This is a genomic window from Bacillus sp. 123MFChir2 (assembly GCF_000383235.1).
Lineage (GTDB): Bacteria > Bacillota > Bacilli > Bacillales > Bacillaceae_G > Bacillus_A.
The window spans coordinates 230687-288357 of record NZ_KB910924.1 but is presented as its reverse complement, the minus strand read 5'-3'; the positions used below and the strand labels follow the sequence as shown (position 1 = coordinate 288357).

At 36.2% G+C, this 57671-nt stretch carries 63 protein-coding genes (1 of these 63 cut by a window edge); 46 read left to right on the top strand and 17 right to left on the bottom strand.

The genetic code is table 11. The features are described from left to right. The 6 genes from dapD to H280_RS0101395 form a co-directional block, all read left to right on the top strand. On the top strand, positions 1–295 hold the 3' portion of the coding sequence (dapD, locus tag H280_RS0101420) for a 2,3,4,5-tetrahydropyridine-2,6-dicarboxylate N-acetyltransferase (RefSeq protein WP_020059321.1). 428 nt of this gene lie to the left of the window's left edge; the window shows 295 of its 723 coding nt (coding positions 429–723); its start codon lies beyond the left edge, outside the window; its stop codon occupies positions 293–295. Between the two features lie 57 nt (positions 296–352). Continuing rightward, on the top strand, positions 353–1483 hold the full coding sequence (locus H280_RS0101415; RefSeq protein WP_020059320.1) for an N-acetyldiaminopimelate deacetylase: 1131 nt from the start codon (positions 353–355) through the stop codon (positions 1481–1483). Between the two features lie 483 nt (positions 1484–1966). Then, positions 1967–2515 carry a peroxiredoxin gene (locus H280_RS0101410; RefSeq protein ID WP_020059319.1) on the top strand — a complete coding sequence of 183 codons (549 nt, stop codon included), beginning with the start codon at positions 1967–1969 and terminating at the stop codon, positions 2513–2515. A gap of 72 nt (positions 2516–2587) precedes the next feature. Beyond that, positions 2588–3046: a TlpA disulfide reductase family protein gene (locus H280_RS0101405; protein ID WP_020059318.1), complete on the top strand. Its 459-nt coding sequence runs from the start codon at positions 2588–2590 to the stop codon at positions 3044–3046. 98 nt (positions 3047–3144) lie between these two features. Next, a complete protein-coding gene (locus H280_RS0101400; protein ID WP_020059317.1) occupies positions 3145–4011 on the top strand; it encodes a cytochrome c oxidase assembly protein in 867 nt (288 codons plus the stop codon). 287 nt (positions 4012–4298) lie between these two features. Beyond that, positions 4299–4967, top strand: a complete 669-nt coding sequence (locus H280_RS0101395) for a potassium channel family protein (protein ID WP_020059316.1) — start codon at positions 4299–4301, stop codon at positions 4965–4967. A 41-nt stretch (positions 4968–5008) separates the two neighbouring features. Here H280_RS0101395 and rnjA read toward each other — a convergent pair whose 3' ends face one another. After that, a complete protein-coding gene (rnjA, locus tag H280_RS0101390; RefSeq protein ID WP_020059315.1) occupies positions 5009–6676 on the bottom strand; it encodes a ribonuclease J1 in 1668 nt (555 codons plus the stop codon). Positions 6677–6679: 3 nt separating this feature from the next. Then, complete coding sequence (locus H280_RS0101385) at positions 6680–6892, bottom strand: DNA-dependent RNA polymerase subunit epsilon (RefSeq protein ID WP_020059314.1); 213 nt, start codon at positions 6890–6892, stop codon at positions 6680–6682. A gap of 504 nt (positions 6893–7396) precedes the next feature. On the opposite strand from H280_RS0101385, the gene H280_RS0101380 reads away from it, so the two are divergent. Further along, complete coding sequence (locus H280_RS0101380; RefSeq protein ID WP_020059313.1) at positions 7397–8170, top strand: Cof-type HAD-IIB family hydrolase; 774 nt, start codon at positions 7397–7399, stop codon at positions 8168–8170. Positions 8171–8275: 105 nt separating this feature from the next. Here H280_RS0101380 and def read toward each other — a convergent pair whose 3' ends face one another. Continuing rightward, positions 8276–8830 carry a peptide deformylase gene (gene def / locus H280_RS0101375; protein WP_020059312.1) on the bottom strand — a complete coding sequence of 185 codons (555 nt, stop codon included), beginning with the start codon at positions 8828–8830 and terminating at the stop codon, positions 8276–8278. Positions 8831–8937: 107 nt separating this feature from the next. Continuing rightward, positions 8938–9090 carry a YjcZ family sporulation protein gene (locus H280_RS26885; protein ID WP_020059311.1) on the bottom strand — a complete coding sequence of 51 codons (153 nt, stop codon included), beginning with the start codon at positions 9088–9090 and terminating at the stop codon, positions 8938–8940. A gap of 500 nt (positions 9091–9590) precedes the next feature. Here H280_RS26885 and pdhA point away from each other — a divergent pair, with 500 nt between their 5' ends. The 5 genes from pdhA (at position 9591) to H280_RS0101340 (ending at position 15187) form a co-directional block, all read left to right on the top strand. Then, complete coding sequence (gene pdhA / locus H280_RS0101365) at positions 9591–10706, top strand: pyruvate dehydrogenase E1 component subunit alpha (RefSeq protein ID WP_020059310.1); 1116 nt, start codon at positions 9591–9593, stop codon at positions 10704–10706. A 3-nt stretch (positions 10707–10709) separates the two neighbouring features. Further along, on the top strand, positions 10710–11687 hold the full coding sequence (gene pdhB, locus H280_RS0101360) for a pyruvate dehydrogenase complex E1 component subunit beta (protein ID WP_020059309.1): 978 nt from the start codon (positions 10710–10712) through the stop codon (positions 11685–11687). A gap of 89 nt (positions 11688–11776) precedes the next feature. Beyond that, on the top strand, positions 11777–13066 hold the full coding sequence (locus H280_RS0101355) for a dihydrolipoamide acetyltransferase family protein (RefSeq protein WP_020059308.1): 1290 nt from the start codon (positions 11777–11779) through the stop codon (positions 13064–13066). 6 nt (positions 13067–13072) lie between these two features. After that, complete coding sequence (lpdA, locus tag H280_RS0101350; RefSeq protein WP_020059307.1) at positions 13073–14485, top strand: dihydrolipoyl dehydrogenase; 1413 nt, start codon at positions 13073–13075, stop codon at positions 14483–14485. 468 nt (positions 14486–14953) lie between these two features. Next, a complete protein-coding gene (locus H280_RS0101340; protein ID WP_020059306.1) occupies positions 14954–15187 on the top strand; it encodes a hypothetical protein in 234 nt (77 codons plus the stop codon). Here H280_RS0101340 and H280_RS0101335 read toward each other — a convergent pair. Continuing rightward, positions 15184–15576: a DUF1885 family protein gene (locus tag H280_RS0101335; protein ID WP_020059305.1), complete on the bottom strand. Its 393-nt coding sequence runs from the start codon at positions 15574–15576 to the stop codon at positions 15184–15186. The two genes, H280_RS0101340 and H280_RS0101335, sit on opposite strands and share 4 nt — an antisense overlap. 131 nt (positions 15577–15707) lie before the next feature. On the opposite strand from H280_RS0101335, the gene H280_RS0101330 reads away from it, so the two are divergent. After that, positions 15708–16004, top strand: a complete 297-nt coding sequence (locus H280_RS0101330; RefSeq protein ID WP_020059304.1) for a DUF3055 domain-containing protein — start codon at positions 15708–15710, stop codon at positions 16002–16004. A gap of 474 nt (positions 16005–16478) precedes the next feature. Beyond that, positions 16479–16610, top strand: a complete 132-nt coding sequence (locus H280_RS0101325) for a GapA-binding peptide SR1P (RefSeq protein WP_020059303.1) — start codon at positions 16479–16481, stop codon at positions 16608–16610. Between the two features lie 31 nt (positions 16611–16641). Here H280_RS0101325 and H280_RS0101320 read toward each other — a convergent pair whose 3' ends face one another. Both H280_RS0101320 and H280_RS0101315 read right to left on the bottom strand, forming a co-directional pair. After that, positions 16642–17472, bottom strand: a complete 831-nt coding sequence (locus H280_RS0101320; protein ID WP_020059302.1) for a protein-glutamine gamma-glutamyltransferase — start codon at positions 17470–17472, stop codon at positions 16642–16644. A gap of 334 nt (positions 17473–17806) precedes the next feature. Further along, the gene (locus H280_RS0101315) at positions 17807–19291 is read right to left on the bottom strand and encodes an aminotransferase class I/II-fold pyridoxal phosphate-dependent enzyme (RefSeq protein ID WP_155894956.1); all 1485 of its coding nucleotides are present in this window, start codon (positions 19289–19291) and stop codon (positions 17807–17809) included. Positions 19292–19763: 472 nt separating this feature from the next. On the opposite strand from H280_RS0101315, the gene H280_RS0101310 reads away from it, so the two are divergent. After that, on the top strand, positions 19764–20033 hold the full coding sequence (locus H280_RS0101310) for a UPF0223 family protein (RefSeq protein WP_020059300.1): 270 nt from the start codon (positions 19764–19766) through the stop codon (positions 20031–20033). A gap of 82 nt (positions 20034–20115) precedes the next feature. Here H280_RS0101310 and H280_RS0101305 read toward each other — a convergent pair whose 3' ends face one another. Continuing rightward, positions 20116–20742: a YktB family protein gene (locus H280_RS0101305; protein WP_020059299.1), complete on the bottom strand. Its 627-nt coding sequence runs from the start codon at positions 20740–20742 to the stop codon at positions 20116–20118. Positions 20743–20950: 208 nt separating this feature from the next. Between H280_RS0101305 and H280_RS0101300 the strand changes: the two genes are divergently transcribed. Next, the gene (locus H280_RS0101300; protein ID WP_020059298.1) at positions 20951–21139 is read left to right on the top strand and encodes a hypothetical protein; all 189 of its coding nucleotides are present in this window, start codon (positions 20951–20953) and stop codon (positions 21137–21139) included. Between the two features lie 88 nt (positions 21140–21227). Then, positions 21228–22016: an inositol monophosphatase family protein gene (locus H280_RS0101295; RefSeq protein WP_020059297.1), complete on the top strand. Its 789-nt coding sequence runs from the start codon at positions 21228–21230 to the stop codon at positions 22014–22016. A gap of 67 nt (positions 22017–22083) precedes the next feature. Here H280_RS0101295 and H280_RS0101290 read toward each other — a convergent pair whose 3' ends face one another. Then, the gene (locus tag H280_RS0101290; RefSeq protein WP_020059296.1) at positions 22084–22263 is read right to left on the bottom strand and encodes a DUF5325 family protein; all 180 of its coding nucleotides are present in this window, start codon (positions 22261–22263) and stop codon (positions 22084–22086) included. Positions 22264–22405: 142 nt separating this feature from the next. On the opposite strand from H280_RS0101290, the gene typA reads away from it, so the two are divergent. From typA to H280_RS0101275, 3 genes are all read left to right on the top strand, one after another. After that, complete coding sequence (gene typA, locus H280_RS0101285) at positions 22406–24247, top strand: translational GTPase TypA (RefSeq protein ID WP_020059295.1); 1842 nt, start codon at positions 22406–22408, stop codon at positions 24245–24247. Between the two features lie 165 nt (positions 24248–24412). Beyond that, on the top strand, positions 24413–24715 hold the full coding sequence (locus H280_RS0101280) for a YlaH-like family protein (protein ID WP_028411052.1): 303 nt from the start codon (positions 24413–24415) through the stop codon (positions 24713–24715). Between the two features lie 14 nt (positions 24716–24729). After that, positions 24730–25005, top strand: coding sequence for a hypothetical protein (locus H280_RS0101275; RefSeq protein WP_020059293.1), 276 nt, complete (start codon positions 24730–24732; stop codon positions 25003–25005). 337 nt (positions 25006–25342) lie between these two features. Here H280_RS0101275 and H280_RS0101270 read toward each other — a convergent pair whose 3' ends face one another. After that, a complete protein-coding gene (locus tag H280_RS0101270) occupies positions 25343–25543 on the bottom strand; it encodes a YlaI family protein (protein WP_020059292.1) in 201 nt (66 codons plus the stop codon). Positions 25544–25798: 255 nt separating this feature from the next. On the opposite strand from H280_RS0101270, the gene H280_RS0101265 reads away from it, so the two are divergent. After that, the gene (locus H280_RS0101265; RefSeq protein WP_020059291.1) at positions 25799–26254 is read left to right on the top strand and encodes a pyridoxamine 5'-phosphate oxidase family protein; all 456 of its coding nucleotides are present in this window, start codon (positions 25799–25801) and stop codon (positions 26252–26254) included. Positions 26255–26420: 166 nt separating this feature from the next. Continuing rightward, a complete protein-coding gene (locus H280_RS0101260) occupies positions 26421–27749 on the top strand; it encodes a PhoH family protein (protein ID WP_020059290.1) in 1329 nt (442 codons plus the stop codon). A gap of 77 nt (positions 27750–27826) precedes the next feature. Here the strand turns inward: H280_RS0101260 and H280_RS0101255 are convergent, their stop codons facing one another. Continuing rightward, the gene (locus H280_RS0101255; protein ID WP_020059289.1) at positions 27827–28324 is read right to left on the bottom strand and encodes a hypothetical protein; all 498 of its coding nucleotides are present in this window, start codon (positions 28322–28324) and stop codon (positions 27827–27829) included. A 148-nt stretch (positions 28325–28472) separates the two neighbouring features. On the opposite strand from H280_RS0101255, the gene H280_RS0101250 reads away from it, so the two are divergent. The 3 genes from H280_RS0101250 to pyc all read left to right on the top strand — a co-directional run bounded on the left by H280_RS0101250 (position 28473) and on the right by pyc (position 33882). Next, positions 28473–28757, top strand: a complete 285-nt coding sequence (locus tag H280_RS0101250) for a YlaN family protein (RefSeq protein WP_020059288.1) — start codon at positions 28473–28475, stop codon at positions 28755–28757. A 140-nt stretch (positions 28758–28897) separates the two neighbouring features. Then, positions 28898–30100: an FtsW/RodA/SpoVE family cell cycle protein gene (locus H280_RS0101245; RefSeq protein WP_020059287.1), complete on the top strand. Its 1203-nt coding sequence runs from the start codon at positions 28898–28900 to the stop codon at positions 30098–30100. 335 nt (positions 30101–30435) lie between these two features. Continuing rightward, positions 30436–33882, top strand: coding sequence for a pyruvate carboxylase (gene pyc, locus H280_RS0101240; protein ID WP_020059286.1), 3447 nt, complete (start codon positions 30436–30438; stop codon positions 33880–33882). Positions 33883–33979: 97 nt separating this feature from the next. Here pyc and H280_RS0101235 read toward each other — a convergent pair whose 3' ends face one another. Beyond that, entirely contained in the window at positions 33980–34927 is a 948-nt protein-coding gene (locus tag H280_RS0101235) for a COX15/CtaA family protein (protein ID WP_020059285.1), read from the bottom strand. Between the two features lie 627 nt (positions 34928–35554). Here H280_RS0101235 and cyoE point away from each other — a divergent pair. The 6 genes from cyoE to ctaG all read left to right on the top strand — a co-directional run bounded on the left by cyoE (position 35555) and on the right by ctaG (position 41483). Continuing rightward, positions 35555–36478: a heme o synthase gene (gene cyoE, locus H280_RS0101230; RefSeq protein WP_020059284.1), complete on the top strand. Its 924-nt coding sequence runs from the start codon at positions 35555–35557 to the stop codon at positions 36476–36478. Positions 36479–36570: 92 nt separating this feature from the next. Then, the gene (coxB, locus tag H280_RS0101225; protein ID WP_020059283.1) at positions 36571–37620 is read left to right on the top strand and encodes a cytochrome c oxidase subunit II; all 1050 of its coding nucleotides are present in this window, start codon (positions 36571–36573) and stop codon (positions 37618–37620) included. 33 nt (positions 37621–37653) lie between these two features. Further along, positions 37654–39516 carry a cytochrome c oxidase subunit I gene (ctaD, locus tag H280_RS0101220; RefSeq protein WP_020059282.1) on the top strand — a complete coding sequence of 621 codons (1863 nt, stop codon included), beginning with the start codon at positions 37654–37656 and terminating at the stop codon, positions 39514–39516. Next, positions 39516–40139: a cytochrome (ubi)quinol oxidase subunit III gene (locus H280_RS0101215; protein ID WP_020059281.1), complete on the top strand. Its 624-nt coding sequence runs from the start codon at positions 39516–39518 to the stop codon at positions 40137–40139. The genes ctaD and H280_RS0101215 overlap by 1 nt, the downstream gene beginning before the upstream one ends. Positions 40140–40142: 3 nt before the next feature. After that, on the top strand, positions 40143–40481 hold the full coding sequence (gene ctaF / locus H280_RS0101210) for a cytochrome c oxidase subunit IVB (protein ID WP_020059280.1): 339 nt from the start codon (positions 40143–40145) through the stop codon (positions 40479–40481). 63 nt (positions 40482–40544) lie between these two features. Beyond that, positions 40545–41483: a cytochrome c oxidase assembly factor CtaG gene (gene ctaG / locus H280_RS0101205; RefSeq protein ID WP_020059279.1), complete on the top strand. Its 939-nt coding sequence runs from the start codon at positions 40545–40547 to the stop codon at positions 41481–41483. 297 nt (positions 41484–41780) lie between these two features. On the opposite strand, the gene H280_RS0101195 is transcribed toward ctaG, so the two are convergent. Next, positions 41781–42146 (bottom strand): YugN family protein, encoded by a 366-nt coding sequence (locus H280_RS0101195; protein WP_020059277.1) that lies wholly within the window; start codon positions 42144–42146, stop codon positions 41781–41783. Positions 42147–42357: 211 nt separating this feature from the next. On the opposite strand from H280_RS0101195, the gene H280_RS0101190 reads away from it, so the two are divergent. The 6 genes from H280_RS0101190 (at position 42358) to H280_RS0101165 (ending at position 45960) form a co-directional block, all read left to right on the top strand. Next, positions 42358–43395: a CAP domain-containing protein gene (locus H280_RS0101190; protein ID WP_020059276.1), complete on the top strand. Its 1038-nt coding sequence runs from the start codon at positions 42358–42360 to the stop codon at positions 43393–43395. Between the two features lie 88 nt (positions 43396–43483). Next, positions 43484–43897, top strand: a complete 414-nt coding sequence (locus H280_RS0101185) for a YlbD family protein (RefSeq protein ID WP_020059275.1) — start codon at positions 43484–43486, stop codon at positions 43895–43897. An 11-nt stretch (positions 43898–43908) separates the two neighbouring features. Beyond that, positions 43909–44154 carry a YlbE-like family protein gene (locus tag H280_RS0101180; RefSeq protein ID WP_020059274.1) on the top strand — a complete coding sequence of 82 codons (246 nt, stop codon included), beginning with the start codon at positions 43909–43911 and terminating at the stop codon, positions 44152–44154. Between the two features lie 76 nt (positions 44155–44230). Continuing rightward, positions 44231–44803, top strand: coding sequence for a histidine phosphatase family protein (locus H280_RS0101175; protein ID WP_020059273.1), 573 nt, complete (start codon positions 44231–44233; stop codon positions 44801–44803). Between the two features lie 266 nt (positions 44804–45069). Continuing rightward, the gene (locus H280_RS0101170) at positions 45070–45522 is read left to right on the top strand and encodes a YlbF family regulator (protein ID WP_020059272.1); all 453 of its coding nucleotides are present in this window, start codon (positions 45070–45072) and stop codon (positions 45520–45522) included. A gap of 162 nt (positions 45523–45684) precedes the next feature. Then, complete coding sequence (locus H280_RS0101165; RefSeq protein WP_020059271.1) at positions 45685–45960, top strand: YlbG family protein; 276 nt, start codon at positions 45685–45687, stop codon at positions 45958–45960. Positions 45961–46000: 40 nt separating this feature from the next. Here H280_RS0101165 and H280_RS0101160 read toward each other — a convergent pair whose 3' ends face one another. After that, positions 46001–46390, bottom strand: a complete 390-nt coding sequence (locus H280_RS0101160) for a DUF7147 family protein (protein ID WP_020059270.1) — start codon at positions 46388–46390, stop codon at positions 46001–46003. A gap of 631 nt (positions 46391–47021) precedes the next feature. Between H280_RS0101160 and rsmD the strand changes: the two genes are divergently transcribed. After that, entirely contained in the window at positions 47022–47597 is a 576-nt protein-coding gene (gene rsmD, locus H280_RS0101155; RefSeq protein ID WP_020059269.1) for a 16S rRNA (guanine(966)-N(2))-methyltransferase RsmD, read from the top strand. Further along, positions 47585–48073 (top strand): pantetheine-phosphate adenylyltransferase, encoded by a 489-nt coding sequence (gene coaD, locus H280_RS0101150; RefSeq protein WP_020059268.1) that lies wholly within the window; start codon positions 47585–47587, stop codon positions 48071–48073. Before rsmD ends, coaD begins: the two co-directional genes overlap by 13 nt. Here the strand turns inward: coaD and ylbJ are convergent. Continuing rightward, positions 48068–49300, bottom strand: coding sequence for a sporulation integral membrane protein YlbJ (gene ylbJ, locus H280_RS0101145; protein ID WP_020059267.1), 1233 nt, complete (start codon positions 49298–49300; stop codon positions 48068–48070). The genes coaD and ylbJ overlap by 6 nt on opposite strands. 107 nt (positions 49301–49407) lie before the next feature. Here ylbJ and H280_RS0101140 point away from each other — a divergent pair, with 107 nt between their 5' ends. Both H280_RS0101140 and H280_RS0101135 read left to right on the top strand, forming a co-directional pair. Beyond that, positions 49408–50199, top strand: coding sequence for a patatin-like phospholipase family protein (locus H280_RS0101140; RefSeq protein ID WP_020059266.1), 792 nt, complete (start codon positions 49408–49410; stop codon positions 50197–50199). Beyond that, the gene (locus H280_RS0101135; protein ID WP_020059265.1) at positions 50192–51217 is read left to right on the top strand and encodes a SepM family pheromone-processing serine protease; all 1026 of its coding nucleotides are present in this window, start codon (positions 50192–50194) and stop codon (positions 51215–51217) included. Before H280_RS0101140 ends, H280_RS0101135 begins: the two co-directional genes overlap by 8 nt. Positions 51218–51301: 84 nt before the next feature. On the opposite strand, the gene H280_RS0101130 is transcribed toward H280_RS0101135, so the two are convergent. Then, positions 51302–52543 (bottom strand): nucleotidyltransferase, encoded by a 1242-nt coding sequence (locus H280_RS0101130; protein ID WP_081625568.1) that lies wholly within the window; start codon positions 52541–52543, stop codon positions 51302–51304. Positions 52544–52696: 153 nt separating this feature from the next. Between H280_RS0101130 and H280_RS0101125 the strand changes: the two genes are divergently transcribed. From H280_RS0101125 to H280_RS0101115, 3 genes are all read left to right on the top strand, one after another. After that, the gene (locus tag H280_RS0101125; protein ID WP_020059263.1) at positions 52697–53197 is read left to right on the top strand and encodes a YceD family protein; all 501 of its coding nucleotides are present in this window, start codon (positions 52697–52699) and stop codon (positions 53195–53197) included. Positions 53198–53258: 61 nt separating this feature from the next. Continuing rightward, positions 53259–53432 carry a 50S ribosomal protein L32 gene (gene rpmF, locus H280_RS0101120; RefSeq protein WP_001984764.1) on the top strand — a complete coding sequence of 58 codons (174 nt, stop codon included), beginning with the start codon at positions 53259–53261 and terminating at the stop codon, positions 53430–53432. A gap of 127 nt (positions 53433–53559) precedes the next feature. Beyond that, positions 53560–54081 carry an RsfA family transcriptional regulator gene (locus tag H280_RS0101115; RefSeq protein WP_020059262.1) on the top strand — a complete coding sequence of 174 codons (522 nt, stop codon included), beginning with the start codon at positions 53560–53562 and terminating at the stop codon, positions 54079–54081. Between the two features lie 29 nt (positions 54082–54110). Here the strand turns inward: H280_RS0101115 and H280_RS0101110 are convergent, their stop codons facing one another. Next, positions 54111–54581 (bottom strand): N-acetyltransferase, encoded by a 471-nt coding sequence (locus tag H280_RS0101110; RefSeq protein ID WP_020059261.1) that lies wholly within the window; start codon positions 54579–54581, stop codon positions 54111–54113. A gap of 286 nt (positions 54582–54867) precedes the next feature. Between H280_RS0101110 and H280_RS0101105 the strand changes: the two genes are divergently transcribed. Continuing rightward, complete coding sequence (locus H280_RS0101105) at positions 54868–55749, top strand: 2-dehydropantoate 2-reductase (protein ID WP_020059260.1); 882 nt, start codon at positions 54868–54870, stop codon at positions 55747–55749. 78 nt (positions 55750–55827) lie between these two features. After that, entirely contained in the window at positions 55828–57444 is a 1617-nt protein-coding gene (gene bshC / locus H280_RS0101100; protein WP_020059259.1) for a bacillithiol biosynthesis cysteine-adding enzyme BshC, read from the top strand. Positions 57445–57671 lie beyond the last annotated feature (227 nt).

Genomic DNA, 57671 nt, shown 5'->3' with positions numbered 1-57671 from the left:
TAAAAACTGTCACGTTGGAGCTGGAGCTGTACTTGCAGGCGTTATCGAGCCGCCTTCTGCAAAGCCAGTCATCGTTGAAGATGATGTTGTAATTGGTGCAAACGTAGTAGTTCTAGAAGGTGTTACAGTAGGTAAAGGCGCAGTTGTTGCAGCGGGTGCAGTTGTAATAGAAGACGTACCGCCATACACAGTTGTTGCAGGAACACCAGCACGTGTTATTAAAGAAATTGACGAAAAAACAAAAGCGAAAACAGAAATTAAACAAGAGCTTCGTCAACTGAACTCAGAAGAATAAAAAAGAAAGCGTAAGGGCTTGTAGGCTCTTACGCTTTTTATCAATGGTGGTGAAACGATGATGGTAAATAAATTTATTCAAATGCGGAGAGATTTACATCAAATTCCGGAGCTTGGTTTTCAGGAATGGAAAACACAGCAATATATTTTAAGTTATATAAATACTCTTCCAAGTGAGTTTATGGAAGTAAAGACATGGAAAACAGGTGTCATTGTAAAAGTACATGGCCGTAATCCGAAAAAAACAATTGGTTACCGTGCTGATATCGACGGACTTCCAATTACGGAAGAGACAGGATATGAATTTTCTTCATTACATGAAGGGATGATGCATGCATGCGGGCATGATATGCATACGACAATTGGCCTTGGATTATTAACAGCTTTTGTTACAGAGCGAATTGATGATCATCTTGTTTTTATTTTTCAACCAGCTGAGGAAGGACCGGGTGGCGCTCTGCCGTTATTACAAAGTGAAGAGTTACAAGCATGGAAACCAGATATGATTCTTGGGCTTCATGTTGCACCAGAATATCCAGTAGGGACAATTGCGACAAAAGAGGGATTACTTTTTGCGAATACATCCGAGCTATACATTGATTTGAAAGGGAAAGGTGGACATGCAGCATATCCACATACAGCAAACGATATGATTGTTGCCGCAAGCCATCTTGTCATACAACTGCAATCTGTTATTAGTCGCAATGTCAATCCACTTGATAGTGCAGTTATTACAATCGGGAAAATTACTGGCGGAACAGTACAAAATGTTATTGCGGAAAAAGCTCGTCTAGAAGGCACGATACGTACATTATCTGTTGAATCTATGAAACGAGTAAAGGAACGGATTGAAGCAATTGTTGCTGGAATCGAAACGTCTTTTGGGTGTACAGCGCATATTGATTACGGAGCGATGTATCATCAAGTATATAACGATGAAACGTTAACGAAGGAATTCATGGAGTTTACTGATGAACATACAGATATGAATGTAATTACTTGTACAGAGGCTATGACAGGAGAAGATTTTGGATATATGCTACGTGAGATTCCAGGTTTTATGTTTTGGCTTGGTGTCGAATCTGAATATGGACTGCATCACGCGAAATTACAGCCAGATGAATCAGCAATTGAAAAAGCAATTCTATTTTTAACAACATACGTAAAATGGAAAGGGGATAGAGCGTAATGCTTGTCCCTTTTTGTATAAAAAATTTGTAACTACCAGCTATACCTTTTAGAAATTTAGAAAAGGTATGATTCTAGTGAAGATGTGTCTCTCTATTACTTATAAATTCATTCTAGGCATATAGACTGCTGTTATGCAAATAGGGCGGGAGCCTGCACGTATTGTCTACTTTTGTTTTTAAACCTTGCACGTGGCAGGAAAGGGCCCTGACCGCTCCTATGCATCGCAGTCCCTCTCGCCCGTTTGAAAAAATGTTTTTTTGTCGGTTTTTCATACAGTAACTAAGTACTTACAAAAATTTTATAGTCTTTGGTGCATTTTTTTTGTAATTCTAGCACAATACTTTATAATGGTAGGTGGGGGAAAAGTTGATAGTTAGTTGTTTTGTAATTATTATTAAATGATATTGACTGAAAACCATTTTCTCCCATATAATATAAGGATAGACAATATATGACTAAAAATTAACGGAGGTTGGTACATATGGCAGAACGTATGGTAGCAAAACAAGCTCCACGCTTTGAGATGGATGCTGTTATGCCAAACAAAGAATTTGGTAAAGTAAGCCTTGAAGAGGTTATGAAACAAGACAAATGGACAGTGCTTTTCTTCTATCCAATGGATTTCACTTTCGTATGTCCAACAGAAATTATCGCCCTTTCCGATCGTTATGATGAGTTCGAAGATTTAGATGCAGAGGTAATTGGTGTATCAACTGACACAATTCATACTCATTTAGCATGGATTAACACTGACCGTACGAAAAACGGTTTAGGCGATTTAAAATATCCATTAGCTGCTGATACAAATCATGCGGTATCTCGTGATTATGGCGTATTACTTGAAGAAGAAGGGATCGCGCTTCGTGGTCTATTCATTATTAGCCCAGAAGGCGAATTAATGTATCAAGTTGTCCACCATAACAACATTGGACGGGAAGTTGACGAAGTGCTCCGTGTTCTTCAAGCGCTTCAAACTGGCGGACTTTGCCCAGCAAACTGGAAACCAGGTCAAGAGACTTTAAACGTTTAATTTTTGAATGAGTGAACAAGGTCTAGCAAATTGTTGTTAGACCTTTCTCTACATATATAAGGGGGAAATGTTATGAAATTACGTGAACCAATGCCTTCCTTAGAAGGAGAAACGACTGTACTAAATGGAGAAGTAGTTAGAGAAGCGCTAATTGGCGATAAACCAACATTGATTCATTTTTGGTCTGTTAGCTGTCATTTATGTAAAGAAGCAATGCCGAGTATTAATGAATTCCGTGATAACTATAAAGATAAATTAAATGTGATTGCTGTACATATGCCGCGTTCAGAAGAAGATTTAGATCTTGAAAAAGTGAAAGCAGTGGCAGATGAGCATGGTATTGTACAACCTATTTTGGTGGACAATAAGCATACAATTACAGACTCTTTTGAGAATCAATATGTACCAGCATATTATGTGTTTGATAAAAATGGTGTATTACGCCACTTTCAAGCGGGCGGTAGCGGTATGCAAATGTTAACAAAACGAGTAAACCGCGTTCTTGATGAAGCTGAAAAAGAAGCTGAATAAAGGAAAACCTCCCTTGTAGCAGGGAGGTTTTTATTTACATTTTATATGAAATTTGTGTAAAATCAATATGGTACATAGAGAAAAAGGTAGGGGATAGTGTGCAGATTGGAAGTACTATACTATGTTTCTTTTTATATACATATGTAATTGTAGCAGCGATTTATTTTGGTGTTAGTTTTTATACATATTGTTTAGCAAAAAAAGAAAATTATACGAACACATATGAGTGGGTGAAAGAGTATTTATCACCTGTTGCCGAAATTATGAATGCATTTGCTTTATTCTTATTTGTTGGATTGATCGCTTTTTCGACGAGTTTAGTTGGAAATAAAATGACTTTATTTATCCTTGGCGCCATTCTTTTTATGCTATTAGGGATTCGAATTGGTAATATGGTATTTTGGAATAAGGCACTGGTGGAAGGTTATACTGGCATATGTATTCCAGGCTTGTTAGCTGCAATTGTTACGAATATAGAACATGAGTACTATCAGCTTCATTTTTGGTTAATTATTATTCTAACAATTGTCTCGCTCTTATACATAAGCGCGACTTTTTTAACGTATTGTGCGCATAAACGAGAAGACAGGAATGCGGTATTACTCTTTCGAAAATGGGCTTTATTTTGGAGCGTTCCAACGATGGTTGTTATAGGAGCAATTGCAATTGCTGTGAACGGATATGAGCTAGTAGGCTGGCAAAAGATGATGGAAATGTGGTGGGTATTTATTGTTTCTTTTGCTGGTTTTTTAGGAGCAACTCATTATTTATTTCATCAGCATCACTATCAATTTGCGATATTATGTGCCTTTATAAATTTACTATTTGCTTTTTTTGGACAAGAAACATTAATGTTTGTATTTCAAACATTTAGTTCGTTTGGAAATATATTTATCTTTGGTATGTTAGTCTGTATGCTCGCTTTTTATTTACAACAATATTTTTATATTCAAAAACAAAAATAAGAGTGAAGAGGCGATCATTGCAGGGGTTGTTCCATTATGCATGCAGTAAAACAATTACTTTAAGAATGTGAGGAATCTTGAAGGGGTAAGTATATGTAAGTTTTTCCCATTATTTAGAATGAAAAAACAATGATGGAAGTGAAAATATGCTACAATGATAGTTGGTTCTGATGTATAGGTACAAAGCCTTCACATCAAGTTTTTGAAGAGTTAAAGAAGATAGGTGGGAATAATCCCACTGCTAAAGGTTTTGCTTGATACGATTTGATATAACTGGAGGAATTTGTGTGAGCACAAGAGAAAAAGAATTTGCTATTATTGGTCTTGGGCGATTTGGTGGTAGTATTTGCCGGGAATTAGCACAATTAGGAATGGAAGTTATGGCGATTGATATGGATGAAGATCGTGTAAATGAGTTTGCAAATATTGCATCTCATGCTGTCATCGCGGATTCTACAGATGAGATGGTATTAAAAAGTCTTGGTATTCGAAACTTCGAGCATGTAGTTATTGCAATTGGAGATAATATTCAGTCAAGTATTTTAACAACGCTTATCTTGAAAGAGCTGGGTGTGAAAAATGTTACTGTAAAAGCACAAAATGATTATCATGAAAAAGTTCTTCGTAAAATTGGAGCGGATCAAATTGTTCACCCTGAGCGTGATATGGGAAAAAGAATTGCCAATAATATTGCCTCAAGTAGCGTTTTGGACTATTTAGAGCTTTCAGATGAGCATAGTATTGTTGAGATTATTGCGAACGAAAAAATTAATGGTCATTCATTGATTGATTTAGATATTCGTGCAAAGTTTGGATTGAACATTGTAGCGATTAAGCGTGGGAAGGAAGTTCTTGTTTCACCGCGTGCCACAGAAAACATTCAAATGGGAGACATTTTAATCGTTATTGGTCACGATAATGACGTAGACCGCTTCGAAATATTTTTAACGAAATGACAAAAAGGACAATGCCAACATAGCGGCATTGTCCTTTTTAGTTAAATTTCCATAATGATTGGTAAAATCATTGGTCGACGTTTCGTTTTCTCATATAAGAATGGAGCCAATGTATCTGTAATTTCATTTTTGATTTCAGACCACTGTGTCGTTTTGCGCTCCATTACTTTTTCTAAATGAGTTGTAATTAATGTTTGCGCATCGTTAATTAAATCGCTACTTTCGCGCATGTAAACGAATCCACGAGAAATAATATCTGGACCAGCCGCTACTTTAAAATCTTTCATATCGATGCTAACAACAACGATTACAAGTCCCTCTTCTGAAAGAATACGACGATCGCGAAGTACGATGTTACCGATATCACCGATGCCATTTCCATCGATATAGACAGAACCAGACGGAATCTTTCCTGCGATTGCTGCTTCATCTTCACGAAGTGCAAGTACATCACCGTTATCAATTATAAAGCAATTTTCTTCGGGTATACCGCAATCATTTGCTAGTTTTGCATGCATACGTTGCATACGGTATTCACCGTGAATTGGCATAAAATATTTTGGCTTAATGAGACGTAACATTAGCTTTTGTTCTTCTTGTCCGCCATGTCCACTTGTATGAATATCAGTCAATGGCCCGTGAATGACTTCAGCGCCTGCGCGATATAACATGTTAATAGTACGGCTTACACTTATCGTGTTTCCTGGGATTGGAGAAGAAGAAAATACTACAGTATCACCTGGAATAATTTGGATTTGACGGTGAGTACCGTTAGCGATTCGAGATAATGCAGCCATCGGTTCCCCTTGACTCCCTGTACATAAAATCACAACTTGATTTGCCGGTATGCGATTTAGTTGTGCGGGTTCAATAATTGTATCTTTCGGGCAGCGAATATAGCCCAGAGTTTGTCCGATTTCCATTGCAGCTTCCATACTTCGACCAAAAACGGCAATTTTTCGGTTGTTTGCTACTGCAGCTTCTACGACTTGTTGCAGCCTGTGAATATTAGAAGCAAATGTTGCGAATATAATACGGCCCTCTACTTTACGGAAAATATCCTGGATGCTGTCACCAACGCGGCGCTCAGACATCGTAAAGTGAGGGACTTCGCTATTCGTGCTATCAGATAGCAAGCAAAGGACACCTTCTTTTCCGATTTCAGCCATCTTTGTTAAGTTTGCTGGCTCACCAACTGGTGTGAAATCAAATTTGAAATCTCCTGTATGCACAACCTGTCCTTGTGGTGTCTTCACAACAATACCATATGAATCAGGAATACTATGTGTTGTACGGAAGAAGGAGACGGATGTTTTTTTGAATTTAATCACATCATCTTCTTTAATTTCATGCAATTGTGCTTTTCGCAGTAATCCGTGCTCTTCTAACTTATTTTTAATTAGTCCAAGCGCTAGTTTTCCACCATAAATTGGAATGTTTACTTGGCGTAATAAATAAGGAATCCCACCGATATGATCTTCGTGACCATGTGTAATAAAGAGTCCTTTGATTTTTTCTTCATTGCGTACGAGATACGTGTAGTCAGGGATGACATAATCAATCCCAAGAAGTTCGTCTTCTGGAAATTTGATTCCAGCGTCAATAATAATAATTTCATCTTGAAATTGAACAGCATATGTATTTTTGCCGATTTCACCGAGTCCGCCAAGTGCGAAAACAGCAGTTTGGTCATTTTTTAAGAATTTCATAAATTAAACGTTCTCCGCTAATTTGAAATCTGCATATTGCTTTTCATATTCAAGATGAGCACCAGTAACAGACTGGATAAACTCAATATTGTATGCGAACTTGTGTAATTTTGTGCGAACTTCTCTTTCAGACTCAGCTTCTAGATATAGCACCTTAGTATTTTCACGTACAGGTACTTCTAGCGTTTTTTCTTGATAAAATACTTTAAAAATCATTAAAACAATCTCTCCTTGTCTATGTTTTAGGCTATCTTTTACCTATTATAAAGCAAACGGTTATGATTTTCATGTTTTTTCGAATAAGAGTGAAGAAAAAAGCCCGAAATGGGCATGATTTAAGCAATTGTTTTTTTACGAAGTAAATCGTTCCAATATACTTTTAATTTTTTCTTCAATTTCTTTAGCACGGTTGTCCCTTCCTTTCTTCGCTCAAAACATGCAAATGAATCTTATTAGAATTCGAAAGAAGAATTAAGTTTCAAAAAAGAACTACTTGTAAGAAAATATCTCGTTCAACTTATAGTATGAGATAGAAAAGAAAAGAAAATGCATATGTTGAACCGTAGTGCTGTTTTTATTTCAGTATATGCATAGTGAGGTAAGAAGGTTAGATAGAAAGCACCTTATTCATCAATATGTTATACTTTTTTAGTATTTGAAAAAAATATTTAGAGTATATAGCGATACGTTCGAATTGATGAAGTAGAGAGGGTTATGTAAATGAATGATAAAATTGTCTTTTTTGATATTGATGGAACATTGCTAGATCATAACAAGGAAATACCGAAGTCCACAAAAGAAGCTGTCCGTCGTTTGCAAGAAAAAGGTATACATGTAGCAATTGCAACAGGACGTGCCCCATTTATGTTTGAAGATATTCGTAAAGAGCTAAACATTCATAATTATGTAAGTTTCAATGGACAGTATGTGGTGTTTGAAGATGAGGTTATATATAAAAATCCTCTACACCCTGATGCATTGCATGCTTTCACGAAGTTTTCAGAGCAAGAAGGCTATCCGCTTGTGTACTTAGATCATAAAGAAATGAAAGCAACAGTGACATCGCATCAGTATGTAACAGAAAGCTTTGCTAGCCTTCATATGGATCATCCTGCGTTTGAACCGCGCTTTTATGAGGAGCGTGATGTTTACCAAACGCTTTTATTTTGCAGAGCAGGAGAAGAAGGAAAGTTTATTAACGACTATGCAAAGTTTCACTTTATTCGCTGGCATGCTTACTCTATGGACATTATTCCAATGGGAGGATCGAAAGCGAAAGGGATTGAAAAGTTTATTGAAAAGCTTGGATTCACAGGGGAACAAGTGTATGCATTTGGAGACGGATTAAATGATTTAGAAATGATTGAAACTGTAGGTACAGGAATTGCTATGGGGAATGGACATGAAGATTTGAAAAAGCTTGCGAATTATGTAACTAAAGATGTTTCAGAAGATGGTATACTTCATGGATTGCAGTGGGCAAGGCTGTTATAAAGTATAAATATAAGAAGCGCTTCAATAAAAAGAGTCAGTTTTCACCAACTTCAATGAAAACTAACTCTTTTTATCTTATTATTTTCACGTCGTGAAAAGTGCGTTTTATCTTTCTAAAGGTGCTGCATTTTCTGGAATCATAAATGGATTATCTTTATTAATATGGTCATAAAACATAACACCATTTAAGTGATCAATCTCATGTTGGAATACAATTGCTGGCAATCCTTTTAAACGTAGTTTGACGTCTTCGCCATCTATTGTCGTTCCTGTTACAGTGATACGAGTGTAACGAGGTACATAGCCAGGGACTTCACGGTCTACGGACAGACATCCTTCGCCACCTGATATGTATGTACGTTCAACAGAGTGGCTAATAATTTTTGGATTAAATAAGGCGTAGCTATATAACGTACCATCTCGATCCGTGACATTGACAGCAATCATTCTTTTAGAAACACCAATTTGCGGCGCGGCTAAACCAATTCCAGGGCGTAAATTATATTTTTCAACCATTTCTGGATTTTGACTGTTAATCACAAATTCGATAATCTTTCGTAATATATGAACATCTTCTTCGCTTGCAGGTAGAGCTATTTCTTCAGCCACTGCCCGTAAAATAGGATTTCCTTCACGAATTACATCATCCATTGTAAGCATATATAATCTCTCCTTTCATTTTTAGTCTACCAAAGGTTATGAAAAAAGTCATGGCAAAGAACAAGACGAACAAACGCCTTGTTCTTTTATAGTTGTTTCATTTTACATTAACAGATGCAGGCAGCACCGACGATAATTAAGAGTATAAATAATACAACAATTAAAGCAAATCCGTGTCCAAAGCCGCCGCAACCACCACCACCATAGCCATACGAAGGATATGCGCAAGTTGAGGGGTAACAAAAAGTGTATCCGTACATGTTGGGACCTCCTTTACCATTTCCGCGAATGCTGCGGTTAGTATAATGTATGGAATAAGGGAGGGAAGTGTATAGTTATTTGCCTAAAAAGAAGGAAGACGCTGCATATTTTTTATTAGGATGGGAGAAAAGATAAGAAGGACGTGAAGCGTTTACATATTATTCTATGAGCAAAATACGTTCGAAAAGGGAACAATATAACAGGAGGTTTTTGTTCACTGATACAGATGGTATTTTGAAAACTTGTATTTGTTAAGAAAATCTCTCTAACCTTCGAAAAAAAACGAAACCAAAGTGATTGACATGATGATTAGAATAGTTGTAAACTTAAAAACGTGATCAAGATTGTATTAATTTGTTTAAATGAAAACATTAGTACAGATTGTTAGGTGCACAAATTATTCAATAACTGACGAATGATGCGTCAGTTTACAAACTTATGCTTTTATCATAGTGAAAGCGTTTAAGAATATGGTTCAAGAGAGGAAGAGGTGAACGGAATGGGTACTAAAACAAAAAAGGCCCTATTTAATGTTGATGAGCAAATGAAAGCTATCGCAGCTCAATTTGAAACATTACAAATTTTAAATGAAAAAGGCGAAGTTGTGAATAAAGCAGCTATGCCAGAATTAACTGATGAGAAATTAAAAGAATTAATGCGTCGTATGGTATATACACGTGTATTAGATCAACGTTCTATTTCTTTAAACCGTCAAGGTCGCTTAGGTTTCTATGCGCCAACAGCTGGACAAGAAGCTTCTCAATTAGCAAGTCATTTTGCTCTTGAAAAAGAAGACTTCATCTTACCAGGATACCGTGATGTTCCACAATTAGTATGGCACGGCTTACCATTATATCAAGCATTCCTATTTTCTCGTGGACATTTCATGGGTAACCAAATGCCTGCTGATGTAAATGCACTTCCTCCACAAATCATTATCGGTGCACAAATCATCCAAACGGCTGGTGTTGCATTAGGTATGAAACTTCGTGGTAAAAAATCTGTTGCAATTACTTACACTGGTGACGGCGGTGCGTCTCAAGGTGACTTCTACGAAGGTATGAACTTTGCAGGTGCATTTAAAGCTCCAGCAATCTTCGTGGTTCAAAACAACCGTTATGCAATTTCTACTCCAGTAGAAAAACAATCTGCAGCAAAAACTGTAGCACAAAAAGCAGTTGCAGCTGGTATTTACGGTATTCAAGTAGACGGTATGGATCCATTAGCTGTATATGCAGCAACTGCTTTTGCTCGTGAGCGCGCAGTAAACGGTGAAGGCCCTACTTTAATTGAAACTTTAACATTCCGTTACGGTCCACATACAATGGCTGGTGATGATCCAACTCGTTACCGTACAAAAGATATCGAAAATGAATGGGAACAAAAAGATCCAATCGTACGTTTCCGTGCATTCTTAGAAAATAAAGGCATCTGGTCTCAAGAAGAAGAAGAAAAAGTAATTGAACAAGCTAAAGAAGACATTAAAGAAGCGATTGCGAAAGCTGACCAAGCTCCAAAACAAAAAGTAACTGATTTAATGGAAATCATGTACGAAACAATGCCTTATAACTTAGCTGAACAATATGAAATTTATAAAGAAAAGGAGTCGAAGTAAGCCATGGCTCAAATGACAATGATTCAAGCAATTACTGATGCTTTACGCGTTGAAATGAAAAACGATCCTAACGTACTTGTATTTGGTGAAGACGTTGGTGTAAACGGCGGTGTATTCCGTGCTACTGAAGGATTACAAGCTGAATTTGGTGAAGACCGTGTAATGGATACTCCACTTGCAGAGTCTGGTATCGGCGGACTTGCAATCGGTTTAGCATTAGAAGGCTTCCGTCCAGTTCCTGAAATCCAATTCTTCGGTTTCGTATTCGAAGTAATTGATTCTATCTCTGGTCAAATGGCTCGTATGCGCTACCGTTCTGGCGGACGTTGGAATGCTCCGGTTACAATTCGTTCTCCATTCGGCGGTGGTGTTCATACACCAGAATTACATGCTGACAGCTTAGAAGGATTAATGACACAACAACCAGGTTTAAAAGTTATAATTCCATCTACTCCATATGATGCGAAAGGTCTTTTAATTTCTGCAATTCGTGACAACGATCCAGTTGTTTACTTAGAGCATATGAAATTATACCGTTCTTTCCGTCAAGAAGTACCAGAAGGCGAATACACAATTGAAATTGGTAAAGCTGATGTGAAACGTGAAGGTACAGATGTATCTGTTATCACATATGGTGCAATGGTACATGCTGCATTAAAAGCTGCTGAAGAACTAGAAAAAGAAGGTATCTCTTTAGAGGTTGTGGACTTACGTACAGTTCAACCATTAGATATCGAAACAATTATCGCTTCTGTAGAAAAAACAGGCCGCGTTGTTGTAGTTCAAGAAGCTCAAAAACAAGCTGGTATTGCAGCTAACGTTGTAGCGGAAATCAATGACCGTGCAATCTTAAACTTAGAAGCTCCAGTTGTACGTGTTGCAGCTGCTGATACAATCTTCCCATTCTCTCAAGCTGAGAGTGTATGGTTACCAAACCATAAAGATATTGTTGAAGCTGTTAACAAAGTAATGAACTTCTAATTTGAATTTTATGTGCAAAAGAAATCAGCGTGTGCTGACTTCTTTTGCAATTTCTAATAATAATGATATGAATCAGGGGGCTGAAATCCGTGGCATTTGAATTTAAACTACCAGATATTGGTGAAGGTATCCACGAAGGTGAAATCGTAAAATGGTTTATTAAACCAGGCGATGAAGTAAACGAAGACGATGTACTTCTTGAAGTGCAAAATGATAAAGCAGTTGTAGAAATTCCTTCTCCAGTAAAAGGAAAAGTACTTGACATTCTTGTAGAAGAAGGTACAGTAGCAATAGTAGGAGATGTTCTTGTTAAATTTGATGCTCCTGGCTATGAAAACCTTAAATTTAAAGGTGACGATCATGATGATGCACCGAAAGCTGAAGAAGTAAAAGAGGAAGCTCCAGCAGCAGAGGCTACTCCAGCAGCAACTGAAGAAGTAGTGAATGAGCGCGTAATTGCTATGCCTTCTGTTCGTAAATATGCACGTGAAAAAGGCGTAGACATTCGTCTAGTAGCTGGCACTGGTAAAAACGGTCGTGTTGTAAAAGCTGACATCGAAGCATTTGCAAATGGTGGACAAGCAGCAGTAGCGGCAACTGAAGCTCCAGTAGCGGCAGAAACTCCAGCAGCTGCGAAAGAAGAAGCTCCAAAAGCACAACCAATTCCAGCTGGTGAATACCCAGAAACTCGTGAGAAAATGAGCGGTATTCGTAAAGCAATTGCAAAAGCAATGGTTAACTCTAAACATACAGCTCCTCACGTAACGTTAATGGACGAAGTAGATGTAACAGAACTTGTTGCTCACCGCAAGAAGTTCAAAGCTGTTGCAGCTGACAAAGGTATTAAATTAACTTACCTTCCATACGTTGTAAAAGCGTTAACATCTGCACTACGCGAATACCCAATGCTGAACACTTCTTTAGATGATGCAAATCAAGAGATTGTTCACAAACATTACTTCAACATCGGTATCGCAGCTGATACAGACAAAGGTCTATTGGTACCAGTTGTTAAAGATACAGATCGCAAATCTATCTTCACAATCTCTAACGAGATCAATGAACTTGCTGGTAAAGCACGTGAAGGTCGCTTAGCTCCAGCAGAGATGAAAGGTGCTTCTTGCACAATTACAAACATTGGTTCTGCAGGTGGACAATGGTTCACTCCAGTTATTAACCACCCAGAAGTAGCAATTCTAGGTATCGGTCGTATCGCTGAGAAACCAGTTGTGAAAAACGGTGAAATCGTTGCAGCTCCAGTATTAGCATTATCTTTAAGCTTTGATCATCGCTTAATCGACGGTGCAACAGCTCAGAAAGCATTAAACCAAATTAAACGTCTATTAAACGACCCACAATTATTAGTAATGGAGGCGTAATAAACAATGGTAGTAGGAGATTTCCCAATTGAATTAGATACAGTCGTTGTTGGTGCAGGTCCTGGTGGATATGTTGCAGCAATTCGTGCAGCACAATTAGGACAAAAAGTAGCTATTATTGAAAAAGCTAACCTTGGTGGTGTTTGCTTAAACGTTGGATGTATTCCTTCTAAAGCGTTAATTAATGCAGGTCATCGTTATGAGAATGCAAAACATTCTGATGACATGGGTATTACTGCGGAAAACGTAAAAGTTGACTTCACAAAAGTTCAAGAATGGAAAAACGGCGTAGTTAAGAAATTAACTGGCGGTGTAGAAGGCCTTCTAAAAGGTAATAAAGTTGAAATCATTCGCGGTGAAGCTTACTTCGTAGATGCAAACACATTACGCGTAATGACTGAAGAAGCAGCACAAACATATACGTTTAAAAATGCTGTTCTTGCAACAGGTTCTACACCAATTGAAATTCCTGGATTCAAATACTCTAAACGCGTTCTTAACTCAACTGGTGCTTTAAGCTTACCAGAAATTCCGAAAAAGCTTGTTGTAATCGGTGGCGGTTACATCGGTATGGAATTAGGTACTGCATATGCAAACTTCGGTACAGAAGTTACAGTATTAGAAGCTGGCGATGAAATTTTAGCTGGTTTCGAAAAAGCAATGAGCCAAGTTGTAAAACGTGCACTTCAGAAAAAAGGTAACGTAACAATCCATACAAAAGCTATGGCTAAAGGCGTTGAAGAAACTGAAAGCGGCGTAACAGTTAGCTTCGAAGTAAAAGGCGAAGTACAAACTGTTGAAGCTGATTATGTATTAGTAACTGTAGGTCGTCGTCCAAATACGCAAGAAATTGGTCTTGAGCAAGTTGGCATTAAAATGACTGACCGTGGTGTAATCGAAATCGATGAGCAATGCCGCACAAATGTACCAAATATCTATGCAATTGGTGATATCGTTCCTGGACCACCATTAGCTCATAAAGCTTCTTACGAAGGTAAAGTAGCTGTTGAAGCAATTAGCGGTCATGCATCAGCAATCGATTACATCGGAATTCCAGCAGTATGCTTCACTGATCCAGAATTAGCATCTGTTGGTTATACGAAAAAACAAGCAGAAGAAGCTGGAATGACAGTAGCAGTTTCTAAATTCCCATTCGCTGCTAACGGACGTGCATTATCGTTAAACAGCACAGATGGTTTCGTACAGCTTGTAACTCGTAAAGAAGATGGTCTTATTGTAGGTGCACAAGTTGCAGGTGCAGGCGCTTCTGATATTATTTCTGAGCTTGGTTTAGCTATCGAAGCTGGAATGACAGCTGAAGATATCGCTCAAACAATTCATGCTCATCCAACATTAGGTGAAATCACAATGGAAGCAGCTGAAGTTGCTCTTGGAATGCCAATTCACATTGTAAAATAATATAAGAAAAATAAAACAGCCGTCTCCTAGCTATTAGGAGGCGGCTGTTTTATTTATATAAATTCATTTTAATTTTTCAACATCTTTGTCTAGCTCCAGCGGCTAGAACAGTCGGTGGCTTCGCATCTTCCGCTTTTCTTTATAAGTTGTTGCTATGTAGAATACAGCATGACCGCTTCTTGCTTTCTTCTTCTGTTTTAAAACTTGCATGTGATAGAAAAAGGCCTCGACCGTTTGTATGCGCGGCTAGATACTCTCGTCCTCTTTAAAATGAAAGGGGTTTTTATGTCGTTTTTTTAGTAATTAGTACATACATCCAAATTACTGCTATACAAAATAAAAAATGTGATAATTAGCTAAAAAATAAGCCACTTTACTTCTTCTGCCTGTTCTCTCATATATATGTAATGTTTTCTTTTAGCGCCCATATATTGTAATACAATAGGACGTGCGAAAGGAGGCAACAACATGAAAATGACTTTTGTTGCTTTGTTTCATTTTATTATATGGAGCGGATTTTCCATTGTGTTATTGCTATCAAGTCGCGATAAATTGCATTACAAAGTACTGCTCTTTTTTGTGTTCTTTTATTTGGCTTATGTTATTGCTCATATGATGTTGCACTCCAGAAAAGAGGCGGTGTTTTTCACTATCATTAATAGTTTTTTCTTTTTTATGAGTAAGCTGCTCTTTTTTAGTTAACGTTTATAAAAGTACATTGTTCTGCCGTTAAAAAGCTGTAACTCTCCTTCTAATTTCTTTGCTAAAAATCTGCAAAATTCATTAGCTTTTCCTTTATCTCCAAATGTTGCAGTAGATGGTAATGTAATTTGTATAAAAAATTGTTCGTTTTCAATTCCTATTCCTACATAAATAGAATGATAGCGTTCATGATTAGATTTCAAACAGAGTGTTGTATCTGAAGTATCAACCGTTTCGTATGGAAAGGCAGTGCTTGCGTATGAAAAGCCGAGTTGGTGACCTGTCTGAGATGTAATTGTTTTATAGTAATGAAATAGTTGTTTAACATCGTCTAGAGAAATAGATTGCTGTGTTGAATTTGGGCCAAGTTTAATGAATGCATCTTGCATAATAAACCTCCTAAGGGCATAGTATATTACTATTTTAACATTGTTGCAAATTTTTTGACAATTAAAAGGGATCTTGCTTTTTTTGTTTAATATATACATTGTGGATAAATCAAGAAGAAAGGAGAGGGACAATGTTTGAAAAATTATATGATGAACATGAAAATACAAAAGTCCGTTTTCTTGGTTTTATGACAAATGATACACGGTATGATTTTGGTGTGGTGTACACAACAATGTTTTTTGGTAAACCTCTTGTTGTTTGTATGCAGACTGGTCGAGCAACTCTCCTTGGACAGGATGATATTGAAAATGTGCACCATTTACAAGATGTCTTTAAACTTAAAACGAGTGAAGAAGCAACTGATTTAGCACAGTTTTTTAAGTTTCTATTGCCACCTACTTCTGTACATGCTGAATATGAGGAATAATTGTGTAAAAGCAGTCGTAATAATAAATATACGGCTGCTTATTATTTATAAATGTTTCGTAACTAATCAGTTACTGTATGAAAAAAGGAAGAAAAGCATTTTTTTTAAATAGGCGAGAGGGACTGGCGATGCATAGGAGCGATCAGTGCCTTTTCCTACCACGTGCAAGGTTTGAAAACAAAAGTAGACAATACGTGCAGGCTCCTGCCCTGTTTGTATGACAGCAGTCTATATGCCGAAAAATGAATTTATAAGTAATAGAGAGACACATCTTCACTAGAATCATACCCGTTTCTAAATTTCTAAAATGTATAGCTGAGTAGTTTGAATGTTTCATACTAATAAAAACGGAAAAATAATTAATGTGTCATAATTAAAACTATTGACTAAAAGAGTATAACATATTAAAATAAAGACAGAAGTTAAGCGGTTACAAAAAGTCTTGGGGATAACAATATTAGGGGGAATTAAAAAATGGGAACTATCGTATGTCAAATTTGTGAGAACACAATTGCGCATTTTGAGGATGAAAAAGTAACGGTATTATACGGAAAATGCGGTTCTAAATGTGAGTGTGAGCATAAAGAACATACTAAAGCCCAATAAATAAACAAACGCCTGCATATGCAGGCGTTTTTTAGTGGATTGAAGTCGTGTGGCCAATTGATGCAATGATTGCATCGTCTCGAATGGGAATGAGGTCAATTTCTGTCTGCATTTTCTTTGGAGAGGCAAATTGACTCATCATGCGACTATCTATACGTGTTAAAAAATCTGTTAAATATGCTGTTAAAAAAGCGAAAGGAATACGTCGTTGATTCAGTGCATCAATAATTTGACTTTCTGTTTTTACACCGACACCATGCCCGTAAAAAAAGAAATTTCCTAAATAAATCGCATTTTCTCCTTGCCATTCAATTGTTGCTGGGTTTACTTGTGGATTTTTAAAGTAAACAAGGTCACCAGGAACAATTTCTCCTCCTGTTTTTGTAATGAGTTTTAAATCCTTATCATAATCCCATGTATATAAGTAAAGATTTGCAAATAAACGATTAAACGTTTCCTCGTCATACAATGCTAACAGTGATTTATAGAAAATAATAATCATTGCAGTTGCACATTCTGTTCCATATTTTTTGCCGTTTAGAAAAATATCGCGAATCGCAAAAGAGGGTAACACATTAGGGCGAAGCTGAAAGCCACCTAAAGGCGTTCTTTCCCAAAATTCAGGATTACAGTAAGATTCCCTAAATGTTCGAAATTGTAATCCGCTGTTAAATAGTTCTAAAGCAGAAGTGATGATATGAACACGGATATTTATATCAAAAATTAATTCTTGTAATGATTGGAAGTTGTATACCTCTTGATTTCCGGTCATAATTTCTAAAATCTGTTGTTTTTCCGAAAAGAAAGGTTCGTTTTCATTTTTTATATATGGATGTACAATGGAACGGCCAATTACAATCATAAGATCCCACCTATATGTTTACATTCTTTTGGTTTTGTATTAAAGAGCGGTGAGGCTCTCAGCTTAGAATTTAGAGGAATTACTACCTAGATGTGTCTAATGGATTCCCACCTACTAATGTGACCCGTATACGAACGGACTAAAGCTTTTAGTGATGAAAGGATAGAACTATCCGTAAGAGCTGGATTGGGCAGGTTTTTCGCCTCATGGAAGTTTCACTTTATATCGTATGAATAGGCGAATAAAGGGTGCATAGAAAAAAGAATATGAAGGCTGGAAGAGGAGTGTTTAAGAATAAAAAATCCCACTCCAAAGATATGAAGTGGGAAGGAAATTATTCGTTAATTGCTTTATATTCTTTAATGACACGTAAAGTTTGCAATGTCATGTCTTCAGGACCTTGTACTGGTAATCCTGCTTCTAAATTCTTTTGAATATAGCCTAAATTTTCTTTTGTAATAATTTCACCAGGAGTAAAAATTGGAATACCTGGTGGATAGACCATAACGAAATCAGCTATAATGCGACCAGCAGCTTCTGCAAAAGGAACAACTTCTGTTTCAGAATAAAAGGCATCGCGCGGAGATAGCGCAAGTACAGGGATTTCTGGAATCTCCACTTGCACTTGAACACCTTTTTCTGCTCTATGTTTAAAGGTAGCTGATAAATCATGCAGAGCACGCACTAGTAGATTTGTTTCATCTTCTGTATCTCCAAGTGTAACAAGACACAGAATGTTATATAGATCGGAAAGCTCGACTTCTATATTATAATGCTGTCTTAACCATAACTCTACATCGTGTCCTGTAATGCCTAATTCTTTTACAGAAATAATAAGCTTTGTTGGATCATAATCAAAGGTTGCATCTGTTCCTAACAGCTCTTTACCAGGACAATATAGGTGATCAATCTCATTTACTCGCTCTCGAACTTCTTCTGCTAATTGAATAGTTTTCGTAATAAGTTCTTGGCCTTCTGTTGCAAGACGCTTTCTTGCAACATCAAGTGAAGCTAATAAAATATAAGATGTTGAAGTTGTTGTCAGCATACTAATAATCGATTGAACGTGCTTTACGTTTACAAGCCCTTCTTTTACATTCAAAATAGAACTTTGTGTTAATGAGCCGCCTAGTTTGTGAACACTTGTTGCAGCCATATCAGCACCAGCTTGCATTGCTGACATTGGCATTTTGTCATGAAAATGAATATGAACACCATGAGCTTCATCTACTAGTACTGGCATATTGTATGAATGTACTAACTTTACAATTTGTTCTAAGTCAGCTGCAAATCCAAAATATGTTGGATTAATGACAAGGAGTCCTTTAGCATCTGGGTGTTCTTCAAGCGCTTTTTTTACAGAAGGAATTGTAATTCCGTGTGAAATTCCTAATATTGGATCAATTTCCGGATGAATAAAAATTGGTTTTGCGCCTGAGAAAATAATTGCTGACAGTATAGATTTATGAACATTACGCGGTACAAGAATTTTATCTCCAGGACCACAAACGCTCATCACCATTGTCATAATTGCTCCACTTGTTCCTTGGACAGAAAAAAATGTATGATCAGCGCCAAAAGCTTTTGCTGCCAAATCTTGAGCATGTTTAATCATACCTTTTGGATGATGTAAATCATCGAGCGGTGCAATATTAATTAAATCAATTGATAATGCATTATGCCCAATAAATTCGCGGAATTCAGGATCCATTCCTTGTCCTTTTTTATGACCTGGAATATGAAATTGAACTGGATTTCGCATGCTGTGCTCTTTTAAAGCAGTGAACAATGGTGTTTCGTATTGGGACAATTTATACACCCCTTCTTTTTTCGTTAATATTTATTAATTATGTTTTATAATTATCCTGTTACACTATTCAATTGTAGAAGAGAAACTCTTACTACCATTTGAAGTATCCCTTTGTGTTCTATAAAACAAAAGCATTATATCACCTATAAGAGAAGATGTATAGAAAAATAATAATGGTAATTATCGTTTCTTTATGTTGGCAGGGCTATGCGTAAAAAATGAATCACTGGGCTAATAAAAATTCAAGGATAGAGTATCAACGAACGGAGCTTGAGCAAAATAAGTGACGGAAAGAGTGAAAGATATCCTGATTAACGGATGCTATTTTCGCTGGATTCAAGAAAAAATAGCATGGACAAGATTTCGAATTGGTAAAGAAAACTATTAGTGACTAAGCATACAGGTGGAAGTTTCACTTTATCTCGCGTATGATAATGAAGAAGAACAAATTAGAGTGTGCTGGAATAGATGGGGTGTTATTATGGAATATCAATATCCAATTCATTATGATTGGTCAACAGAAGAAATGATTGCAGTAATTAAATTTTATGAAGCGATTGAACAAGCTCATGAAAAAGGGTTGAAAAGAGAAAATCTGATGAGTTTGTATCGTCATTTTAAAGAAATTGTACCAGGAAAAGCAGAGGAAAAGAAAATCGACAAAGAATTCCAAGAAGTGAGTGGTTATTCCATTTATCGTACAATTCAAAAGGCGAAAAATTTACAAGAAGAAGATATCGTTAAATTGTAAAGATTTTTTGAAAAATAAAAAATGAAGTGTTATAATGGGATAACAACTAAAAACGGACAATACAAATATTGTCCGTTTTGCTTTATCGATTACAGATTTTATATAAAGGAAGGAGTGAGTGCATCGTTGCTTCAATTTTTTGGATGAATTGTTCATCAGTAAGATTTTCAAATTCTTCTGGAGAAATGTGAATTCCTACTAATAATTCTGCTTTTTTAACAGTGCTTAACCGCTCAATTATTTTTTGTAGCTCTTCTAATTGAAGAGTGCTATGTAATTTCACATCAGGCTTAGTATGGTCAATGGACCAAACGAAATCATTTGGTATATTTGTTTTTAAATCATTTAAATGCTTTAAAAAGGCATGAGCCGCTTCCATTTTTTGTGGGCACTCATAAATTAAACCAAAGTATATAAAAGCATGTGTCCCCCATAGTCCAATTTGAAAATGTGGTAGCATTTTATATCCGCGTTTATTTGTTGAAAATGCAACCCAAGTATCGTTTGGTGGATTGACTTTACGACGTGCATGTTTCGCGACATGATAGAAAAAAGATTCACCAGTTTCATTTGTTAAGAAATGAGAAATTTGTCCGCCGAGAGCTTCTAACTTCGGATGAATGTTTGCTTTAATTGCAGCCATTCTTTCTTCTAGACCATCCACAGAGAACACAGTGAAGTCTTTTTCTTTGAAAGTTTTCGATGTCATGGTTGTTCCTCCAACTCCTAGTTTGTTTTTATTCTAACATAGCTTGTACAATTCATAAAAAAAGACGCTTATAAAAAAATTTCAGATAAAAATGCAAATTAGTTGCATAGATGATTTATCCCACATAATATAGTATAAAACAAAAAATCAGAAAATTGAGTAAATTCAAAATCGAGGGCGAACGAATATTGGGAGGAGGCAAACGAATATGAGACAGGTAATTAACGCATTAAAAAGAACAGATGCAGAGAAGAGAATTCCGGTGTTACGTTTAGAATTAGATTATGAATTAGCAACGCTATATGATGCAATGATGGAAAAAGACGACATGAAAAAAGAAGAGTGTATGAAAAAATTAGAAGTGTTAAGACTTGAAATGATCCGGTTGGAGGCGTAATAATAGTGTATGTATAAAAAATTAGTTGGTGCGAACCTTATAAAGGGTTCGTTTTTTCTGTGAACTGTACAGATCGGAGTGTTTAAATATGCAAGAGGTATGGGAAGAAATTGATGCATACGCAAAACAATGGATCAAAGAAGCGGGGCAGCACCTTGTTTCATCAATGAAGCAGTCTCTTATTATTGAAACGAAGTCAAATGCCTCTGATTTAGTAACAAATATGGATCGAGAAATTGAACAATTTTTTATTGGGAAAATTAAAGAGACATTTCCTAAACACTATATTCTCGGAGAAGAAGGATATGGAGATGAGCTTGCTTCAACGGATGGGGTTTTGTGGTTAATTGATCCAATTGATGGAACGATGAATTTTGTTCATCAAAAGCGAAATTTTGCAATTTCAATTGGCATATATGAGAATGGTATTGGGAAAATTGGTCTCGTATATGATCCAGTTCATGATGAGCTATATCATGCGAAAATGGGTTTTGGAGCATTTTGTAATGAAGTGAAAATCCCATCATTACAGCCAAGTGAAGTATCTTTAGGAGTAATTGCTGTAAATGCTACGTGGCTTACTGATAACCCTCGTCTCGATATGAGGAAAATGGCACAACTTGTAAAAAAAGCAAGAGGAACACGTTCGTATGGCTGTGCAGCACTTGAAATGGTATATGTAGCAACAGGACGATTAGATGCATATGTGACGCCTCGCTTGTCTCCATGGGATTTTGGCGGTGGGAAGATTATTGTAGAAGAGGTTGGAGGAAAAGTAACTACTTTTACTGGAGAGTTGCTCCAAATTATTGAGAAGAGCAGCGTTCTTGTTGCAAGACCAGGTGTGTATGAAGAGATGTTGCAATATGTACAATAGGTGTATAAAATCCAGAGAAAAAACAAAAAAGTAAGAGGCATAGAAAATTGCTTCTTACTTTTTGTTGTTATTGTAGTTTACGCATTTTTCTTTTTGTTATAAATCCGTATCCGATTGTAAAAATCGTACCGACAATACAAATAGTAACACCGATTGGGCTATTCTCAGCAATCATAATTCCAATACCAATCATAAAAATAACGCCAATGATAGCTGTTAATAAAAAACGATATTGAATTTGTTCCATATATTTCACCCTCCAAGTCTCATTGTACTTTCACAAAAGTGAGAATACAACTATATTTTCATTCTTGATTTTATTTTGATTGCTATTGTATCCCCTTCGCTCTTATAATAGAAAAGGATTAAAAAGACATTAGGAGTTGGACATGTTGAAAAAACGAGAAGATTTACGAAATATAGCAATTATCGCCCACGTTGACCATGGGAAAACAACACTTGTTGACCAATTGTTACGTCAAGCGGGGACGTTCCGTGCAAATGAGCACGTTGAAGAACGTGCGATGGATTCGAATGATTTAGAAAGAGAACGCGGTATTACTATTTTAGCAAAAAATACAGCGATTCACTATGAAGATAAACGAATTAATATTTTAGATACACCTGGACACGCTGACTTCGGTGGTGAAGTAGAGCGTATTATGAAAATGGTTGATGGTGTGTTACTTGTTGTTGATGCATATGAAGGTTGTATGCCACAAACACGATTTGTTTTAAAGAAAGCACTTGAGCAAAATTTAACGCCAATCGTTGTTGTGAATAAAATTGACCGTGACTTTGCTCGTCCAGACGAAGTGGTTGATGAAGTAGTTGATTTATTCATCGAACTTGGGGCAAACGAAGATCAGTTAGAATTCCCTGTTGTATTTGCATCAGCAATGAACGGAACAGCAAGCTTAGATTCAAACCCAGCAAATCAAGAAGAGAATATGAAATCATTGTTTGACACAATTATTGAACATATTCCAGCACCAGTTGATAATAGTGAAGAACCACTTCAATTCCAAGTAGCACTTCTTGATTACAATGATTATGTTGGTCGTATCGGAGTTGGACGTATATTCCGCGGTACAATGAAAGTAGGGCAACAAGTTGCGTTAATGAAAGTTGATGGAAGTGTAAAACAATTCCGTGTAACAAAATTATTTGGTTACATCGGATTAAAACGTCAAGAAATTGAAGAAGCGAAAGCTGGAGACCTAGTAGCTGTTTCTGGTATGGAAGACATTAACGTTGGTGAAACGGTATGTCCAGTTGAACATCAAGAGGCATTGCCATTATTACGTATTGATGAACCAACACTACAAATGACATTCCTTGTAAATAACAGCCCATTTGCAGGTCGCGAAGGTAAATATATTACATCTCGTAAAATCGAAGAGCGTCTTCGTTCACAGCTAGAAACGGATGTAAGTTTACGTGTAGACAATACAGAATCTCCGGATGCATGGATTGTATCTGGACGTGGAGAGTTACATTTATCAATCTTGATTGAGAATATGCGTCGTGAAGGATATGAATTACAAGTATCTAAACCAGAAGTAATTATTAAAGAGGTTGACGGCGTAAGATGTGAGCCAGTAGAACGTGTACAAATTGATGTACCAGAAGAATATACTGGTTCTATTATGGAATCAATGGGAGCGCGTAAAGGTGAAATGTTAGACATGGTCAATAACGGAAACGGCCAAGTTCGTCTTACATTTATGGTTCCAGCACGTGGACTAATTGGTTACACAACTGAATTCTTAACTTTAACTCGTGGTTACGGTATTTTAAACCATACATTTGATAGCTATCAACCAGTACATGCAGGTCAAGTTGGTGGACGTCGTCAAGGTGTTTTAGTTTCACTTGAAACAGGAAAAGCATCACAGTATGGTATTATGCAAGTTGAAGACCGTGGTGTAATCTTCGTTGAACCAGGTACGGAAGTATATGCAGGTATGATTGTTGGGGAACATACACGTGAGAATGATTTAACAGTTAACGTTGTGAAAATGAAGCAACAAACTAACATTCGTTCTGCAACAAAAGACCAAACATCAACTATGAAAAAACCGCGTATTATGACTTTAGAAGAGTCATTAGAATACTTAAATGATGATGAATACTGTGAAGTAACACCAGAATCAATTCGTCTTCGTAAAAAGATTCTTGATAAGAGTGAACGTGAAAGATCAGCAAAGAAAAAGAAATTCGCTGAGTGATAAACAAAAAGAAGCGACCTCATCTGAGGTCGCTTCTTTTTTGGTTATTGAGGTTTGAATTTTCGGAATTTTTTATAGACAATGTGTAAATAGCACGCTACTCTTATAGTAGAGCATAATAGAAAGTATAACTGGGAAAAAGGGGAGTGCCAGAAAATGTCGGAAGTGATAGAAAGAATGTCATTTTTTGCGAAATTATATAATGTAGATACGAACCCTGAATTAGGAATGTGGCTTCTTTACGGTACGATTATTATATTTAGTATTATTGTTTATAATTTAGGGTTTGCTAGAAAGTTATCTTTGTTAAAGAATGTAGTAATCTATACTGCATTAATACTTGGTTGCACTATTTTAACCTTTTTTGCTGTTTTTTTGCCTGTAGGAGAAGGACTTGTTGTAGCAATTGTTATACTTGGTATATATAAATTACGTTTACGGCAAGCGAAATATTCAAAGGCAGGCTAAAGGGGGAATGAAAGATGCGTTCTGTGCAAGATGCACTATATAATTGGTTAACTATTAAAATTGTTGCAGAAGCTCGTCCATATGATGAAGCTGCTCAAGAAACATATATGCTTTTTCATAATATGTTACATGAAGATCATCAGTTAAAACATGTTACAGTAGAAAAAAAGGAAGATATGTATTTTGTTACATATGAAAGAGAAGGGGAACAGAGATCAGTTCGGTTTCCGCTCGAGTTAATTGATTGTTTTTTAGAACAGATAAACCGAGATCCAGAGAAATATAAATAAGCTCTTATCCTGTTGGATAGGAGCTTATTTATACGTTACAATTATGTACATCATATAGACGATAGGAGCTGACTAGTCCCTTTTCGAGTCAGCTCCAAGTTAAAACACCGACATAAAACCATTCTTTTTTTCGAGAGGCGAGGGCATCTGGCCGTGCATAGAAGCGGTCAGGGCTCTTTTTTGCCCCGTGCAAGATAAAACAAAAGGAGAAAGCAAGCGTAGGCTCCGTTTGTTTCTATAGCTGCAATCTATATGTCGAAAAATTAAAATGGATTCATATAGTAATGTTTATTTGATTCCTTTCAGCGTTCAAATAAACGATATTCCTATTAGCATATTACCATTCATCTTCAACCGTTTTATCACGATATAATCGGAAGTTGCCAGTCGCGTGTCTTTCTAAAGTACGTTCTGAAATTCGATCTGTACATTGTTTACACATAAATGTATGAATAGGACGATTCCGAAGCCGTTTTGCAACGGGATTTTCGTCATTTAAATCTTCTTTTTTATCACAAAGAATACATTTAACTCTCATTTTGTCACCTCGGCACAAATTCTATCTTACTTTAGTATATCATGTGCTTTAGATGTTTTTGAACTATAGGAGAAAAAATAAATATTTTCGCAATTTGAAAAATAAGTTATTATATAAGTGAAACTACTATCAACGTAAAATTATAATTTTTGCTGATGGTTAATGGATTGATATGGGCAGGTTTCTTTTCTTAAGTTTTTACAGTTAAGTGCCTGGCAGAGCGAAAGTAATATAGATGATTATGGAGGTGGAAACATGGCAAATATAGTAGAGCTAACATTAACAGACGCTTTAATGAAAGCGCTGCGTGAAGAGCGTATTGTAACAATTGCAACGACTGATTTTGAGAAAGGTATTCCAAGTGTAAGTGCGATTTCATGGGTATATGCAATGGATGAAAAAGTTATTCGTTTTGCAGTGGATCAACGCTCTCGCATTGTAGAAAATTTGCGTCATCATGCAGGGCTTGTTCTGACTGTCATGGCAGATGAGTCCGTATATTCTATAAGTGGTAGAGCGATTATAAAAACAGAGCGGATAGAAGATGTTCCGCTGAAATTAACTTTAATTGAAGTTTCTGTGCAAGAAGTGCGTGACGTAATGTTTTATGGTGCAAAACTTGCTATTGAACCGAAATATGAAAAAACATATGATCTTCGCGCTGCGGCAAAGTTAGACAATCAAGTTTTATCTGCGATGAAGGATATGTGAAAAAGGATGGGCGGCAAAGAAAGTTGTTCATCCTTTTCTTTGTATTTTAAGTAATTTTTATTCTACCTCGTTTGTACAGTACATATAATTATAACAATGGTTCGTCCATAATTATGGATGAAACCCTTGTTCTACAAATTTAATGGTGGAGTCAGGGGGTAACAGGTTGAATAAAATTTATGTGCTAGATACGAATGTGCTTTTGCAAGATCCGTTATCTATTTTTTCTTTTGAAAATAATGATGTAGTCATTCCGGCTGTTGTGTTAGAGGAAGTAGATTCAAAGAAACGCTATATGGATGAAGTTGGCAGGAATGCGCGCTATGTATCAAAACTAATAGATAAATTTCGTGAACTTGGAAAATTACATGATAGCATTCCTCTTGAAAACGGAGGGACATTTCGAATTGAGTTAAATCATCGTTCATTTGTTCAATTACAAGATATTTTTGTAGAAAAAACAAATGATAATCGTATTTTGGCTGTGGCTAAAAATTTATCATTAGAAGAGCAAGAAAAAGAAAATGGAAAGTCTGTCATCCTTGTGAGTAAGGATGTACTTGTACGAGTAAAAGCTGATGCTCTAGGTTTACAAGCTGAAGACTATTTAAGTGATCGTGTTACGGAAGTAGAAAACATATATACGGGCTTCTTAGAGTATTACATACAAAAAGAGATTTTAAACCGTTTTTATGAAAAGGGAGAGCTTCCTCTTTCTGAAATTGCGAATCATCCGTTTTATCCCAATCAATTTATTGTAATGAAAGACGCTTTAGGTGGATCAAGTTCGGCTCTTGGGATTGTAGATCATTCCGGAAAAAAGATAAAAAAGCTTATTTTTCCAAATGAGCAGATTTGGGGAATTCGTCCTCGAAATGTACAACAAATTATGGGAATGGAATTGTTGTTACGGGAAGACATTCCTCTTGTAACATTAACAGGGAAAGCTGGAACGGGGAAAACATTAATAGCATTAGCTGCGGGACTAATGCAAACAGAAGATTTGGGAATGTATAAAAAGTTACTTGTGGCAAGGCCTATTGTTCCAGTTGGAAAAGACATTGGATACTTACCAGGAGAGAAAGAAGAAAAGTTAAGACCTTGGATGCAACCGATTTATGATAATTTAGAGTATTTATTTAACACAAAAAAGCCTGGTGAATTAGATGCAATTTTAGCGGGAATGGGTTCTATTGAAGTTGAAGCTCTAACATATATTCGCGGACGTAGTATTCCAGAGCAGTTTATTATTATTGATGAAGCACAAAATTTAACGAAACATGAAGTGAAAACAATTTTAACGCGTGTCGGTGAGAGAAGCAAAATTGTTTTAATGGGAGATCCACAGCAAATTGATCATCCATATTTAGATGAATATAATAATGGTTTGACATATGTGGTAGAGAAGTTTAAAGAACAAAAAATTAGTGGACATGTGAAGTTTGTAAAAGGTGAACGCTCTAATTTAGCACAACTAGCAGCGGATTTATTGTAGGAAAGAGTGGCAATAAGCCACTCTTATTTGTTTTCTATGAACAAACAATAAGCTCTTTCTCTAATAGAATATTCATTTTACACAATAGTAAATTTTCGAATATATCGAACAGGATTATTGACATTAGAGCCATCACCGAAATAAAGGTGAACAGGGCCATCTTCTTTTAGTGGCTTCCCCTTACTAGAAAAACCGAGAATAGCATTCTTTGCTTCGTTTATTGAAATTGTTTTAATACCAGATTCAGTATGAATTTCTACATGTGTTGCGTCATTAGAAATTTCTGCGTTTTCTAAAAAAGGTAAAAAAGGTATGCCGAATGTGCCGGTAATAATTTTTTCTTTTTCAAATCTTGTAACGCTTTTATTAACAGGTGGAAAAATAGCTCCTTCTCTAATTTCACGATCCCAATGTTTGGATGCTTCTTTCGTATATTGTGCTAACTCACTTACTTTTTCTTTTGGAGTTGTAAAGTATGTTGTTAAGTCGACTTTTCGATCATCAAAAATCCAGACACTTGGATCAATTGTAATTGGAAAGCGTACATTTCCGTTAATAAATAAGATTTCATTCATTGTTGTTCCCCCATTTGTCTTATACTCCCACTTTTCAGTATAATAGGACTAGGAACAATTGTCACAGAAAATGTTTCTATTGCAATTTATGAGAACTATCGCTAATATTAATAGATAGGATAGTAGGACGGAAACGGAGGGAACCAATTTGGCGTCTGAGACAGTAACAAATCATCAGGAAAAGGCACTTGCCCTTCTACAAGCTGATGCAGAGAAAATTTTAAAACTTATTAAGGTGCAAATGGACCACCTTACGATGCCACAGTGTCCATTGTACGAAGAAGTACTCGATACACAAATGTTTGGCTTATCCCGTGAAGTTGATTTTGCGGTTCGTCTTGGTCTCATTGCAGAAGAGCAAGGTAAAGAAATTTTAGGAGAATTAGAACGCGAGCTATCGGCGCTACATGATGCTTTTACAAACAAACAATAATAGCTGGTTCAAATAAGAGGCTCAAACTGAATCAGTTTGAGCTTTTTTTGTGAAAAAAAACGATTTTTCCTGAAAAGCAGGAAGAATGCAAATACATATGGAATACAACTGTAAAAAAGAAGAGAGAAAGAGGATTTGGAATGAAAAGAGTCTGGAAGTCGATAGATTATTCTTTAGTGCTTCCTCTTGTTATCGTATGTGTGCTCGGCGTTATTATGGTGTATAGTGCCAGCACTATTGTTGCGATTACAAAGTATTATCCGAAATACGGGTGGACGAGCGATCATTTTTTTCTGTCACAGTTAAAAGCGTTAATTATCGGAACAATTGGCTTGCTTATTGCTATGTTTGTTCCCTTTCAAGTTTGGCGAAAGCGTATCATTACTGTTTTAATCGTTGTGTTTAGCATTGGGATGCTATCAATTGTTTTGAAATGGGGAATTAAGGTCAATAATGCGCGATCTTGGATATTTGGTATACAACCATCGGAGTTTGTTAAGTTAGGAATTATTGTTGTATTGGCGCGTTTTTATGCAAAAAAGCAAGCGACAGATGGACCGATTTGGCATGGTGCTGGCCGAGTGTTTCTTTTTTTATTCATAACAATTTGTTTAATTTTAAAACAGCCTGATTTAGGGACAACGTTATTAATTTTGTCAACCATTGCAATTATGACGTTTTGTTCAGGAATACCGTTTCAAGTTTGGATAAAACGAATTGCCCTTACATCTATTATATGGATTCCGCTCGGATATTTTATAGGAAAGAGTATTTTATCACCTGTTCAAATTGCGCGGTTTACTACGTTTTGGAATCCGTTTGGGGATGCCCAAGGGAGTGGATTTCAATTAGTCAATTCGTTTATTGGAATTGCTTCAGGTGGTATAGGTGGTAGAGGATTAGGAAATAGTGTCCAAAAGTATGGGTATTTACCAGAACCGCATACAGACTTTATTATGGCGATTGTATCTGAGGAACTAGGATTTGTTGGGGTGTCAATTATCTTAATAGGTTTACTAGTTATTGTCGTTCGTGCTTTCCGAATTGCCCAAAGATGTAAAGATCCTTTTGGAAGTTTACTTGCTATTGGGATCGGGAGTATGATAGGGGTGCAATCTATTGTAAACTTAGGCGGCATTACGGGAATTATGCCACTTACTGGTGTGCCTCTTCCGTTTGTTAGTTATGGTGGTACTTCTTTAGTGTCAACCTTAGCGGCAATGGGAATTTTATTAAATGTAGCTAGTTTTGTGAAACAGCAAGAAAAAAGAGAGCAGCAAGAACGAGAACAACAAGAACAAGAACAACCTAAACAAGAGAGACACCTTGTTGTTGTAAAATAAAAGAAGCTTTGTACGTTTGTACAAAGCTTCTTTTATTTGTATAGCTTCAGAAAAAAGATGATTATTTTATTATTTCACAATAAAGAGTATGTCACATTAGTTAAATGTGTTCTACAAAAAGGATGGTTGCTTCCTTTATTTTATGCTATACTAATTTTGTCATATAAAATGGACAGAATGCTTATCATTTGTCAAAAAATAAGGTATGATGAATAAAAATAAAGTGAAGCTTACACGCAGTGAAAAGGTACTGCTGGAAGTGAAATACTTACTCCCACTTAAAACGGGACAAATTTATAGTGTTTTGAATGGTAGGAAAATAGAGGGGGAAAATCATGAAAAGGCTGCAACGTATTCAAAAAGTATTAGTAGCTAACCGCGGAGAAATCGCAATTCGTGTGTTTCGTGCTTGTACAGAATTAGGGCTACGCACAGTTGCGATTTACTCGAAGGAAGATAACGGCTCATATCATCGCTATAAAGCAGATGAAGCGTATTTAGTTGGAGAAGGAAAAAAACCAATTGACGCATATCTTGATATTGAAGGTATTATTGAAATTGCCAAAAGTAATCATGTTGATGCAATTCACCCTGGATACGGATTCTTGTCAGAAAATATTGAATTCGCAAAACGCTGCGAAGAAGAGGGTATTATTTTTATCGGTCCAAAGAGTAAGCATTTAGACATGTTTGGAGATAAAGTAAAGGCAAGAACGCAGGCGCAATTGGCGAATATCCCTGTTATTCCTGGTAGTGATGGTCCTATAAATGATCTGGAAGAAGTAGCTGATTTTGCGAAAAAGTATAGTTACCCAATTATTATTAAAGCAGCTCTTGGCGGTGGTGGACGCGGGATGCGGATTGTACGCAGTGCAGAGGAATTAAAGGAAGCGTATGATCGTGCGAAATCTGAGGCGAAAGCTGCATTTGGAAATGATGAAGTATATGTAGAAAAATTTGTTGAAAATCCAAAACATATTGAAGTACAAATATTAGCAGATGAACAGGGGAATATTGTTCATCTATATGAACGTGATTGTTCTGTACAGCGCAGGCATCAAAAAGTTGTAGAAGTAGCACCAAGTGTGTCTCTTCCAGTTGAACTGCGCAATCGTATTTGTGAGGCTGCAGTTCAATTAACGAAAAATGTTAATTATGTGAACGCGGGGACAGTTGAGTTTTTAGTAAAAGGAAACGAATTCTATTTTATTGAAGTGAATCCGCGTGTTCAAGTGGAACACACAATTACAGAAATGATTACAGGTATTGATATCGTTCAATCACAAATTTTAATTGCTGACGGATATGCTTTACATAGTGAAAAAGTAAGTATTCCAAAACAAGAAGATATTATTACGCATGGATTTGCAATTCAATCTCGTGTGACAACAGAAGATCCGCTGAATAACTTCATGCCAGATACCGGGAAAATTATGGCATATCGTTCTGGTGGCGGATTTGGGGTGCGTTTAGATACAGGAAATAGCTTCCAAGGTGCAGTTATTACACCATATTATGACTCATTACTTGTAAAAGTAACAACTTGGGCATTAACATTTGAACAAGCAGCATCGAAAATGGAACGTAACTTAAAAGAATTCCGTATTCGTGGCATTAAAACGAATATTCCATTTTTAGGGAATGTTGTAAAGCACCAAAACTTTTTATCGGGAAAATATGATACATCATTTATCGATTCCTCACCGGAACTATTTGTATTTCCAAAACGAAAAGACCGTGGTACAAAAATGCTATCATATATTGGCACGGTAACGGTAAATGGATTCCCTGGAGTGGGAAAACAAGAAAAACCGATTTTTTCAGAAGCACGTATTCCAAACATAAAACATTCTGAACTAATCAAAGCTGGTACGAAACAAATTTTAGATGAGCGCGGAGCCGATGGATTAGTAAAATGGGTTCAAGAACAAAAACAAGTTTTATTAACCGATACTACATTTCGTGATGCACATCAATCACTATTAGCAACCCGTATTCGTACACAAGAGTTGAAACACATTGCTGAACCAACAGCAAGAATGCTACCGAATTTATTTTCGGCAGAAATGTGGGGCGGAGCAACATTTGATGTCGCGTATCGTTTCTTAAAAGAAGATCCATGGGAACGTTTATTACAATTACGTGAGAATATGCCAAATGTATTATTCCAAATGCTTCTTCGTGCATCAAATGCAGTAGGGTATAAAAACTATCCCGATAACTTAATTCAAAAATTTGTAGAATGTTCTGCGCAGGCGGGTATTGATGTATTCCGTATTTTTGATAGCTTAAACTGGGTAGAGGGTATGCGTGTTGCAATTGATGCTGTACGTCAAAGTGGTAAAATTGCAGAGGCAACAATGTGTTACACAGGTGATATCCATGATCCACTGCGCAGTAAATACGATTTAAATTACTATAAAAACTTAGCAAAAGAGTTAGAAGCATCGGGTGCTCATATTTTAGGGATTAAAGATATGGCAGGTTTATTAAAACCAAATGCAGCATACGATCTAGTATCCGCATTAAAAGAGACGGTATCGATTCCAGTTCATCTTCATACGCATGATACGAGCGGAAACGGTGTATTAACATATGCGAAAGCAATTGAAGCTGGTGTTGATATTGTAGATGTTGCGGTAAGCTCTATGGCCGGTTTAACATCACAGCCGAGCGCCAATACATTGTTCTATGCATTAGAAGGAAATGAAAGACAACCGAATGTGGACGTAAATTCATTAGAGAAACTCTCTCATTATTGGGAAGATGTTCGTAAATATTATGCTTCCTTTGAAAGCGGGATGAATGCACCGCATACAGAAGTGTACATGCATGAAATGCCAGGTGGTCAATACAGTAATCTACAGCAGCAGGCAAAAGCTGTCGGATTAGGAGATCGTTTTGATGAAGTGAAAGTGATGTATCGTCGTGTTAATGATATGTTCGGCGATATTGTGAAAGTAACACCATCTTCAAAAGTGGTCGGTGATATGGCCCTATTTATGGTGCAAAATCATTTAACAGAGAAAGATATTTATGAACGTGGCCATGCATTGGATTTCCCAGGTTCAGTGGTCGAGATGTTCTCTGGTGATCTTGGACAACCGTATGGTGGTTTCCCTAAAAAGTTACAAGAGATTATTCTAAAAGGAAAAGAGCCTTTAACAGTAAGACCAGGTGAATTACTAGAACCAATCGACTTTGAAGCATTAAAAGAGGAATTATTCCATAAACTTGGTCGTGAAGTAACGATGTTTGATATTGTAGCGTATGCGTTATATCCAAAAGTATTTATAGATTATCAAAAGATTGCAGAGCAATATGGGGATATTTCTGTTCTTGATACACCGACATTCCTTTATGGAATGAAGCTTGGTGAAGAAATTGATGTGGAAATTGAACGCGGTAAAACGTTAATTGTAAAATTGATTTCGATTGGAGAACCACAATTAGATGGTACACGTGTTGTTTATTTTGAGTTTAATGGACAGCCTCGTGAAATTGTTGTAAAAGATGAAAGTGTTAAAGCGACGGTTTCGCAACGAGTGAAAGGGAATCGTGAAAATCCAAGTCATATTAATGCAACGATGCCGGGCACTGTAATTAAAGTGGTGGTAAAAGAAGGAGAGCAAGTGAAAAAAGGTGATACCATGGCAATTACAGAAGCGATGAAAATGGAAACAACTGTACAAGCTCCATTTACTGGCACGGTGAAAAAAGTGTATGTGAAAGACGGAGAGGCAATTCAAACAGGTGATTTGCTGATTGAATTAGAGCAATAAAATAAGGCCATGACTCGAATTTTAGAAAAGCAAAAGAGCTGCTATTATGCAGCTCTTTTGCTTTTTTAAAAAACACCTTGTCTCTTCCGGCAAGGTGTTATGATAGTTTCGTTTTCTTAGTAGTACGATTTATTTCTGTTTTTTTTATGTTTGTTTTACTGCGTGTTCCTAGCATCACTAAATAGCATAATACAGCAAATAAGCATGATATAAAGAGTGAATGCAGAAGTGACATTGCTAAGCTTGCTTCTGTATATACAACTAAAACACCAGCGATTGCTTGACATGCCACAAGAATGAAAGCTGTAATCCATCCATAACAGACAACAGGTTGTTGCTTATAATGTCTGATAGCTATCAGCATTGCGTATAAAATCCAAGCGAAAATTAATAGTGCAGCAATTCGGTGTCCCATCTGTACCCATTCATGAAACTGCATTGGAAGTGGGCTATTTTTACTGCATAATGGGAAACTCGGACATGCTAAACTCGCATGCTCATGACGCACTAATGCTCCTGTATAGACAACAAGGTAACTGTAAATTGTTACACCATAAATGTGAAACTTCATCTTCTTATCAATAACGAGTGAATGGGCATCAAATTTCTTATCAATTTCAAAGATAAGAAGAGTTAATAAAATAACAGCAGCAAACGAAATAAGGGAAATACCGAAATGAATTGCTAATACAGCTGGAACTTGCCCCCACACAACTGCAGCAGCACCCATGAGCGCTTGCGCTATTAAAAATACGAAAGATAGAATAGCAAGTGCTTTTGTCTCACGAACGTGTCCATAGTATTTCCAAGATAAGATACATAGTAGTGTAACGAGAATTCCTGCGGAACCTGAAGTAAGACGATGACTCAGCTCAATAATTGTTTCTATTGATAAATTCGAAGGAACAAGTTCTCCGTTACACAGCGGCCAAGATTTACCACATCCTTGTCCAGAACCAGTTTTAGTAACTAATGCTCCGCCGAGTAGAACAAATAATAAATCAAGACTTGTAATGACTGCTAACCATTTTATAAAGCGCTGCAATCCTTTTCACCAGCTTTCAATTTTAAAGTTATTGTGCAATATTTTAATAAAATAAAGTAAAACTTCCCTCGGTGTTGTTTTTAATCTTTACTAAGGGTTAGTTCAACTAATTTGGCGCATACGAGCAGTTCTCCCACCAATATTCTTTATGTCTTCAGAATATTGAGGCGGAGTCCTTATTACTTGTAAATAGCCATAAATGTTATAGAAACAGAAATGTACTACAGTCCTATGATATATAAAATCTGATAAAATAGCAAAGGAGAGAGAAAGGAAGAAGGAAAGGAAAATAAATTGCTAATTGTAACAAAAAATAGTGAGTTTTATAAAGAAATGCACGGAAATGCATGCGTAATCTGACAAAATGGTTTATTATAAAAGATAATTACATTCTATACTTATGAAGTAATCGAAGAACTTTTTAAGTTATAGACACAAAAAGTTCACGTTTTCTTCACAATTTCTTCGTGAAATATGTTTTAATATATTCGAGCGAGAAGTGTATATTAATAGCAAAACCAAAAACAACATTTACACCGTAATAATATTGATATATATAAGCGCGCTGTTTTATTTTAAGTAAATGGGAAAAAGAAAGTATGGAAGTTTTAAGAGGGGGTTAAAGTGATGAACCATGCAACAAGTGAACTGCATGATGAGTCGGCTGTAACAAATGTACCGGAAACAACACGTGTACAAGATTTATTAGCACTCGTTAAGATGGGGATTGTAAATTCAAATACACTTACTGTATTTACAGGATTATGGTTAGCTCTACATTTCAATGGATTGAATGTAATGGATCATTTAGATAAAATGTTTTTTACAATCGTTGGCTCTGCATTAATTATGGCAGGGGCATGTAGCTTAAATAATTATATTGACCGCGATATTGACCATTTAATGGAACGAACAAAAAATCGTCCAACAGTAACAGGAAAATATAAACCTGGATTCGCATTAACGTTAGGTATTACAATTGCGCTTTTAGGCTTTGTATTTTTACTATTTACAACGCCTATGGCAGCATTTATTGGTTTTATTGGTTTCTTTACGTATGTTGTTCTGTATTCATTATGGACAAAGCGAAAATATACGTTAAATACAGTAGTAGGGAGTGTATCAGGTGCAGTTCCGCCTTTAATCGGTTGGGCAGCTATTGATCCTAGCTTGAATGACCCTATTGCTTGGATGCTATTCTTAATTATGTTTGTTTGGCAAATTCCACATTTCCTCGCACTTGCGATGAAACGTGTTGAAGAATATCGCAATGCAGGTATTCCAATGCTTCCTGTTGCGCATGGATTTGATATTACAAAACGTCAAATTATGATTTGGACAGTATGCTTATTGCCACTACCATTTTATATGAGTGCACTTGGAGTAACATTTATGATAATTGCAACATTGCTTAACATCGGTTGGATCGTGTTAGGGTTTTATGGCTTCCGCAAGAAAGATGACATCAAATGGTCCGTGCAAATGTTTGTATACTCCTTAAATTACTTAACAATCTTATTTATTTCAATGATTGTTGTAACTTTCTTCTAAGACAACGACATGAGGGGATTTCTTTACGTTGAGATTTACTTTACTTACTATAAAGTACAATCTAATTAACAAAGAAAGTGGGGGTTGTTTGCATGAAGAAACAGTGGCGATTGCTTTCGCTTGTTTCACTAGTGGCTTTACTGTTAGGGGGATGCGGTAAAGCCTTTCAATCTACTTTGATTCCACAAGGTGAAGTAGCAAAAATGCAATATGATTTATTGTTATTAGCTAGTGCAATCATGATTGGTGTCGTTCTTGTTGTTACAATTATTTTCTTGTATGTAATTGTGCGTTTCCGTCAAAGGAAAGGACAGGAAAATTATATTCCGAAGCAAGTAGAAGGAAATCACAAGCTAGAAATAATATGGACAGTCATTCCAATTTTACTTTTATTGGTATTGGCTGTCCCTACTGTTACATATACGTTTAAACTTGCTGACGTAAGTGGAATGGAGAAAAAGAATATGGATAAAGATACAATCGTTGTTGATGTAACAGCGAATCTTTATTGGTGGGAATTTTCTTATAATAATGAAAAATTAGTAACTTCGCAAGATTTAGTCATCCCTACAGGTAAAAAAGTGTATTTAAATTTAAAAGGTGCTGATATCAAACACTCATTTTGGGTGCCATCTTTAGCTGGAAAAATGGATACAAATACAGATAATGTGAACAAGATGTGGATTAAAGCAGATAAGACCGGCACATATAATGGCTTTTGTACAGAATTTTGCGGACCTTCTCATTCTTTAATGCAGTTTAAAGTGAAGGCTGTTAATGAAAGCGAGTACAAAAAATGGATTGCTAGTATGAAAGAATTAGATGGTAAAAAGACTGTTGCTACTTCGCAAGAGCAAGAAGGAAAACAGATTTTTGAAAAGAGTTGTATTGGTTGTCATGCTGTTGGATCAAATGATAGCAGACCACCTTCTGCACGTATCGCACCCAATTTAGCAAATTTCGCAGACCGTGATATGGTTGCGGGAATTGCTGAAAATAATGACGAAAATGTAAAAAAATGGTTAAAAGACCCTGAAAGCATGAAACCAGGAAATAAAATGACTGGAAAATACGGTAATCTTACTGACGATCAAGTAGAGTCATTAAATGCTTACTTGAAAACATTAAAAGTTGAAAAGTAATGAGAAACTATTTGCGAAGGGGAGGTTGAAAACGTGAGTTCTGTAGCAAAAAAACAGGGAGTTGGCTCTGTAATTTGGGATTATTTAACGACAGTAGATCATAAAAAGATCGCCATTCTCTATTTAATTGCAGGTGGATTATTTTTTATCATCGGTGGAATAGAAGCACTATTTATTCGGTATCAGTTAGCGTTTCCAAACAATGATTTTCTTGTTGGAGATGCATATAATCAAGTTTTAACAATGCACGGAACAACAATGATTTTCTTAGCAGCAATGCCGCTTGTATTTGCAATGATGAATGCAGCTGTACCACTCCAAATCGGCGCGCGCGATGTTGCGTTTCCGTTTCTTAATTCACTTGGGTTTTGGCTGTTTTTCTTTGGTGGTGTATTTTTAAATTTAAGTTGGTTTTTGGGAGGGGCACCTGATGCAGGGTGGACATCATACGCATCGTTGTCACTTGCATCAAAGGGACACGGCATCGATTTCTATGTTCTCGGCCTACAAATTTCGGGTATCGGAACACTAATAGGAGGGATAAACTTCCTAGTTACTATTATTAATATGCGTGCACCTGGAATGACATATATGCGTATGCCGATGTTTACATGGACGACATTTGTAACATCTGCACTTATTTTATTTGCATTTCCGCCGCTTACAGTCGGATTAGCTTTATTAATGTTAGATCGATTATTTGGAACGAGCTTTTTTAATCCAGCTTTAGGAGGGAATACGATAATATGGGAGCATTTATTTTGGATATTTGGTCATCCAGAAGTATATATTCTTATACTCCCAGTTTTCGGAATATTCTCAGAAATATTTGCGACATTCTCTAAAAAACGATTATTTGGATATTCATCTATGGTATTTGCAACGGTATTAATTGGCTTTTTAGGATTCATGGTGTGGGCACATCATATGTTCACAGTGGGTCTTGGACCAGTAGCAAATGCCATCTTTTCTGTAGCTACAATGGCAATTGCTGTTCCGACAGGGATTAAAATTTTCAACTGGCTCTTTACGATGTGGGGTGGCAGTATTCGCTTTACAACGCCAATGATTTGGGCTGTTGGTTTCATTCCATCATTCGTTATGGGTGGTGTAACGGGGGTTATGCTTGCATCTGCTCCTGCTGATTATCAATTTCATGACAATTACTTCGTCGTCGCTCACTTTCATTACGTAATTGTTGGTGGAGTTGTGTTTGGATTATTTGCGGGGGCTCATTATTACTGGCCGCTTATGTTTAATAAAATCTTAGATGAGACGCTTGGTAAAATTACGTTTTGGTTGTTCTTTATCGGCTTCCATTTAACGTTCTTTATTCAGCATTTCCTTGGTTTAATTGGTATGCCGCGCCGATATTTTACGTATTTGCCAGGACAAGGATTAGAAACTGGAAACTTAATTAGTTCAATAGGTGCAGCATTTATGGCTCTTGGGACAATTGTACTTTTGGTCAATGTTGTAAAAACATCTTTTTCAAAAAAACAAGCCGGCCGCGATCCTTGGGATGGTCGTACGTTAGAATGGGCAATTCCTGCGCCGACACCTGAATATAATTTCAAACAATTACCGTTTGTGCGTGGATTAGATCCATTATGGATTGAAAAACGGGAAGGGAAAGATGAGATAACGCCAGCAGAACCGATTGGTGATATTCATATGCCAAATGCATCTTTCTTACCGTTTGTTATCTCTTTAGGCCTGTTTATCGCAGCCTTTGGAGCGATGTATATGCAAGGTGGGAAAGAGAAAATGTGGTTAGTAGTGGCAATCGTTGGTCTTATTATTACGTTTGGAGCAATGTTCTTCCGATCTGTAATTGATGATCATGGATACCATATTCATAAGGAAGATTTAAATGATAAAGGGGGCAAGGCGTAATGCATGCAGAGGAAAAATTAACGAATGAAACCTTTCCAGCAGAGCCTGAAAAAGCAACCCTCGAAGGTAAAAATAAATTCATTGGATTTTGGTTGTTTCTAGGAGGCGAAACGGTACTGTTTGCTTCTTTGTTTGGAACATATTTAGCGCTGAAAAGTTCAACAAATGGTGGACCAACGTCACAAGAAATGTTTCAAATGCCGCTTGTGTTCATTATGACAATGCTTCTTTTAACGAGTAGTTTAACGAGTGTATATGCAATGTATCATATGAAAAATTTTAATTTTAAACAAATGCAGATTTGGCTAATTATTACCGTATTGCTTGGAGTTGGATTTTTAGGTTTTGAGATTTATGAGTTTAATCACTATTCCCATGAATTTAAGCATACGATGAAAAGCAGTGCATTTGGTTCTGCATTTTATGCGTTAGTTGGTACGCATGGATTACACGTTTTATTTGGATTACTTTGGATTTTAACTTTAGTAGTGCGGAATGCGAAGCGTGGTTTAAATTTATATAATGCTCCAAAGTTTTACGTCGCATCAATTTACTGGCATTTTATTGACGTAGTTTGGGTGTTTATTTTCACTGTAGTATATTTAATGGGAATGGTGGGATAAACAATGGCGATAAAACAAACAAATATAAATAACCCTAAAGTGGATCTTGCTTATCGCAGAAAAAAAAGTGCGGAAGAAATGAAACATCAAGTCGTTACGTTCGTATTAATGATTTTTTTGACAATTATTGCATTTGTAGCAGTCGCATATCCGAAAACATTTAGTCCGCTTTTTTCGGTACCACTTATTTTATTATTAGCTACCGTACAAGTTATTTTTCAATTGTATTATTTTATGCATATGAGCCATAAAGGGCATGAAATTCCGGCGTTTTTCTTGTATGCTGGTTTGTTAGTCGGATTAGTAACAATTTTAACATTTATGACAATAGTTTGGGTTTAAAAAAGAAAGGAGATTGGGGGTTCATCAATCTCCTTTTATTTATGAAAGGGAGGGTGTCAAAAAATGAACAACTTATGGATATTTGGTTTTGAAGCACTGTGGAGCCCAATCTTTTTTCTTTTTATATTAGCTGTCGTGATTAGTTATTTTTTAATTATTGGAAAGTATCGACATCGATTTCCGGACGGAGAGGAAGTAAGTAAACGAAAAATCTTTTATTTTACAAGTGGTATGTTTCTATTATATTTGGTTAAAGGAGGCCCAATTGATTTACTTGGACATATTGTGTTTAGTGCTCATATGTTAGAAATGGCAATCATGTATATTGCTGTACCTCCATTATTATTACTAGGGTTACCAATCTGGTTTTTTAAATATATAACATCATTTCGATTGATTCGTATCATGTTACGCATATGGGCAAATCCTATCATCGCATTAATTGTTTTTAATGGACTGTTTTCGATGTATCATTTACCAATTGTGTTTGATACGGTAAAGCAGAGTCAAATTGGACATTCGATTGTTCTTGCTGTACTGTTTTTTATGGCAATTATGTTGTGGTGGCCGATATTTAATCCGTTACCGCAATATCAAACGTTAAGTGATATTAAAAAGATTGGTTATATGTTTGCTAATGGGATGCTGTTAACACCAGCTTGTGCACTTATCATTTTTGCTAATGAGCCGTTATTTGTGACATATACAGATCCAAATGCATGGATGAAGGCGATGGAGCTTTGCGTACCAGCTGGAACATTATCTAATTTAAATATTACAGGTCCTGATTTTTTACATTGGCTTCCTGTTTTAGAGGATCAGAAAACAGGAGGGATTGTAATGAAAATTATACAAGAAATTGTATATGGTACAGTCATTGGATATGTTTTCTTTTCCTGGGCGCGTAAAGAACGGAAAAAGGACGCTGAACAAATCCATGCATTACCCCCGTATTTGCAATCTCAAGCATCTGTCACTGATAGCAAGGTCTCACCAAGATAAAGTGAAATTTCTCTCAGCAGGAAAGCTTACTGTCCAAGAATAGCGAGGTAAATTTACTAAATGAAAAGAAGGTGTACCGTCGTGTACACCTTCTTTTCATTTGTCGACATATAAGTAGCTGCTATGCAGAATACAACATGACTGCTACTTGCTTGCCCCCTTTTTTAAACCACACATGTGGTAGGAAAAGGATCTGACCGCTTCTATGCATGGTCAGATGCTCTCGTCCCCCTAAAAGGAAAGGGGTTTATGTCGTTTTTTTACGTGGATATACCGGAACTCGTAGAAAGCTCTTCTTTATTCAATAATTGCTAAATCTTGCAACTCTTTTTCGATGTTTTGAAGTAACTGTTCGCTTTTTTGAAGAACATTTTTAGGGAAACTTTCGTTCTCTCCATACTCCACGCCGTGTGGATAATAATGTTTACCAAGAAGCGGTTTTAATAACTTAACATGGGCATGTCGTCTGCCAATATCTCCTTCCGTTGCAAAAGCTTGTATACGTAAATAATATACATCTTTTAGCATTTCAAATTTATAGTCATATGTAACTCGTTCGTAATCCCATTGCCCAGCTAGTACAAAGTGATGATTGTCCATTACCTCTGAAAGAAGTGTGAAGTCAACAACTACGCCTTCAAGTTTCGTATTTGTAAATTGCATGAAATAACCTCCTTATTATAAACGTAGAACCACTTAAATTTATAATAGTACGAATAGTAAGAAAACGCAATTTATATAGAGAGAAAAGGGAGAATGTCTGATTTTATAAAAGAAATATGATATAGTGAACATAGTGTGGTACACACAAAATGGAGAAAACAGTTTTGTTTGTGTATACCTCAATTTCATGGTTATTCAGGAGGTATATAATTTGAAAAAATTGTTTCGCATTATAGTAATTACTATTCTTATTTTAGCAATTGATCTATACGGGAAATTACTCGTTTCTCAATATATATTTCAGTCTCCTCAGTTAAAAAAAGAGCATAAAATTGTGAAAACAAAAAAAGAAAAAGAGATTAAGGGAGTACCAGAAACAATTCCAGGGTTACTTGGTAGTGATTCTGAAATTTTATTAGCGAACTGGGGCGAACCAGCACGAATTGAGTCATCTGCATATGGTTATGAGTGGTGGGTATATAATCAAGACTTATCGAAATATGTGCAGTTTGGAGTTAAAGAGCACAAAATTGTTACGATTTATGTTGGCGGAGAGAAAGTGAGTGTTTCACCATTTCAAATTGGTGAAAAGTATGAAGATATTTATAAAAAAAATCCGTTTTCATATGAGGTTTCACTCAAAATGGGGAAAAATAGCTATCAATTCGAATTATCTGATGTTGAACTAACAGAACAACCACTTGCTTCGATAGAAGAGGGATGGGCGCAATTATATTTTGATCATTTTACACATAAACTTGTCGGTGTTCGTTATATGGATGATGAAACGTTAATCAAACAAAGACCGTATCAACTTGTTGCTTCTGGGGAATTAACGAATCCACAGCCGTTATCACCAGAACAAATAAAACAAGTCGAACAAGGGAATGCACAACAAATTTTAGATTTGACAAATGTTATTCGAAGACGTAATCATCTCCCGTTACTAGTATGGGACCAACAAACGGCGGCAGTAGCATATGAACATAGTAAAGATATGAAAGATAACAACTATTTTTCTCATGATTCACCTTCGTTTGGTACATTAGGAGATCGTTTGCAAAAAGGAAATGTATCATTTCAGTTAGCTGGGGAAAACATTGCGGCGCAGCATAGTGATGCAATTGCAGCTGTTCAAGGATGGTTAAATAGTGAGGGACATCGAAAAAATATACTAAACGAACAATTCACTGGTTTAGGAATTGGTGTGTATGATAAATTTTATACACAAAATTTTATTCAGAAGTAGGGTGTATGGATTGCCTAAAAATAGGCGAACCATGCGCCCCTTTTTTTCTTACAATATAGTAAAAGATACATCTGATGGGGTGATTGTAATGACAACAGTGAAAGGAGATTTACATCCTTCTATTCAAAAATTCAAAGAGTTTGTACGTCAGCATCCAAAGATGGTTCATGACGTTCGAAATGGAACGAAATCATGGCAACAGTTTTACGAGGAATGGTACTTAATTGGAGAAGAAGGTGGCGTATGGAATCGTTACAAAGTAAATGGAGAGATAGTTCCTCCTTCTGTACAAGAAGATAGCGGAGAAAAGTCAGGGGATTTTATGGAACATATGGTATCGTTTTTTAAAAAATTAGATGTGGAACAGGTGCAGCAACATTTAGCGAATATGACGACAGCTATTGGAAGCGTGCAGCAGGTAATTCAACAGTTTCAAGGGAATCAGACAACAAAGCAACAGCGTAATTCCGAAAATAATCCGTTTTTCTTTCAAAAAGACTAGGAGGAAGAGTGATGAGAGCAGAACTCATCGAATTTGTAAAGTCGAGTGAAGATTTACAAAAATATATTCGCGAGCATCCGTATTGGTATCGGAAACTTTCTAGAAATCCAAGTGAAAAAGAAGCGTTTGAATTAGCCGCCATGCAATATTTTAAAAAGACAATCCCAGATAAGGTAGCTAAGTTTCAAAATCAATTATCCGTCGCTTCTCTTATGATAGACATGTTTCAATATATGAAACAGCAAAACGTTAATTAATTGGGAGTAAAAGTTGTGTCCGTCATGCGCAACTTTTGTTACAATAAAAGTGGATTATAGAAAAAGGAGTTGCAGCATGACGGAAATTTGTTTAGTACGACATGGACAAACTGATTGGAATTTTCAAGAAATTATTCAAGGAAGAGAAGATATTCCTTTAAATGAAATTGGAAAAAAACAAGCAAGTCAAAGTGCCGCAGCGTTAAAAGACGAATCGTGGGATATCATTGTTAGTAGTCCGCTAGTAAGAGCACACGAAACAGCACAAGCTATTGCGAATGCCGTGAAAATGGATACAATTCATCTTGATGAACGTTTTATGGAACGAAATTTTGGTGTAGCATCAGGAAAGCCAATTACTGAAGTTAGACAGTCTATTGCAGATGGTAACGTGGAAGGAATGGAAACGGATCAAGAAATTGTTGAGCGGTGTTTTGCAGCATTAAAAGATGTTGCTCAAAAATATATGGGGCAACGTATTATTATTGTTGCACATTCTCACGCAATTAAAGCTATGTTACATGCTATTTCTCCAGAAGAAATTACATTTCAAACACCATTACAAAATGCTTGTATCAGTTATGTGAGAGAAATAGAAGGAACATGGGAAGTCGTGAAGTACAATATCGCTGAACATATTTGTTTGTAATCTATATGAATCCATTTTAGTTTTTTGACATATAGATTGATGTTATGCAGAAAAAAGGAGCTATACTTGCTTTCTTTTTTTGTTTGAACTTCGCATGTGGCAGAAAAAGGCCCTAGCCGCTTCTGTGCATGGCCAGATGCTCTCGCCCACCGAAAAAGAATGTTTTATATCGGTTTTTAATTTGGATTTATATATATCGGAATAAGGTGGTAAAATTAGTAGTTCTGCTATAAATATGATATGATTAACATTCGGAGGTGTCTCTAATGATTGTAGCGACGCTAGAGAGCGTAGTGATTTTAGATAAGGCTGAACAATTTGCAAAGGCAGTTGTTCGTTCAGATATAGCAGAGCAGTACCGCAAGTGTTATCATACATTGCAGCAAGATCCGGAAGTACAAATGCTGATTCAACAATTTACAGCAATGAAAGAGCGTTATGAAGAAGTACAACGTTTTGGAAAATATCATCCTGACTATACAACTGTATCGAAACAAATGCGAGAGTTAAAACGAGCAGTAGATTTGCATGAAAAAATTTCTGCTTTTAAAAAAGCAGAAAATGATTTGCAAAAGTTATTGGATGAGATTAGTGTAATTATGGGAGCCGAAGTCTCACCAGCTATTAAAGTTCCGACGGGCAATCCGTTTTTTGATGCAGGTGGTTGTGGAGGCGGTTGTGGCTCTGGAGGTAGTTGTGGGTGTAAAAAAACGGGGTAATCTGCCCCGTTTTTTAGAATGTAAGAAATGCTTCCGTTTTTTAAATATTTGAAAATCGATGATGAAATTTTCAGTGGTGAGGGCTTAATACCTGTTAATATGGGTGGAATTCTGAAGCTTATTGTGAAATAAATGAATGATATTAAATAAAAGGAGAATATTATGTTTGGGCAACGACAAAGTATGATTGTCTATCTACATTCCTTAAAACATGCTAAAATTTTAAGGAAATATGGAAATATTCATTACATATCAAAACGGTTTAAATATGCTGTTGTGTATTGTGATATGGAGCAATTAGAACATATGATGCGAAAATTAAATAAGCTTCCGTTTGTAAAGAAAATCGAGCCATCTTATCGGCCGTTTTTAAAAACGGAATTCGAAAATTCCAGACCAGATCGCGCAAAAGAATATGATTATAATAAGCTGGATTAAAACCCCACCAAATTTGGTGGGGTTTTTTGTATTCTTCATCTTATTGCATCGGTGGAATAAAATGATTCATTCGTAAAATACCGATGAGATGATTAAAATATAGTTCATTTTCTGGAAATACAGTAGATGGTTTTACAGTAAAAGAAACTATTTTTTTTCCGATTTGTTCGGCGGTTTCTTCAAATAAAGTCATTCGTTTGCTTTTTTTATCTGTTAATACAGGGATCCCTTCTCGACATATGTATAAAGGTTGGAAAGCGCCTACTGTCGTGGGGTGAAGAACAACGACGAGAGAGCATACAGCTTTGTCGTTTTTCGAAGTATTAAATTGTAGCATATGCGATACCCGGTGTTTGTTTGCTTTTGCAATTTCAAGTAATTCGTATAAATCGGAGTATCCTTCTCCTAGTTCAATAAAACGTTGAATCATGTCTTTTCCTCCTCTTTCTTTTACTGTATCATTTCATTTTCAAAATGAAAAGGAGACAAAGAAAAAACCCTGCCGAAGCAGGGCCCTTCTTATACTAGCATGACTAGCAAGAAGGCAAAGGGAGAGGAGAAACCGGAGGAAGAACTTATGGGGAAACGTAAGTCTTCTCCGCGGTTGGCAACAACATCGAAGGTGATGTTGTTATATTTATTTATCTCCAAACTGTATAAAGATATACATTATAAAATTAAATTTTCTCTTTTCCTTTTTATTTTTCTTTCGTATGTTTTATGATAGGATAAAAAAGGTGAATATACATAAAGTGAAACTTTCATCAGTAGAGGTATTACTGCCCACGAATAGCAGGATAAAGTTGAGCTTACATAAGAATGATTTATATGAACATTTGTTATATGAATCCATTTTGATTTTTCGACATATAGATTGCTGTTATGCAGAAAAAAGGAGCATGCACTTGCTTTTTTCCTTTGTTTGAACTTCGCATGTGGCAGAAAAAAGGCTCTGACCGCTTCTATGCATAGCCAGATGCTCTCGCCCGCCTAATAAGGATGGTTTTATGTCGTTTTTTTATTTGGATTGATATAGAAAGAGATAAAGGTAGTGAAAAATTATGAGAGTAGTTTCGGGAAAGTGTAAAGGTCATCCTTTAAAAGCTGTACCAGGTAATACAACGCGGCCGACAACAGATAAGGTGAAAGAGGCTATTTTTAATATTATCGGCCCTTATTTTGATGGTGGTTTAGCTCTTGATTTGTTTGGCGGGAGCGGTGGGCTTGGTATTGAGGCTCTTAGTAGAGGGATAGATAAGGCTATTTTTGTTGATCGTGATGGAAAAGCGATAAAGGTGATTCATCAAAATTTAGAAAGTTGCAGGTTAGAAGCGCAAGCTGAAGTATATAGAAATGATGCAGAACGTGCTGTAAAGGCGCTCATGAAACGTGAGTTATCGTTCGATCTTGTACTATTAGATCCGCCGTATAAAGATCAAAAGATTGTTTCTTTAATAAGTATAATGGATCAGCATGATCTATTGAAAGAAGATGGAATCGTTATGACTGAACACGGGATAGATGTAGACCTACCTGAAATGATTGGTAGACTTGTGAAGGTAAGAGCTGAAAACTACGGTATTACAGCGATTTCAATTTATAAGTATGAAGGCGAGGGGACCGAATGGCAAGCATAGCAATTTCTTCGGGAAGTTTTGATCCGATTACGCTTGGACATTTAGATATTATTAAAAGAGGTGCAAAAGTTTTTGATGAAGTATATGTTGTTGTTTTAAACAATTCGTCAAAAAAACCGCTTTTTACGGTAGAAGAGCGTTTAGAATTAATTCGCGAGGCGACAAAAGACATTCCGAATGTAAAGGTTGATTCGCATAGTGGATTATTAGTAGAGTATGCGAGAATGCGCAATGCGAATGCGATTTTACGTGGTTTACGTGCGGTATCTGATTTCGAATATGAAATGCAAATTACATCGATGAATCGTAAATTGGAAGAGAATGTAGAAACATTTTTTATTATGACGAATAATCAATATTCCTTTTTAAGTTCAAGTATTGTAAAAGAGGTAGCTCGTTATGGTGGCAATGTTTCTGGACTTGTTCCACCAATTGTAGAACGTGCTTTAAAAGAGAAGTTTCAAACCCCGTTATGATGAACGGGGTTTTTTGTTATGAATGAGCCGGAAAAAGAGTAATAAAACGTATAAATATAAACAAAATAGTGTAAAGGCTGGGCCGAATATAACAAGGGAATCCCAAGCTTTCGCAAAGATGGTAGATTGTTTAGATAAAAAGACTGGAATGTCGTATTCAGTAGGTGAAAAAGAGTGCAATCTTTCATAAAGTGGTCCCCAAAATATGTATGTATAGATTGGAGCAAGGAAGCTTTGTATAATCCGGGCAACAAAGTATGGTTTAAAACGGATATCTGTATCCGCTAAAATACTGGCAACTTGAGCTTGAATAGAAAGACCGCTAAAAGCTAAGACGAAACTTGTCATCATGGTTTGCTGTAAAATAGAAGTGTGTTCTGTTTGACTAATCATTTGACTCCCGAGTGTCATTTCCAACAGACCTGACAAAATAGGGAAGCTAAAATAAGGTGAAAGTTGAAATGTAACCAATATTTGTTTCATAATAAAAGCAAGAAAGGTTGTAATGTGAAAAACGGTTAACATTTTATTCAAAACAGAGAATAGAATTATAAACCCGCCAATCATAAGTAATGTTTGAACAGAAGAAGTAATTGCATCACCGATTAATTTGCCAATGGGACGTTTTTCTTGTAATCGAGTTTTATGAAGAACGGAAAAAGCATGCCGCAATGGAATTGGTGGTGTCTGTTTTTTTGCTTCTTGTTGTTTGCGATTATCTTGGTAAAAGCGCATGAGTAGTCCAACTGTGAAATTACTAACATAATGGGAGGTTGCTAAAATAATTCCAAGTTTTGGGTTATCAAAAAATCCAATTGCTACAGCACCAAAAATAAATAATGGATTAGAAGAGTTTGTGAAAGAAACTAGACGTTCTGCTTCAATTTGTGTAAGTTGGTTTTCTTGGCGTAGCCGAGCGCTTAATTTTGCGCCTGCAGGAAAACCTGAGGCCATACCCATTGCCCATACAAAGCCTCCGATGCCAGGGACACGAAAGAGTGGACGCATCAAAGGTTCTAATAACACACCGATAAATTTTACAATTCCCAGCCCGATTAGAAGTTCCGCGATAATAAAAAAGGGTAGCAATGAAGGAAATACAACTTCCCACCATATATTTAAGCCTCGAATAGATGATTGGAGTGCTGCTTGGGGATGGAGTACGAGGGAAATTGTAATAAAAGAAACCGATATGGTGAGAAAGCCTGTTTTCCATTTTTCGTACATTTAATATCCCCCTTTGTCCCAAATGTTCATTTCAGTATACGAGGATACATAGTGAAATTAGACCATAAGTATAAAAAGAGAGTGAAAAATTTTTGAGGGTGAAGAAGATGAAAGAACCGAAAATTGGATTAGCGCTTGGGTCAGGTGGTGCGAAAGGATTTGCACATGTTGGTGTTATTAAAGTGCTGCGAGAAGCTGGTGTACCTATTCATATGATTGCAGGGAGTAGTATGGGGGCACTAATAGGTACGTTTTATGCAGCAGGATGTAATGTGGACCGTTTGTATCGTTTAGCAACAGTATTTAAGCGGAAGTACTATTTGGACTTTACTGTACCTAAAATGGGATTTATTACTGGAAAACGTGTAAAAGATATGATTAAAATGTTTACATATAATAAAAAATTAGAAGAGCTAGATATTCCAACAGCGGTTGTAGCAACTGATATTCTAAATGGTGAAAAGGTTGTCTTTACAAAAGGTTCTATTGCAGATGCTGTTAGGGCAAGTATTTCTGTGCCTGGCATATTTGTTCCAGAGAAAATAAATGGAAGACTACTCGTGGATGGAGGGGTAATTGATCGTATTCCAGTATCCGTAGTAAGAACGTTAGGGGCTGATATTGTGATTGCTGTTGATGTATCTCCTATTAAGGTCAATGGAGAAGTTGCATCCATTTATGATGTCATTATGCAAAGTATCGAAATTATGCAACATGAGCTTGTAGTTAATAGACAAATTGCATCAGATCTTATGATGCATCCAGCTGTAGAACAATTTAGTTCGAGGGCCTTTACGAATATAGAAGATATTATTCGTGTCGGTGAAGAAGAAGCTAAGCAACACATTCAAACAATTTACACATTGATTGAGCAGTGGAAGGAGAAAAAAGATGTTTAAAAAGTTTCGGTATTTATATGCACTACTAATTGGAGTAATTATTGCAATATTAATCGTGTTTGTCCCTTTACCATACTATATTACAAAGCCAGGCATGGCTGAGAAATTAGAGCCGTATGTAAAAGTTGAAGGAGGGAATAAAGAGAAAGGGGATTTTATGCTTGTTACAGTTTCGATGGGGCGAGCGAATGTTGTGAATTATCTTTCTGCTAAATTTAACAAATATGACGAAATTTTTAAGAAGGAAGAAATTTTAAGAAAAGGTGAAAGTGATGAAGAGTATCAATTTCGCCAAGTATATGCAATGAAAGAGTCACAAGATGCGGCTATTTATAATGCATATAAACGAGCAAATGCCTCTGTTACGTTTGAAAATCAAGGTGTTCTTGTTGTTGGTATTGCAGATGATATGCCAGCTGCTGAAAAATTAAAGCTTGGGGATCGTATTCTTGCTGTTGATGGTCAATCATTGCAAACGGCAGAGCAGTTTATTGCCTATATGAAAACAAAAAAACAAAATGATGAAGTAAGCGTTAAATATGTCCGTGAAAATAAAGAAAAGGAAGACAAACTTGTATTGAAGCCAATTCCGGAAGATAAAAGCCGCGCTGGTATTGGGGTTTCTATTATTACAGATAAGAAGCTTACAGTAAATCCTAATGTGAAAATTGATGCGCATAAGATTGGAGGACCCTCTGCTGGTCTTATGTTTACGTTAGAAATTTATAATCAGCTTGTGAAAGAAGACATAACGAAAGGTCACGAAATAGCTGGAACTGGAACGATAAATGAAAAAGGAGAAGTTGGTCCAATTGGAGGTATTTCTCAAAAAGTAGTTGCAGCTCATAATGCTGGTGCAGAAGTATTCTTTGCTCCAAATGAGAATGGAAAAGAGAATTCAAATTATAAAGAGGCAGTGAAAACAGCTAAAGATATAAAGACCAAAATGAAAATTATACCTGTAAATACGTTAGATGATGCCCTAACGCATTTGGATAAAATGTCAGTGAAAAAGTAAATCCTCTCGTTTAAGAGAGGATTTTTTTATCATACTATTTTTTAGACAGCGAAAGATAAAATAAGGAAAGCTGGGAGATTTACTTTATAAAAATGTATGTTGCGCTTCGTCATATCGAATGGGGTGCTGCGTTATATCACGCTTTATCATTTCACCACAAAGGGTTCCTTGTAAAATAGAAAAATAAACAGCGCTTGCTCTTCGGTCTATATCTAGAAGAGGATGCTGTAACACTTTTGTATGAGAAAGCAATGGAAGTGTTATTTGCTTTTTCATTGCTGATATATACGATTGTCCTTTTTGGGACATGCCGAGTAAACGAATAAATTGTGCGTGTTGTTCTACATGGGCTTTGTGTATCTCTTCTTTTGTTGTATTGGTTAAAATGTGTGTACAAATGCGCTGTAATCGTGTCCATGTGTAACGCTTTGTTTTTAATGTTTCCATAAATTTTGTGAATGAAGTTGCTTCTTGGATAGAAGATAAAATCCGATGTTCCAACCCTTCCTCTACTTCGTATATATTTTGTAATTGCAATGGTGACATTGTTAGGAGTTTATATTTTAGTAAGTGAAAATAATGCTCCCAATTATGTAATAGGCGATAGGAATGTATATATTGCTCTAAAAGTAGTTTTGTCGCTTTTGGAATAAAGGGAATAATTGCTGAAAAATTTTTTGGATCATTAAATAATTGTTTGCGAATGCTTGTTGCACTGGCAATTCGTTCATCTTGAAATGTTTCGTCATGATAGTGCGAAGCGAAACGCATAATTGTACTTGCTTTCATTAAACTTTTTTGTTTGATAATTGCTTCTATGTAATGCATTCCTAAAATATTATTAGGCTCTGAAATGTCAATAGTAGCTATGTTTTTTTGTAAGGATGAAAATGCCTCAGAAGTTGCTTTCGCATAACTCATTCCTGTTTTTAAGTATTGTTGTACGAGGGAATGGAATGCGACCTGCTCAGCTTGACGCAAAGTAACTGTATTGTAAAAATGTTCGATATTACCACTTTCACTCCCAAAGCAAACTTCAGAGACACGAAGAGCATCTAATATTGAAATGGCACCGTCTGCAAATGTTTCAGCTTTTTGCGTTGCGAAAGCATATGGAAGTTCGACGACAATGTCTACACCATTTGCTAAGGCCATTTGTGTTCGTGCCCATTTTGAAACGAGAGCCGGTTCTCCGCGCTGTAAGAAGGGTCCACTCATAACAGCAATGATGATATCCGCATTTGTTAACTTTTTGGTTTGTTGCACATGATAAGCATGACCATTGTGAAATGGATTATATTCAACAACAATGCCGCTAGCTTTTATAATAATCTCTCCTTTCAGTGTAGCATCTTTTTCAAAAACATGATAATCTATATATTATTTCCTATAATGACTTCATTATAGTGTAAAGAAAAAATATTGACAAATATACAATGGCTAGCTATAATTTTGTTTGTTGCCTTGAGGTGATATGATATGAAATGGTCCATCCATCAATTGAACAAATATCGACATAAAGGACTAACGTTAGATGAGATGGTAGATGTAACTGAGCTGAAAAATGTTGAGACGGATGTTCGAGACGTCACTCCTGTTCATGTAACAGGTAGAGTTGATTTTGGCTCTAACAAATTTACGTTCCATCTACATATAACAGGAAGCATGGTATTACCATGTTCTAGAACGTTAGTAGATGTAACATTACCATTTGACATTGAAACAACTGAGGTGTTCTTAGTTTCGAAAGAAGATTATGAAACTGAAGCAGATTTTCATTACTTAGAAGGAGAAGTACTTGACTTACTCCCTGTAATTAAGGAAAATATACTATTGGAGATTCCAATGCAAATTTTCAGTGAGGATGTTTCAGAAGGAACACCGATGCAAGGTCGAGACTGGCAAGTGATTTCGGAAAAAAGCGAAGAAAAGCCTGTTGATCCAAGATTAGCAGGACTTGCGAAGTTTTTTGACAAATAATCAGAAGACCAGTTCGAGCTTTCATATGAAAATAACTCTCTCTTTTAAGGAGGTGGGAAGAATGGCAGTACCTTTTAGAAGAACTTCTAAAACAGTAAAAAGAAAGCGTCGCACGCATTTCAAATTATCAGTACCTGGTATGGTAGAGTGCCCAAGCTGTGGTGAAGCAAAATTAGCTCACCGTGTATGTAAAGCATGCGGTACTTACAAAGGTAAAGAAGTAATCAGCAAGTAATTGCAAAAATAAACGCAGGAGGGAAACCTCCTGCGTTTATTTTTTTGCTTTTCTTTACATGTTATTCTTCTATCTTTTCTAGTAACTGCATATGTTTAATAAAAAATGCATAAGGAGGACTAGAGAAATGGCAACAACAAGACAAGATGCATGGACTGATGACGAAGATTTACTTCTGGCAGAAGTAGTGCTCCGGCATATTCGCGAAGGAGGAACGCAGCTTTCTGCCTTCAAAGAAGTAGGGAGACATTTATCGCGGACACCTGCTGCTTGTGGATTTCGCTGGAATTCTTATGTGCGTAAACAATATAAAGAACGCATTGAAGAAGCGAAGCAAATACGGAAAGCTGAAAATTATGAAGTGCAAGAACAAAAGAAGGAGAAAGTGAACTCTTTTTCAATAACGTTAGAAGATGTAATTGTCTTTTTGCAAAGCTATAAAAAAGAAGAAGAAAAAATGGAATTATATAAAAAAATTGAGGCATTGCAAAAGGAAAAAGAAGGGCTTTTGCAGCAATTGTCTTTGTATGAAGAAGAATACCGTACCTTATTCGATTATATTGACCGGAAAAGAAACTCGATGGTATTAGAGCCTTCTGAGAGAGAGAGAAAACGAGAAAAAGGAATACTTGAAAAAACATCAAAATAAAAACAGCTGTCACGCAGCTGTTTTTATTTTTAAGCAGATTCATTTTTTGTAACCGCATTCATATTTACGTTTGGATACCAAACGTAGAAATCACCATCATCAATGGCTACTTTTTCGAAGTGTAATCTCTCCCAAAAATCAGCAGAATGGACACGGGCAATCGTTTTGATAGGAAGATGTAATTGTTTTGCATAATTGACAAGCATCTTACCGAATCCTTGTTTTTGGAATGTTGGTAACACTTCAAGTTTAAAAAGTTCTACATAAGGGCCGGAAAACAAATTGATACTGGATTGTTGTTTCGTATACAAGCTCATACGTGCGACAAGAGAACCACCATAATAAACTCCATAAAAAGGAGATTCGCTATCGTTTTCGATGATATTTGCTTGTAAATCCTCCAGCATAGATAATTCTTCAGCACCGCATCCTTTGAATTTTTTAAACTCTTCTAACGTTTTATAATTGATGAGCAAGCGCTCAACTTTCGGAAAATGCATAGAACCACATCCTTTTCTTGTTGTAAAATAAAGAAAAGTATAAATATTTACAATAATATTATAACGCATTTTTAAATTTTTATGAAGAAAAGAGATTATTCTTTCGATATTTTTTTTAGAAGTTTGCTAAACTAATTTTATAAACTATAAAGTAAAGCTTTCGTTAGTAGAAATTCTTTTTTATTAGTGGAAATTTTTTAACAATTGTTTTTTTGTAGAAAGTTATTCGTAATGTATCTTTTAAATTTTGATGTATAGCGTGATAAAAATGGAGGGCTTTTTAAAGATGGAGATTGGAATTGTTGGGCCAGGTGCAATTGGACTTTTGTTTGCGTTTTATTTACAAAAAAATGGGCAGGATGTCACACTGTATACACGAACGGTAGAGCAATCTGAGCGCTTGGAAAAGTGCGGGATTACATGTATACAAAATGGTGTGAGGGAAACTGTATTTCCTCGTGTTAGCCCTTTAGAGAATATAAACAATGAAAGACGTGATTATACATTTGTTGCTGTAAAGCAATATCATTTAGAAGAGATATTACCGTATTTGCAAGCGGAAAAACGACTAGTTTTCTTACAGAATGGGATGGGACACCTTCATTTATTGCAACAAATTCAAGGTGCTAGCGTTGCAGTAGGAATTGTAGAGCACGGAGCGAAAAAGGAAAATGTGAGTATCGTTCATCATACTGGGGTAGGTAGTACGAAATTTGGATTCATACATGGAGAAAGAAAGCAATTTGAGCCTCTGTTCACTGCATTTTCTTCGAGTTTATTCCCGATAGCGGTTGAAAATGATTGGAAGCAAACAATGATAAATAAGCTTGTTGTTAATGCGTGTATTAACCCGTTAACTGCGCTGCTGGATGTACAAAATGGAGAGTTATTGACAAATCCTTCGTTTCACAAAGTGATGAAGCAAGTGTTTTCAGAAGTAATGGGAATTGTCAGCGACTTACAATGTAAAGAGCATTGGGATCGTGTATGCACAGTATGTGAAAATACAGGTCACAACACTTCTTCTATGTTAACGGATGTACGCAATAATAGAAAAACAGAAATTGATGCAATTGTTGGTTATTTAATTCAAGAAGCAGAGAAACAACAAAAATTAGTTCCGACACTGTCTTTTTTGTATTATTCTATAAAAGGATTAGAAAGATAAGAGATATTCTTTGCTTTTATAACGAACATTGACTACAATTTGGTTGGTGAGAGATCAGGAGATGAAAGGAAGAAGTATATGGAGATAAAAGAAATCTCTGTCCCGCTTCAAGGAGTTGTTGCGGACTATTTAAACCATGAAAAAGACATTCAAGAATGCTTTGATTATCCGATAACGGAAGAGAGTTTTGTAAGACGTATACAAGATTTGCGAAATAGACAGTATCCAAGACAAGAATTAGTATCACATTTATTACAATATAATCAAGAATTAAATGCAGGAGAAAAAACGCTTCAAAATATTCATGCTTTGTTAGAAGAAGATACATACGTTGTTGTAGGGGGGCAACAAGCTGGATTGTTAACAGGTCCTCTTTATACAATTCATAAAATTATATCTATTTTACAACTTGCAAAGGAAAAAGAGGCTTCGCTTGGAGTGCGAGTTGTTCCAGTTTTTTGGATTGCTGGGGAAGATCATGACATTGATGAAATTAACCATGCGTTCGTTACGAAAAATGGAAAAGTGAAAAAGACAATTTTTCATGAACGTCACCTAAATAAAACAAGTGCTTCTGAAACGGAGATTTCCATCGAGGATTGCAAACAATGGATCGAAGAAATATTTAAAACATATCCAGAAACAAAATATACAAAGGATGTAATCCGATTTGTAGAAGAATGTTTACAGCAATCACGCACATATGTTGATTTTTTTGCGCACTTGATTACAAAGCTATTTGCGCATTCAGGTTTAATTCTTGTAGATTCTCATCACCCTGTTCTTCGGAATATTGAAGTACCTTTTTTAAAAGAACTACTAGCCCACTACAAAAATGTGCAAGTAGCACTTAACAATCAGCAGCGTGCATTACATGAGTTAGGGTATAAAACGATTATTGAAACCAAACAGAATGTAGTTCATATTTTCATGGAAATGAACGGGGAGCGTCTTTTGTTAGAGGAAGAAGAGGGACGCTTTATTTGTAAAGAGGGGATGTATTCGTTTTCGTACGAGGAGATTATCGAACATATGGAGAATCATCCTGAACAATTTAGTAACAACGTTGTAACTAGACCACTTATGCAAGAGTATATTTTTCCAACGCTTGCATTTATTGGCGGTCCGGGGGAAATTGCGTACTGGAGTGAATTGCAGCAAGTATTTCATGCGTTGGATTTTCAAATGCCACCTGTCGTTCCTCGTTTGACAATTAGTTATTTAGCTCGTGATATTGAAACTGATTTACGGGATTTACAGATCCAAGAGAGCGAATTGTTCCGTAAAGGTATTGCTGCATTACGAGAAAATTGGTTATCTATGCAAGTTGAGGAGCCGATGGATAGTCAATTTATGAATGCATCGGAGCAAATTGGAGCAATACACACATCTTTACAGCAATTTGTTCAAAAAGTGAGTCCGGGTCTTCGAGATTTTGCCAAGAAAAATGAGCTGAAAATTATGCAACAACTTGAATTGTTAGAGAGGACACTTCAAGCTGATTTAGAGAGAAAGCATGAAGTACAGCTTAATAAATTCCGAAGAATTGAACACTCAATACAGCCATTAGGTACGCCGCAAGAACGGATATGGAATATTTGTTATTATTTAAACGACTATGGACTTGATTTTGTAGAGCGGGTTATGGAACAGCATTTTCGTTGGAATGGAAAACATCATATTGTTAAATTATAAAATCTTGCTCCTAAGAGCAGGATTTTTTTTTATTTTGTGGAATTACCTGTAAAATAAATTAATTTATTGACTTTGTAAAACGTAAAGTATCTGGATTGAAAGTACTCTGTTTCTGAAGAACAGCACTTTTTTGATAAAATGAAACAAAAAGAAGCAAATTATTATCTTTTTTCGACATGTTTTATGAAATTTCCCGAAAAAGATGATAAAATTTAGTATATAATAAG

Excerpts from the sequence above, each read along its gene's own strand:
- H280_RS0101415 (WP_020059320.1), top strand. The coding sequence starts at position 353 with ATGATGGTAAATAAATTTATTCAAATGCGGAGAGATTTACATCAAATT.
- H280_RS0101410 (WP_020059319.1), top strand. The coding sequence starts at position 1,967 with ATGGCAGAACGTATGGTAGCAAAACAAGCTCCACGCTTTGAGATGGAT.
- H280_RS0101405 (WP_020059318.1), top strand. The coding sequence starts at position 2,588 with ATGAAATTACGTGAACCAATGCCTTCCTTAGAAGGAGAAACGACTGTA.
- rnjA (WP_020059315.1), bottom strand. The coding sequence starts at position 6,676 with ATGAAATTCTTAAAAAATGACCAAACTGCTGTTTTCGCACTTGGCGGA.
- H280_RS0101385 (WP_020059314.1), bottom strand. The coding sequence starts at position 6,892 with ATGATTTTTAAAGTATTTTATCAAGAAAAAACGCTAGAAGTACCTGTA.
- H280_RS0101380 (WP_020059313.1), top strand. The coding sequence starts at position 7,397 with ATGAATGATAAAATTGTCTTTTTTGATATTGATGGAACATTGCTAGAT.
- def (WP_020059312.1), bottom strand. The coding sequence starts at position 8,830 with ATGCTTACAATGGATGATGTAATTCGTGAAGGAAATCCTATTTTACGG.
- H280_RS26885 (WP_020059311.1), bottom strand. The coding sequence starts at position 9,090 with ATGTACGGATACACTTTTTGTTACCCCTCAACTTGCGCATATCCTTCG.
- pdhA (WP_020059310.1), top strand. The coding sequence starts at position 9,591 with ATGGGTACTAAAACAAAAAAGGCCCTATTTAATGTTGATGAGCAAATG.
- pdhB (WP_020059309.1), top strand. The coding sequence starts at position 10,710 with ATGGCTCAAATGACAATGATTCAAGCAATTACTGATGCTTTACGCGTT.
- lpdA (WP_020059307.1), top strand. The coding sequence starts at position 13,073 with ATGGTAGTAGGAGATTTCCCAATTGAATTAGATACAGTCGTTGTTGGT.
- H280_RS0101340 (WP_020059306.1), top strand. The coding sequence starts at position 14,954 with ATGAAAATGACTTTTGTTGCTTTGTTTCATTTTATTATATGGAGCGGA.
- H280_RS0101335 (WP_020059305.1), bottom strand. The coding sequence starts at position 15,576 with ATGCAAGATGCATTCATTAAACTTGGCCCAAATTCAACACAGCAATCT.
- H280_RS0101330 (WP_020059304.1), top strand. The coding sequence starts at position 15,708 with ATGTTTGAAAAATTATATGATGAACATGAAAATACAAAAGTCCGTTTT.
- H280_RS0101325 (WP_020059303.1), top strand. The coding sequence starts at position 16,479 with ATGGGAACTATCGTATGTCAAATTTGTGAGAACACAATTGCGCATTTT.
- H280_RS0101320 (WP_020059302.1), bottom strand. The coding sequence starts at position 17,472 with ATGATTGTAATTGGCCGTTCCATTGTACATCCATATATAAAAAATGAA.
- H280_RS0101310 (WP_020059300.1), top strand. The coding sequence starts at position 19,764 with ATGGAATATCAATATCCAATTCATTATGATTGGTCAACAGAAGAAATG.
- H280_RS0101305 (WP_020059299.1), bottom strand. The coding sequence starts at position 20,742 with ATGACATCGAAAACTTTCAAAGAAAAAGACTTCACTGTGTTCTCTGTG.
- H280_RS0101300 (WP_020059298.1), top strand. The coding sequence starts at position 20,951 with ATGAGACAGGTAATTAACGCATTAAAAAGAACAGATGCAGAGAAGAGA.
- H280_RS0101295 (WP_020059297.1), top strand. The coding sequence starts at position 21,228 with ATGCAAGAGGTATGGGAAGAAATTGATGCATACGCAAAACAATGGATC.
- H280_RS0101290 (WP_020059296.1), bottom strand. The coding sequence starts at position 22,263 with ATGGAACAAATTCAATATCGTTTTTTATTAACAGCTATCATTGGCGTT.
- typA (WP_020059295.1), top strand. The coding sequence starts at position 22,406 with ATGTTGAAAAAACGAGAAGATTTACGAAATATAGCAATTATCGCCCAC.
- H280_RS0101275 (WP_020059293.1), top strand. The coding sequence starts at position 24,730 with ATGCGTTCTGTGCAAGATGCACTATATAATTGGTTAACTATTAAAATT.
- H280_RS0101270 (WP_020059292.1), bottom strand. The coding sequence starts at position 25,543 with ATGAGAGTTAAATGTATTCTTTGTGATAAAAAAGAAGATTTAAATGAC.
- H280_RS0101265 (WP_020059291.1), top strand. The coding sequence starts at position 25,799 with ATGGCAAATATAGTAGAGCTAACATTAACAGACGCTTTAATGAAAGCG.
- H280_RS0101255 (WP_020059289.1), bottom strand. The coding sequence starts at position 28,324 with ATGAATGAAATCTTATTTATTAACGGAAATGTACGCTTTCCAATTACA.
- H280_RS0101245 (WP_020059287.1), top strand. The coding sequence starts at position 28,898 with ATGAAAAGAGTCTGGAAGTCGATAGATTATTCTTTAGTGCTTCCTCTT.
- pyc (WP_020059286.1), top strand. The coding sequence starts at position 30,436 with ATGAAAAGGCTGCAACGTATTCAAAAAGTATTAGTAGCTAACCGCGGA.
- cyoE (WP_020059284.1), top strand. The coding sequence starts at position 35,555 with ATGAACCATGCAACAAGTGAACTGCATGATGAGTCGGCTGTAACAAAT.
- coxB (WP_020059283.1), top strand. The coding sequence starts at position 36,571 with ATGAAGAAACAGTGGCGATTGCTTTCGCTTGTTTCACTAGTGGCTTTA.
- H280_RS0101215 (WP_020059281.1), top strand. The coding sequence starts at position 39,516 with ATGCATGCAGAGGAAAAATTAACGAATGAAACCTTTCCAGCAGAGCCT.
- ctaF (WP_020059280.1), top strand. The coding sequence starts at position 40,143 with ATGGCGATAAAACAAACAAATATAAATAACCCTAAAGTGGATCTTGCT.
- ctaG (WP_020059279.1), top strand. The coding sequence starts at position 40,545 with ATGAACAACTTATGGATATTTGGTTTTGAAGCACTGTGGAGCCCAATC.
- H280_RS0101195 (WP_020059277.1), bottom strand. The coding sequence starts at position 42,146 with ATGCAATTTACAAATACGAAACTTGAAGGCGTAGTTGTTGACTTCACA.
- H280_RS0101185 (WP_020059275.1), top strand. The coding sequence starts at position 43,484 with ATGACAACAGTGAAAGGAGATTTACATCCTTCTATTCAAAAATTCAAA.
- H280_RS0101180 (WP_020059274.1), top strand. The coding sequence starts at position 43,909 with ATGAGAGCAGAACTCATCGAATTTGTAAAGTCGAGTGAAGATTTACAA.
- H280_RS0101175 (WP_020059273.1), top strand. The coding sequence starts at position 44,231 with ATGACGGAAATTTGTTTAGTACGACATGGACAAACTGATTGGAATTTT.
- H280_RS0101170 (WP_020059272.1), top strand. The coding sequence starts at position 45,070 with ATGATTGTAGCGACGCTAGAGAGCGTAGTGATTTTAGATAAGGCTGAA.
- H280_RS0101165 (WP_020059271.1), top strand. The coding sequence starts at position 45,685 with ATGTTTGGGCAACGACAAAGTATGATTGTCTATCTACATTCCTTAAAA.
- H280_RS0101160 (WP_020059270.1), bottom strand. The coding sequence starts at position 46,390 with ATGATTCAACGTTTTATTGAACTAGGAGAAGGATACTCCGATTTATAC.
- rsmD (WP_020059269.1), top strand. The coding sequence starts at position 47,022 with ATGAGAGTAGTTTCGGGAAAGTGTAAAGGTCATCCTTTAAAAGCTGTA.
- coaD (WP_020059268.1), top strand. The coding sequence starts at position 47,585 with ATGGCAAGCATAGCAATTTCTTCGGGAAGTTTTGATCCGATTACGCTT.
- ylbJ (WP_020059267.1), bottom strand. The coding sequence starts at position 49,300 with ATGTACGAAAAATGGAAAACAGGCTTTCTCACCATATCGGTTTCTTTT.
- H280_RS0101140 (WP_020059266.1), top strand. The coding sequence starts at position 49,408 with ATGAAAGAACCGAAAATTGGATTAGCGCTTGGGTCAGGTGGTGCGAAA.
- H280_RS0101135 (WP_020059265.1), top strand. The coding sequence starts at position 50,192 with ATGTTTAAAAAGTTTCGGTATTTATATGCACTACTAATTGGAGTAATT.
- H280_RS0101125 (WP_020059263.1), top strand. The coding sequence starts at position 52,697 with ATGAAATGGTCCATCCATCAATTGAACAAATATCGACATAAAGGACTA.
- rpmF (WP_001984764.1), top strand. The coding sequence starts at position 53,259 with ATGGCAGTACCTTTTAGAAGAACTTCTAAAACAGTAAAAAGAAAGCGT.
- H280_RS0101115 (WP_020059262.1), top strand. The coding sequence starts at position 53,560 with ATGGCAACAACAAGACAAGATGCATGGACTGATGACGAAGATTTACTT.
- H280_RS0101110 (WP_020059261.1), bottom strand. The coding sequence starts at position 54,581 with ATGCATTTTCCGAAAGTTGAGCGCTTGCTCATCAATTATAAAACGTTA.
- H280_RS0101105 (WP_020059260.1), top strand. The coding sequence starts at position 54,868 with ATGGAGATTGGAATTGTTGGGCCAGGTGCAATTGGACTTTTGTTTGCG.
- bshC (WP_020059259.1), top strand. The coding sequence starts at position 55,828 with ATGGAGATAAAAGAAATCTCTGTCCCGCTTCAAGGAGTTGTTGCGGAC.